This is a genomic window from Collinsella aerofaciens (genome assembly GCF_039758815.1).
In the GTDB taxonomy this organism is placed as follows: domain Bacteria; phylum Actinomycetota; class Coriobacteriia; order Coriobacteriales; family Coriobacteriaceae; genus Collinsella; species Collinsella aerofaciens_BP.
The window spans coordinates 1-54,821 of sequence record NZ_JBDMSK010000013.1; the positions used below are offsets into that span (position 1 = coordinate 1).

Sequence of the window (54,821 nt, forward strand, 5' to 3'; positions counted from 1 at the left end):
CGAGACGGGCGCGGCCGCCTCGGACCGGGCGGGCTCCGCCTGGGCGCCGTCGGCCTGCGAGGCCTCGGGCTGGGAGGCGTCGGCCTGCGCGGGCTGGGCGGCGTCGGCCTGGGCGGCGGGACCCCCGTCGGCGGGCTGGGCCCCGGCGGCCGGGGCCTGCGCGTCGCCCGGGGCGGCGGGGGCGGCGTAGGCCGCGGGCCCGCACAGGGCCAGGGCGGCCGCGACCGCCAGCGCGGCGGCGGCACCGGAAATTCGTTTCGTGGAGCGTCTCATGGAAAATCCCCCTAATCTAGCAACGGTTTCCAAGTCTACTAGATTGGGGGGACGGGAGCCAAGCTGCAATACCCCCAAGACACCCGTCTATAGGTCGTGACGTTGTCTATAAACAGGCTCACCGCCCGCGGAATAAAATTCGGCGCAAATCGTTTGAGCAGGCGACGCGCGGAAGGAGCGTGTAGGGCGGTAATATACTGACCGTCAGCCGCGGCATCCTCGCGGAAACCCATTTGTTGCCGGAACTATAGTCCCCGGCGCGGGCTCACCTTATCTCCCCGGCACGGGCTCGATATCCTCTCGGATATCTAATCGTCTTGGACTTTTACCCACCCAAGCACAGTACGGCTTTTACGTGCCGCCACGCAGAGCCTAGCCTGGAACTATTGTCTAAAACATAGGCCTTCAAAGCAACTTAGGTTCAAGTACGGACATGCAAATACGGGCACTGGATACAGGTCTTGACTGTCAATGGTTATCAATCGCATGTGTTTCTGGCAAATTACGCCCGTCTTATGCGTGCGATACAATCAGTCTCACCGAACACCAAACCAGCAACCCGAAGGGACCAACGTGTTAACAATTCACTATGGTGATATGGAAAACGTTATCTACAATACGTCGGTTTACTTCGATAACGTCTATTCGCCCCAGTGGTTTCAAGACGCCTTTGCTCAAAGGATTATTAAATCAATCGATAAAGGCAATGTCGTTGGACCCTGCGCAATAGACACCAAGATCCTAGGCATTATCCCTCCTGAAAGGCTGTCGGGAGGCACTAAGACGCTGTTGCTCATGTACTTCATGCCTCAGAACGTATACAACGCCACAACCTGCAGCGACAATTGCGCTTACTGGATTCTGAGAATTGCCACGCAAAAGGACTTAACCATCAACCTCTACCATCTGATGGATTTTGGAAACGGCAAGTTCACGGCTACCGTTGCAAACACGGGCGATGTCGTTCACACGATGTTCGACCTTGTCCCTATAGCCGCAAAATGCCTAAGGGAAACTCCTGACATGCACTTTCGTTAGGCTCTGTTAGACCAAGATTGACATACATATGTCATCACGGCGCCATATCGTTAGCCTCGTAGACCGCGGGGCAGCATGAACGCCGAGGACCTGGTAATCACCTTCAAGAGGGACATCGCGAGCCTCAGCAGGACCGAACGCCGCCGGCTCCACCTATGAGGTCGAGCGCTGCCCGCGCTGCGGGTCCGCCGCGGTCGTGAAGAAGGGCAAATCGAGGAACGGCGAGCAGCGCTACCTCTGCCGGGGCTGCGGCAGGACCTTCGGCATGGGCAGCGGGCGCATCCTTGGGACGAGCAGGCTGCCGAGGGAGACCTGGATGGCCTACGCCGAGTGCTTCGTGCTCAAGCTGCCCCTGCGGGAATGCGCGAGGCGCTGCCGCGTCTGCCTCAAGACCGCCTACACCATGCGCCACAGGCTCATCGAGTGCCTCTCGGCCTACACCCCCTCGTTCAGGGTCGGGCGGGGCTGCGGCTGCGAGCTCGACGAGACCTACTTCCCCGAGTCGTTCAAGGGCAACCACGTGAAGGGGTCGTTCAAGATGCCGCGCCCCTCTCGGCGCCGCGGCAGGCAGGTGCACAGGCGCGGCCTCTCGCTCGAGCGGATCTGCGTCATGACCGGCGTGAACGACTCGAACGAGACGTTTCTCGAGGTCACGGGGCGGGGCATCCTGTCGAGGAAACGCGCCATGGACGTGCTGAGGGACCGCATCGCGTCCGCTTCCGTCGTAGCGACGGACAAGGCGTCCGCCTATGTCGACGTCCTCGCGGAGCTCGAGGTCGACGCACACACGGCCTACGATTCCAAGGACCCTTCCGAGGGGACCATCAACCGGATCAACACCGTCCATTCGCTCCTCGATACCTTCATGAAGCCGTTTAAGGGCGTGTCGACGAAGCACCTCGGCACCTACCTCGCTTGGTTCAAGTGGTGCCGGACCTTCATGGCGACCGATTCCGGCACCGCCGAGCGCACGGTCGCGCGACAGCTCGCCAACGGCGTGTGCAGGAGCCGCATCCATGATATGTTCAACGTCCTGCCGCCCTAAATGGACTACTGGACCGAAGCCGCCGCATAGAGGCAGTAGAATGGTCACATCGCGATATACGAGGAAAGGTGCAGCCATGCCGTCGAATATACCGGCCACGACGATCCGGATCGACCCGGAGGCCAAAAAGGAGGCCACGGCCATCCTGGACGAGCTCGGCCTGTCCATGTCCACCGCCGTCAACGCGTTCCTCAGGGCGCCCGTCCGGAAGGGCGGGTTGCCGTTCGAGATGAGGGTCAAGGCGCCGGTGCCCGACGGGAAGACGGCAAGATAGTCGGCAAATCGACTTGGGCGATGGGACCCTCACGATTGACCCGACAGATCTTGAGCACATCGCCCCCTTGCCGGATTCAAACCCGGCAAGGGGGCGATTATCTTGCAATTTCAAAAAGATGATTGGGGCAGAATGTCAATCATGGTCTAACAGAGCCAAATCAATCCAACAGTTTAGATAACGGGTAATGATTCGGGAACAGGGCGTTCGGCCGGATGGAACAGATAGATATGGACCTTGAATATCAACTTCATCCGAACACCTCCCATATTCATCTGTACATGTACGGATGAATATGGGAATCCGATACCCTGAGGGCCGGATCGGCCGGCCCCGGGAGATCGGAGGACGCCATGTCCGGAAAGAGCAAGAAGGGCGCAGCGAAGGCGGTCCCGAGGGCCTACGGCAGGCTCACTAGGCACGAGCGGGATACGGTCCAGAGGATGCTGGAGCGCAGGGCCTCGTGCAGGGAGATCGCGAGGGAGCTGGGCAGGTCGCCCTCGACGGTGAGCGCCGAGGTGTCGTCGCACAGGTTCGTCGCCGCGCCCAAGCCCAGGCGCGGCGAGCGCGTCGACGCCGGCACCGACCTGTCGGCAGCCTGCCCGCGCCTGGCGGCGTGGCCGCGCTGCCGCGACGGCTGCGGCCGCTACCGCGCGGTGGGCTGCATGCGCTGCCCGCACGTCTTCTACGAGGCCCGCGCCGCGCAGCTGTGCGCGGACTCGGTGCTCGTCTCGTCCAGGCGCGGGATCGACGCCGACGAGCCCGCCGCGACGGCGAGGCTTGAGGCCATCAGGGACTGCCTGCGCCGGGGGCTGTCGCCCGAGCAGATGGCGGCGCGCAACGGCGGGCCGGTGGACCTGTCGCCCTCGACCATCTACCGCTGGGTCTCGGCGGGCTACGACGGCATGACTAACACAGGATGCGCGGGGACGAGAGAACGCTCGCCTACATGGCGAAGCGCAAGTCCGACGGCAAGACAAAGCGAGAGATCATGCGCTGCCTTAAGAGGTTCACAGCCAGGGAGGTTTACCCAACGTTGCGGCGCCCCATGAGGTTGAAGTACGCCCGGGGCTCGATACTGGCGGACATGCGAAAATCGCTCGGATTGACCCAAAAGCAGGTTGCCCGAGAGCTTAACGTGCCGAATGTAAGGCTCAGCGAAATAGAAAGAGAAGTATGCCCCCACGAGGAAATCAGACGCGAATACGACCGCTACTTGAATGCTAAAATGTCGTCCGATAAAGGACTTGACAGCCTATAGCAGCGTCATTCGGCACGCGATTCGTTAACCCTGGGGCTTAAAGCTGCCGAATGTCTACTTCTTTAGTGCTCCATTTACCTCCCCGTTCAATAATCTTCACTTGAAGCCTGACGGTGGCCCAATCATTGGATAACATATTCTTAAATGACAGTTAATCGTCAATCGAAGAGGTCAAAGCGGGGACGGAAAGTGTCGAAGACAAGCAGAAAGCCAATCTCAGCATATGTCGAGCGAAGACTCTGGGCGGAGTCTGCCGGCAAATGCATGAATCCAGATTGTCGGGCCGATCTATTCATCAGCAATGGAGACATTGCTGAACGAGCCCATATCGTCCCATATTGCAAAAGCGCAGAGAACACGTTCGACAACCTTATTCTCATCTGTCCAAACTGCCATACGAATTTCGACAAAAACTCCGCTTTCACGGCAGATGAAGTGAGGAAATGGAAGTCGATTCGTCACGCAGAAATTGATCGCGTTTTCGGAAAGACGTTCAGTTCCTTCGACGACCTGCGCAAAGAGGCCGCACCTCTGCTCGCCCGAAACAAGTCGATATATGAGAATTACTACATGAAGGACAAGCGAAGACTGTGGGATGTTTTTGAAAAGGAAATAATCGTCAACAACCGAAAACTTTGCACGCTGTTCGAATCGAACTTGTGCCTGTTCCAGAACCACAAGGACAATTCCTTCTCCAACCAGGCCGCTGTCCGCGATTTTATCGACCATGCTAAGGAGTTCGAAGCCACCAGAGATAATACGGAAAGACAAAGGTCTATTCTTTTCCCCGAGGTCATCAACTCCATCTTCGGAATCCAGCCCATAGAAGGTGACCTGCTCCCCTCTGCAGAATCCCTAGAGCTGCTAATCAAAAAGCTTGACGAACAGGGGCGATTTATAGATGTTTCTCTAGATGCAGAACATCCATTGTTGCAAATAATAGAAAACGGGAAAGAGGCGGTAGTTTATCTTGACGATACGCCGCGTATCCGACAGATGTACTATGACGCCCGCTGCTTCAGGCGTGCCGAGATGAGGCTAGACAGCTTGATTTTTGCCCTAAAGTACTTCCGCCTGTGCGGAAAGAAAGCAACTCGCAAGTCGAAGACAAACCTTAGAGAATATATAGCGAAAGGAAAATGCTTCTTATTCGTATACGAATACTGTCTGAGCTATGCAGAGTTGGCCCGTTTAGCACCGGCAGAACATACCGTTGTCGTCAACTTGCATAGATGGAACGGTAAGCAATGCATCTCCGAAGAAGCCCAGGTGTTTGCGGGGCAAATTAACGTGAAGCTCCTCGATATGGATAGCTTCTTCCCATTCGTTCGCAAACTATGAACTATTTGAGACTCATAGACATTCTCGACAGCAACCTAGAACTGTTCTCTCAGTTTGATCATGTCTATCTGTTCGGATCTGCGCTGAGTGGTTCAGAGCTCAGTGCAGACAGTGATATTGATTTGCTGCTACTGTACTCGAAATATTCCGATCAACTTGTCTCCGGATGCGAACAGATATCCCAAAAGTTAGGTAACGAGACCGGTAGAGTAGTCGACTTAACGGTCCTCGGCATCGATGAAGAGCGACATGTCGGATTCTTGGATAGAATCTCGCCTCATTATAGAAAGATAAAATGACCATTTGGTAGAACACCTGGCATAGCCTGTCGTACAGAATGCTTTCTGCGTGGATTCCGGCAGAAGAGAAGAAGGCGTCAACGGTCGCGCCTGCATGTTCGGCACACGGCGTATCGCACTCTGGCGGGACCCCGGCTCTGGGCGCCAATCCCGCATCGACAAGATGAGGTACCCTGAATTCATAATGAAGCTTGCGAACTGTCAGTGGTAGCGTGAAACTGAACAAGTGTTCAGTTTCACGCTACCACTGACACCCGGCGGCCCAAGAGCCTTCGCCCCGCTCGTAGGCCTGGTACCACCCCGTCGGGGATGACCCCTTATCGGGCGAGACGGCGAGCTCGCTGTCGAGGGACAGCCCGAAGCGATCATCCGATGCCGCACAGCAACAGGTCTCCGAGGAGCTCGAATGGACACCTGCCAGCGAGTCCAGCAAGCGGGCAAGAGTTTACGTGGCTGCAGCATACTACAACGTCGTAGGGGCTCAGAGCACCGCCACTACGGCTTTTGGGCAGAATGCGCCTGAGCTGCTCGTGGTTGCGCTCACATGCCGACTACTGGTTGGATCTCATCGCGTCGCAGCAGAACACGCGGCAGCGCCGAGCTCCGCTTTCGAGACACCAGCGCTCCAGGCCCTTCCAATCATCGAACTCGACTCCTCAATCGACTAGCAGGATGCCGAAGATAGCCTCGAAGGCAGCAACAGAGCCTATGAGACTCTCTATATGGTCGAGGCAGGCAACGATGGCTGCCGGAGCTGGCATGACGCTTGCGCAAATAGATTTGGAACGCCCGGGCCACGATGTGTGCGCTCAGGATGTCGTAGGTGTTGCGCTCGTAGCCCTCAACGGAGTCACATTGGACCACGCGCGACCTGTCGGCAAGCGAGAGCGCCTCGAATTCGGCGTAGGTACGGCCAGTGCGGTCAACCCCGTCGCGCCCAGCACCTTCGACATCCCTGCGCTTACGCTTCCTCATACGGTCCTTTCGCGGGAGAAGCAGGTAAGGCGCGCCTGTCCCTCTCCTGATAGGAGCAGGCACTGCGCACGCACACAGGAAGCTCGTCAGCATGTGTGGCCCATATGGTCTCGTAACTCTGCCCCCGCCTAAACAAAGGGACCGCAATCGCGACCATGGCGGCGAGCTCGTCAGCGGTGAGACATAACCCTTCACGGGCCGCGGACAGGCGGGTGCGATAGGCAGCGTCGTAGCGACACTTGGGGTAACCGCACCCACTCCTGTTCCGACAGCCGAGATGACAGGCGTAGGGCCATACCTCTGTGACGGGACAAACTGCGATAGAGCGTACGCGCGCGCAGCGTCTCGAAGGAGTGGCCACGCCCCATCATGTTAGTCTCGTTGATGAGGCGGTTCGCGCATTCCGTGTAACCGTTCGAGATGCGGCTCGGACAATCCCGGTAGTTAAATATGAACTCGCGGTGGTTCTCCACGGCCTTCGCAAGCCCCCGGAAGGGATCGTAGGCCTTGTCATCGGGGATGGATGCCTTCCACGCATCGAATGCATCCTCGGCATCCTCCCGCGAGAGCGGGTGCTCGTCGTAGATGTCGAAGAAGTCCTCTTTGAGGTCGTATGCGGTCATGAGGCTCGAGCAGCCCGCCTCCGATCGAAGCTGGCACAATGCCGATGCCTCGTAGGGGCCGAGGTCCCGGGCGCGCTTCCTCAAGGCGTAAGCCAGCGACCGCGGCGGCCACTACCGGTGGCAGGGCCGGATCGGCTATGCGCCGCCCAGGACCTCGCGCGCTCGATGTCGAGAAAGGGGTGCTCACCCGACAATTCAAGGACGGAGGGCTTCGGCAGGCTGAAGGTGGAGCTCTTCTACGGAAGGGGCTGGGACGATGTTGGCATGGGGGAATTCATGAAGATGCTGTACGCCTATCTGGTCTGGTATCGCGACAAGCGCTGCAAGAGCGACCTGGGCTATATGAGCCCGATGCAGTACCGAAGAAGCCTAGGTCTTGTAGCGTAGGAACACGGTCCAGGATTTCCACCGCGCTCCCAATTGACCGATTTCCCATGAACGGTAACAGGAGGCAGAGGCCGACGCGCTGACCTACCTGGACTTCCCCTACGAGCGCCACGCGAGGCTGCGCACCGACAACGTTCAGTAGCGCGTCAACCTTGAGCCATAGCACAGGCCCTTGAGAGGTTCACGAGCTCCCCCGCGATGCGGCAGATCCTCGGCTGCCCCTCAAAGAGAACGCAGAAGATACGGTCGAGGTCGACCGCGTCGACCAAACCGTAGTGACAGTCCGCATGCAGCGTACAGGCCCTTTCGCGCGGGTCGCCATCCGAGCCCTCGTCCGGTTTATGATGGCGCACCTCGACCCAGAGGCCCTCCGACACGTCGTCGAACTTGAAATCGAGCTCTACCTGAACGCTTTCACCGAATACGTCGCCCAGAGCGAACTCCGGCACCTTCGTCACAAGCCCGTCCATCCACTCAATCTCGATCATCGCGCGCACGTCGCAACCTCCTCCGGTAGGAGGCCGGCACCTTAAGCCGGCCATTATCCATACGGACAGAATGCGACAGCAGGGTGAAGCTCATTCGCACATCAGGGCGACGACCCCTCGCCTACCCCATGCATCGGAACCCCATGTTTCCGCAATCTGATCCGTCGGGCGATTCCCTGCTGGGACAACACGAAACTGGTCATCCTACGCATTAGACCAAGCGAAACCCGTTTTATCCCGAGAAGCCCTCCCCTAGATACCCATTAGCGATAAGGAACGCCGACAGGGACTCCACAGCGTCTTCGTCGCAAATCCGACAACGCCCCTCCCTATCGCACATGGAATCCAAGCCAGCTTCGGGGTCGCCGCAGAACTCATCCAGAGGGGTTATCCGAACGATCGACGACGGGGCACCCCGCCGCCAGCAGGCAGGGAGGCGATAACCTCGCGGGCACCCCGCACGCAGACCCCGAGCGCCTGGTAAACCAGATTATTGAATACGGACTCCTTCAAACCGCCGCCCTGCAAAAACCCATCCCATCGTCCGGCTGGAGTCGACACAGATCGAGCTCCTTCAAAGTCGCGGTGAACTCGACAACATATGGGCGCGCGGCGTCCTTCCATCTCCAAACCGCCTCGTTCCCATGCCCGACGACCTCTTCCAGAGCCCATATGGCCTCGGGATACCGCGAAAGCGTGGAGTACTCCCGGATGCACGACTTGTGGATGAAGGAGTTCACGAGGGAGTCTTCCGCCAGAATGTACAGAAGTCCATCTATCGGCTCCGAGGACTCCCGTCCGAGGAAGGCATCATCGACCAGGTCCAGGCTGAGCCTTCTCCCGTCGACAGACACGGTTCGGCTCGCCTTGTCGAAATGAACCCCGCAGCCCTCGAAAAGACGCGTAAGCGCACTAGGACGCGAGAGCACGTCCCCGATTCCGAGAATCCCGCTCTCGCGAATGGACGCGCAGCCATCCGTGTTGGCCGTGACGTGCCTGAGGTGCAGCAGCAGGTCGTCGGGGGCGAGGGACTCCCCCAGCCTCTCCCGGACATCGGCGTACGTCCCAACCTCGTCGCTGCGAAAACGCAGCTGCATATCTCCGAACTCGCACCCATCGATGCGCAGGGCGTCGAACAAGAACCTCTTAACCCCGTCAATGGTAAAGATGCCGAAATCGATCACGCTTATCCCTCAGTCCGATCGCAATCATTTGTTCTGCTAAATGGTGAATCTTCTCCCCAAAGGTTATAGTCTCAGCGAGCTGATCGTTGAGCTTCTTGATCTGCTTGTTCAACTTTACGCGTTGCGAGATATCAACTTGTGCCACGGCTTCCTCTAGGTGAGCGAGCTGCGTGCGGTACCGTTCTTGCTGTTCATGGACATAATTAGTGCGTACGCGGACCAGCAGGTCTGGCTGGTAGCGATGCATGTAAATAAGGCACTTGAAGCCGTTTTTCTTACCGAAATCAAGCATCCAGTAGATGGGGCGCTTCTGGTAGGTTGAGCAGTGATCCTTGTAGAAATCTTTGAGGAAGTAGTTGCGAATAATCTCACGCGGCGTGCACTTACCGTCCAGGGCATCAGACACAAAACGGAGATTCTCTTCCAGAGCATCCTCAGCACACACGTCGCGCACGAAGTCCACGAAGCGGCCGATCGCGTCGAAAATGTAGGTGTAAGGGTGACGCCCTAGCGGCCGCTTAACGAAGAGCGGCCCTCGTCCTAGAATCTGAAATCACCACAACAACAGGTTCTAGGAAAGGACGAGGACCGCTATGGAAATCTTATCAGACCCGACGCCGGACATGCTCGCCATGCCCCGTTTCGACGACGGCGCCATCGACATGCAGGAGCTGCTCAGGCGCCTCGCCGAGCAGGTCGTGAACGCGGTGATGGACGCCGAGGCCGACCAGCTGTGCGGGGGCGGCATCAGAGCGGGCGAGCCAAATAAATACTAATTTCCAGAAACGCTCAAGCGTTCCCTCACGATGGGATCGAAGTCCCTCAGACGCTCGGATTTGATGACGATGCCGAGATTCAACATGTCCTGAACGCTCACGTGGGCAATCGTGGATACGGTGATGTCTCCGAGAAGAGTTCTGATGGGCACAGCCCGAAGGATGCCAAGTAGATAGAGCCTCTTGCCCATGACCACAGCATCGTTCTCCAAATAAGTACCCTCGTTGTAGAGAAAGACCGGGGAACCGCTCGATCCCGGGTAGCACGCCATGTCAACCAGGAACTCTTTCTGCCCCTGATAGTCGTACCTATAGGGCGTCGCCGTGATACCCCGACGGACGATCGGCAGGTTGTTGGCCTCATCCCAAATGCCGTTGGGGTATCCGACCATGGTCACCTCGTCCATACAGCCCATGTCTTGAATCTGCTTATCCGTCGGCAGAAGCTCCAAGCTGAGCGGTATGGTAAGCAGATGCTTCCCCGCCCGGATAAAACCATTCAGTGCGGGACCGATGGGTAAGACGCACAGGTCAACACTTTCGTCAGGGTGTGCGATCCAGTCGCTCTCGGAGCCCCGCATGGTAAGTTGCTCGTTTATATTGAGCAGGTTTCCGTTCTCGTCAGATCTCGAAAAGATGACGCGATACTCGTACGCGCCCTCGACCACGTGCCTGTTGGTCACGATTGCCGGCACATAGGTCTTTCCGTCGTCGCAGAACTTGAAAAAGAAACCCGTTCCAACTGAGCAACCTCCCGAGGCCAACGAAGCTTCGATGCGAATCGTCGTGTGCAGAAGCTGCTCAGATAGCTGCATGGGTTTCCTTTCATTTGGACAAATAGTATATCGATTGCACCCTGAGATGCCCTTCCGTAATCAATCAGTATTGCCGCTTTGGGCACGTCCTCGCGCGCGGGGGGGGGGGACGCGAGCCAAGTCGAAAAAGGCAGTTAACCGGCGGCTATTCATGCCTTGATTTAGAACCGCTCGAGAATCTCCGCGGCATTCTCTCGCAGATAGATATCTAGGTCCGGCACGGCAAACTGCACGTAGCCCCTCTGTGGAGCCTGAATAACCTCTCTTTGTAGCAGCTTAGCCCTAATAGAGCTGACCTCATTGGTCTTTTTACCCATACGTTTAGCAATCTCAGATGATTTGGACTGCTGCTTATCCTCGCACATGGCCAAAAGATATTTGATATCGTTGAGTCCAAGTCCAGAAATCGCGGGCTCGTGAACAACATCGTGAAAACGAGCCTCTGCCAGCGCAATGCCTTCGATAACATCGCGCTCGCTCACGTTGGCACTTTTGACACGATGCAAGTTGGCGCGCTGCCAAATGGAGTAACCGACCAGTTGCACCAAATAGGCATAGCCCTTCGTGGCCTTAGCGGCTCTCGACAGCAGATCGTCCTCTATGGTCAAACCAGTCGCTATAAAGCTATCGCCCATAGAGAGCGCTACCTCCACCTGGTTGATAGGCGCCAGATCTTCGGGGAGGGCACGACGCAAGAATGTAAGTGCCTTGCCGTTAATAAGATCCATAACACCAGCGGGCAATCCGGCAAATGCGAGAGCAATATCGACTTTCTCCCCTATTAGAAGCTGCACAGCAGAAGCAATAGCGCGCATATCGTCAATCGGGGCATCCTGCACCTCATCTATTGCAATAAACAGGCCCTTGGAAGACTTTGCGGCCGAGCCAAGCAACTTTCTAAGACTCGACTCTTTTGGCACAACGTCGAATTTAGCGGAAACAAAGCCGGCATTTACGCCGACTGAAGCATTGGTCGCAAGGGAGGATTCTGCAATCTGATCCTTCAGGTCCAGCAATAGGTTGGGACCAGCAGAAACAATAGCCGTCTTCCAGCCAAGCTCTCGTGCACGATCTCTAAGATCACAGAGCAAAACAGTTTTTCCGGAACCCCTTGGCCCGGCAACGCGCATGAGCCTCGCAGGTGCACCAATTCCCGAATTCAAACTCTCGGTAAACTCAAGGGCAATATCATCACGACCAATTATGCGCGGAGGCTCAGCGCCGGCAGTGGGACGAAACGGGTTATGGAATATTGTGGCGCTCACTTGTTTGCCTCTCAAGGAAATCGATTATCGGTCAATCTTAGCTTTATTAGTTTATCGCAACTATATCGGATTATATCGAGTTGTATAAGCCTGTACAAACTTATCGTAGAAGTATCGAGCTATCGTAATGTAAACTAACAAATAGCCTAAACGCTGCCTTCTTCCCAACTCATGGCGAAGTCAAGCTGAGGGCCTTCTAACAACCATTGTCTAAAGCGAGAAGTACTCACTCTCGGAAGACAAGTTAGGCCCCAACCATGAATCACCCGTCAAGAAAAACTCCGGCCAGCGCTGCGTGAACAGTGCCTGTTCGCGTTTCCAACGGCGCAGCTTCTCCTCGTTGGCCTCTTCCCTGCCGCGCGAGGTGAACTCGTAGTGATACAGCTCGGCATAGGGCGTATAGATGGTGCGGTAGCCCGCCTCCCATACGCGCAGGCAAAAGTCTGCGTCGTTAAAGCCAACGGCGAATTCCTCGTTGTAGCCGCCGACGCGCTCAAATACGTCGCGTCGCACCATCTGGCAGGCACCCGTCACGGCGCTAAAGTTGCCCGGGCGCACGGCACGGGCAAGATAGCCCTCGCGCTTTGCCGAGAAGTCCTGGTTGGCATGGGCAAGTGCGCCACGCACGCCAACCAAAATGCCGGCATGCTGCACCAGATGATCGGCAAAGTAGAGTTTGGCGCCCACCACGCCCGCATCGGGACGCTGCAGATAGCCCATCATCTCTTCGATAAAGTCCGGGCTTATGACCTCGGTATCGTTGTTCAGCAGCAGCAGGTAGTCACCCTTGGCGTGCTTCACACCAAAATTGATGATCTGAGAGTAATTGAACTCGCCCGGCCAGTACACAACGCGCGCGATGCCCTTGCCTTCGGATGCTGCAGCCACGCGCTCTGGCAGGGTTTCGTAATACGCAAACGTCTCCGGGGCTTCACTGTTGTTCTCCACCAAGACGATCTCGTAATTGGTATACGTGGCCTTCTGGGCGATCGACATCACACAGGCATCGAGCGTCTCAATGTGATCCTTGGTGGGGATCACAATGCTCACCAGCGGCGCAGGCTCCGGCAGCGCATGGCGCATGCGGTAGACAAACGGCGTCTCGGTCTCCTCGACCGTTCCGTGAACGCCCAGCGCGTTAAAGTGGCGCTGCAGCGCAAGACGACCCGCTTCAATGGCATACGGCTTGCTATCGGCAGAGCCATCGGCGGTCGATCCCGGATGCACGCGCCAGTGATACAGCACATGCGCAACGTGCTCAAAGCGCGCGCCGGCTGCAAGGCAGCGAAGCGTCAAGTCGTAGTCCTGGGCGCCCGCAACGTCTTCTGGGGACATACCAATGTGATCGATGAGCGCCTTCTCCACCATCAGGAAATGCGTCACGCAGTTATGGCTATAGAGCAGGTCGACGTTGAGTACGGTCTTAAAGACCGGCTGGCCCCACTCCCCCGTTTTCTGGAACATGTCCTCATCACAGAACAGGACCTGGGGACGCTCGCCCTCGGCCGCCTTGTTCAGTGCGGAAACATACTGGAATAACGCGTCCGGTTCCAGAATGTCATCGTGGTCCAAGAAAGCGATGTAGTCGCCTGTTGCTTGCTCGATACCTGCGTTGGTGTTGACCACAATGCCGCCGTTGCCGGGAAGCTCGATGCGACGGATGCGCTCGTCGTTGGCACCTGCCGCAAGGGTGGCCACCGCGTCCCATTCGGGCGAGGCGTCCATAAGCAGCAATTCCCAGTTGTCATAGCTCTGGGCTTGCACCGATTCCAGCAGCTCGCGCAGGTAGACCCGATCAGTCTTGTAGCACGGCACCACAATGCTCACGAGCGGTCTATAGGCAAAGGCCGCCGAAGCGACACGCTGGCACGCCAAATCGCCCGGCTTTGCGCGATGCTGCTCAAACCAACGTCGATAAGCTGCGTCGTCTGCACGCGCGTCCTTCATACGGTTCCAGCTGTCGTCGACCATGCCGTTGTACAGGCGACCATCCATGGCGCAAAACCCGCTTTGGATCCGCTCTGTGGGATCGCTCACGATCGCGACAAAATCTCGTATATCCTGAGGCATCTCAACACTCAGATACGATTTATTGATGCGGCATCCGTTCTGCTGCGGAACATCGACCTGCGATTCAAACACATGCACGGTAACATCGATGGCATTCATATGCGTATCGAAGATCTGGAGCTCAGGCGCGCACTGGGGGTCTCCCGCCCAGGTAACCTCATAGCGCCACACCGCGCCGACGTCTGCCGGCAAATAGCGAATGGCATCGATCTCGTAGCGGCCGCAGTGTTCGCCACGCTGCGCATCGCGGATAAGCGCGCACAGCGCAGGCTTTGCTTTGTAGTTAATCTTGGATTCCAATTTGGCCACGCGGCTATCGAGACGAATAGAGCCCAACCTTTGGCCACCGGATGCAAAAACGGCATCCATCGACGAGCCATCCAAAAACGGAAGCACCAAAACGGCGAGCTCGCGCTCGTAATCGGAAACAGAAGGGCATAGCGCCAGCACACGGCCATGATCGACCGGGAGCACCAGTGACGGCAAACAAGAACCGCTCGTAGTCGCATGGGCAAAAGTCTGGGAATCCTCCTGCTCAATAAGCCCCGCGATATCCTGACCGACAAAACGAAGCAGCACAAACAGACGGCCCTGACTGCGGCAAAGTGACAAACGCTTGATACTCATCTACACTTCTCGCTTTCCCAGAGCGTTCGCAGCCATGCGCTTGCACGCGCCCAAGCGCCCAAACCTCAAGACGTCGTAATTGAACATGAGTTTTTTGCACGAACGAGCAGCGGGCGCCTTACCGACAAGCGCCGCACGCACCATGGCGGCAACAGAAGAAGCGCATTGTGCGAGCGAAGCATCACTGCCCACAGCAGAACCGTTAAGCGCCGCAGCAACGGCGGCAAACACCTTGCCGCAGTCCGAACCAAGCAACCTGAGCGCATCGTACAGCACCAGATCACATAGGAAGTACGCCAGGTCATCGGCATGATGAGCATCGAGACCGTCGCGCTGCCAGTCAGCCAGCACCGCGGAGTAAATCTTCACGTGCTCCAGCAGACGCGTCTCGTCGTCGTAGCGCATGGTGTCCATGAGCGAACCTTTGCGTGCCACGCGATACTCGTACAGCTTGTTCGAGATAAGCGCGGTCTTGCGCGAGCGACCGTACACGGCAAAATCGAAGACCTGGTCCTCGCCATACTTAACGGTTTCATCGAACACGATCCCGTTGCCCAGCAAAAAAGCGCGCTTGCAAGCGGTGCGCCATGCAAAGGGGCGAGACGCCTCCTTAAACAGCAGGTCGGAGCTATAGCCCTCAAACGAAACGTCGCGTGGGCTCAGCACATAGTTAAGCCACGGATACCCCGCCTCCAGCGGATACGGATTCGCGCCAAAGGTCAAAACGTCGCAGTCCTCGCGCTCAAAGGCATCGACGATCACGCGGCATGCATCGGGCGTGAACCGATCATCGGAATCCAAAAACGCGACGATAGGCGCCGTGGACGCAGCAATGCCTGCATTACGGGCGCTCGACAGGCCGCCGTTCTCCTTATCGACCAGGGTAAAGCGCGCGTCCTTTTCGCAATAGGCAGCCGCAATATCGCGCGAACCATCCGGCGAGCCATCGTTGACCAGCACGCCCTCCCAATCGGGCATGTCCTGCGCAAGCAGGGAGTCCAGGCACCAGGCCAGGCACTCCTCCACCTTATAGATGGGAACGACAACGGAAATCTTGGGGGTAGTCATAGCCAAGTGCTCCTACTGTGCGGCCGGCACGTCATCGGGATGCGGATTATCGCCGTAGGTGCGCTGATACGTCAGCACGCGCCAGACCAGCGGCAGGCCGCCAATCTTAAAGTAGTGCTTAAACGTATTGAGCTTGCCGGGCTTCTTAAAGTCAAAGCGCGAATCGATATAAGCACGGGGCGACTTGACCATCAGGCGCAAGTCGGTCTCGCCGCGCGGATCGAACAGCGACAGATCAAAGCGACCGGCATCCCAATCGGCCTTGAGCTCGGGCGAAGCCTTCTCCCAAAACTGCTCGCGCAGCTCATCGACCAGACGCTCGTCATTCCAGCGATACGTATCGACCTTCATGCGCATTAAAATGCCCTGGAGCTGAACCTTGAGCTCGGGACGTTCATCCAAAAAGCGCTGCATCTCGGCGTATTCGTCGCACACGCAAAATACCTTGTTGGGCGAATTAACTGAGCTCTTCTCGTTGTCTTGGCGATAGCACAAAATGGGGTCCGCGATAAACGCTGCACGCTCGGCGCATGCCCAAACCTTAAAGTTAAAGCCTGCGTCCTGATACGAGGCGCCCGGCGTGGGAAGGAACCGAATCTGATTGTCGTTGAGGAACTCGCGCCGATAGATGGCCGACCAAATGGAAGGTTTGCGGTAGAAGATGCCCGGGCGATCGACGGGGCGATACGCGGCGCCCGTCATATACTCGCCGATGATCCCAAACAGCTCACGGCGCTCGCTGGGCGTGGACCAATACAGATAAAAGTCGCCCTTTACCACATCGGCATGCTCAGCATCGGCCTTGGCGACCAGCTTTTGGAGCGAATCCTCAAACATAAAGTCGTCGGACTCAAGAATGCCCACGTACTCACCGCGCGCCATCTCCAGACCGCGGTTCATCGAGTCGCCGTAGCCGCTGTTGGCTTTGTCGATCATCTTTACACGGGGGTCGCGCTCCATGTACTCGCGGATGATATCCGGCGAGCTATCGGTGGAACCGTCATTGATACAGATGATCTCGATGTCCTTGAGCGTCTGCGCCACGGCGGAATCGAGGCACTCGCGCAGATAGCGCTCGACATTGCAAATGGGGACAAGCAGCGAAACTTTAGGGGTATCAGAGTTCTGCAAGAGAACCTCCTGTTGAATAGCGTGTAACAGGGTTATTTTAGCAGCCGGGTTGCGGCGGGCGGCAGCGCTTGGAATTAGATAAAGCGCTCCAGACAGGCTTTGAGACCGCGAGTCGAAAGATAGAACAGCGTGGCGTCTGCCATCGAAACGCCCGAGGTCGCCGCAACGAGCTTGTGGGCAACACGCCGAACGGCGCCCTTAGCAGGCATATCCGCCCACGCCGTTCCCAAAAACGTCGCGAGGTCCATGTTGACGCGAGCCGCCACGCGATGGAAGTCATCGGCATCCAAGCGCGCCAGGTCGAACACAATTAGGTCCAAAAACCAAGTTATCAGCTCGCCGGGGCACAGGTCCAAAAGACCGTAGGCCGCCCAGTCCTCCAAGACCCCCTCGAGCATCCTCATGTGGGCGTCAAGCTTTTTGGCGCGAGCCTCGGCACTGTTGAACTCGTGCGTCGCCGATTCACTCTCCATCACGTAGTGGTAGAACTTGTCCGGCATGACGACGGTCTTGCGGGCAAGCGCATAAACCGCAAATTGGAAGACGACGTCCTCGCCCAAAGCCAAACCGGGGGCGAAGCGAATGCCTTCGCGATTGAGCAGCTCGCGCGAAAAAGCCGCACGGCAGGCATAGGGCTGCGCATTCGAATGGAACAGCAGTTGGGAATCACGGGCGCCGAAGGTACCAGCTTTGGGGCTCATGAGTTGCTGGACGCGTTTGGGGGCAGCATCGGCAGGTTCACAGACGCCGCCAAAAACGGCGGCCTCGGCATCCGCAGACTCCATGGCATGCAGCACGCGCTCGACCGTCTGGGCATCGATGTAATCGTCGGCGTCCACAAAAAAGACGGTCTCGCCCTCGGCGACATCGATACCGGCATTTCGAGCGCATGAGACGCCCGCGTTTTCCTGGTCAATCACCAGTACGCGATCGTCAGTCTGCGCGATCTGGCGCAACACGTTCAACGAATCATCAGTCGAACCGTCGTTGACACACACAACCTGAATCGAGCGCTCGGACTGGGCCAACAGCGAATCGAGGCATCGCTGAATGGAGCGCGCAGAGTTGTAAACGGGGACGACAATGGTAGCTTTAGGACACGAGGCCTCTCCCATGCCGACCTACCCCCTCAGCGATTCGATGAGGAAGGCAGCAACCACGCCTGGGCCTCCAACCGAGGCGTAATACTTAGCACGCCCCAAGGCACCATCCGTCGCAAAACTCGGATGCTCGTCAACCCAGCCCTCGGGATCTTTGAGGATGGCAGCGAGATTCGCGCGCTTCCACGGCTTGAGGTCATCAAGCGAAAAGTCCCCGGCGTCCAAGGCCGCTTGGAACTCCTTGGCCATCTGAACCAGGAACTCCTTATAGAACTTGGGCGCCAGGCGCACGTAGTTCCACATGTACGAATCGTACTTAATGAGCTGATTGAACTTGAGCATGCGCGCGACGTCATCACTTGCGTGGTCGCGGGCATAATCCTCTCGAATCCAACGCTCAATCTCGGCATACTCGGTATTGACGCAAAAGACCTTAGCCGAAGAATTGACCGAGGAATTCTCGTTGTCCTGGCGATACGACAACACGGCATCATGCAGGTAAACAGCCTTATCGGCGCACGCGATCACCTTAAAGGCAAATGACGTGTCCTGAAAGGATGCCCCCGGAGTCGGCAGGAACTTAATGCCGTTGCGCTCAAGAAAATCGCGACGGTACACGGCCGACCAAATCGACGGCTTTTGCTTAAAGAACTGCGTCGTATCGCTCGGGTGCACCGGCTTACCGCAATCCCGAGGTCTAAACATCTCGTGCAGCGAACGGCGCTCCTCGGGCTTAGACCAGTAGAAATCAAAGTTCGCCTTCGAAAAGTCGGCATTATTGGTATCGGCGGCCGAGACAAGCTTTTCAAGTGCGTCGGGCGCCATAAAGTCATCGGACTCCAAGATGCCAACGTACTTGCCACGCGCCATCTCCAGGCCGTGGTTCATCGAGTCGCCGTAGCCGCTGTTGGCCTTGTCGATCATCTTTACACGGGGGTCGCGCTCCATGTACTCGCGAATGATATCCGGCGAGCTATCGGTGGAACCGTCATTGATGCAGATGATCTCGATGTCCTTGAGCGTCTGAGCCACGGCGGAATCGAGACACTCGCGCAGGTAGCGCTCAACGTTGTAGATGGGAATAAGCAGCGACAGGACAGGGCTGCCAGAGGAATTAGTAGACAAATGTGCTCCTTAGGAAATACCTGTTGTTTCATGGTATCAAAGGGTCAGCGCGCCAGCGGGCGTTTATATAATCTATGGAGCCTCTTGCGGGCAAAGCAGCCCCACGTCATGCGGCGGGCCCATGGCAGGTTCCTGCGTTTTATTCAAAGCTTGCCGTCAAGGTGCGCCGAGACTTTACAATAGGACAGTCCCAAGGACGTATTCGATAGCTTCCGCGCAGCACTCGCCCGCCGCGCGTGAAAGGATATATTGCCTCATGTCTTCAACCCTTCCCGCTCCCATCGACAAGCTCGCCATCGTCGTCGTTACGTACAAGCGCCAGGAACTCCTGGCAAATTTGTTCGACTCCATGACCGAGCTCACGGCAACGCCCTGGCGCATCGTGATTGTCGATAACGAGAATTCGCGCGAGACCGAGGCCATGTGCGCCGCATTCAACGAGCGCCTGGCCAACCTGTGGGGCATCGACACCGAGCAGCCTGACGCGCAGGGCGGCACCGACCGTGTCATCTACGCCCCGCAGCTCGAAAACGGCGGCGGTGCGGGCGGCTTCTCCGCCGGCACTAAATGCGCCTACGACCTGGGCGCCCAGTGGTTCTGGGTGATGGACGACGACGTGCTCGTCATCCCCGAAGGCATCGAGCGTCTTGCCAAGTGGACCGACCGCTACGATGTCATCCAGGGTTCGCGCCTAGACTTTGACGGCGGCGCCTTCTTTTGGCAATACCAACTCATCCTATCGCTCGGCATTCCCAACCCAGTCGCCAAGTGGGATCTGGGTCCCGAGGGCTACCGCACCATGAACCAGCTGTGCTTTGAGGGCGGCATGTTCTCGCGCCGCGTGGTCGACAAGATCGGCCTGCCCGACGCGCGCTTCTTTATCTACGGCGACGATGCCTGCTATGGCTACGTGGCCAGCCAGCACTTCTCCGCCGCCGTTGTTGCCGACGTGGTTCTCAAGCGCGCCCGCGCCGTCTCTAACTGGGATATCGCCGGCAAGCGCCAGCTCAACTCTACGAGCGACACCAACCGTTACTACATCATGCGCAACCGAGGCTTCCTCGCTCGCTATATGCAGATCTACGGTGACTACCACCCCATGTTGTTCCGCCTGGGCAATGCCGCGACCTTCTGCAAGGAATTCATTCGCCTGGTTGCCGTTGACAAGTGCTTTAAGACCGGTATTCCGGCGCTGCGACGCGGCATGAAGGACGCCCGCAAGATCGTTAAGGATCCCAACTGGAAGCCCATGCCGCCCATGAAGGACACCGAGTAACGAAAGCCGGAAACACCTCGGCGCTCAAAGCCGCTGGCACACCGTAGCCACATGCTGCCCATCAAAACCGAACCCCCAGCGCATGCGACCCACGCCGGGGCGCGGTACACGGATATCGTCGATGCCGTCGCGCTCTATGTCGAGTAGCGACTGCACGGCCAGTAATTCCAACCCCAGCGCATCCACATCGGGGTCATACATCAAGTTAATCGTTATCAGCGGGCGCTCGTCCAGCATGCCAATCGTGTCTGCTACGTCGAACACAGCACCCGTAGGGAAAACCTGGATGTCCCAGCGACCCGCGCCACACTTTCGCCTCGAGGCAGGATTGGCATAGCCCGGCAAGCCAAAGCAGAGCCCCTGCAAGAGCAGATGATATGGCAGCGGCGTATCTAGGTCGGTCTCACCGATTCCCGCATCACCCAGGATGCGGCTTAGCGCCCGCCTCACCGCATCCTCATCCCCACGGCACAGCCCGTCGCGAAACGCATCGACGTCTCGAATGTCTTCGGCAGCGCACTCAAACCACTCAACAATCACTAGACGCAAGGCCTGTCGAAGCTCGTTATTGGGCAATCGCAAAGCACGGAGGCGATCGCCATGCTCTGGCTCCTCAGTCATATCCGTCGTAAGAAAACCGGACAGATATAGCGCTGTCCACATGCCATCGTCAGGCGAGACATCTGGCTCTGCAGTGCCCAAACAAAGCGGGACCTCAGCGCACCCATGGGCCTCGAGCAAATCAAAGAAGACCGAAAGGCGGTCGAGATTCCACCCGGCAACTACCCTACTCAGGCAATCGGCATATCCATACAGATCGGCACGCACAGGCGCCGTGCAGCCTCGGTCCAGAAAACCGATCACACGCTCTGGACTCGAGCAATAGGCCCTGCCAAACCGATACCCCTCGAGCCATTCACGCGCATCATCAAGGTATTCCTCGCGCCCAGCATGATTCAACAGAGCCTGGACCTCGGCATCCGAAAAGCCGAACCAACGGTCACACCACGTCGAAAGCGGCGTCGACAGACAATACGAGCAGCCGCGCGAAGAAAGCGCCGCTTCGGCAGGACCGGGACACTCCCCCATCAGACACGTCAGCCGCAACGACTCGCGCGCAGTGGCAATGGCGTCGAACAGCACGCGATCGAATAGCCCTGCCGGATCGGCGTCGGAAGCGTCCCTCGCGCTCGCACGGCGAGACCACGCCGCATCGTACCCATCAATGAGCAATACAACCTGCTCATCGCAGGCCATCTCCAGCAGCTCAATGAGCACACCAAGCACCGAGGCGACCTCGTCCGCGCTCGCCACGCCACGCGCGACACGTTCGACGTGACGCACCTTATCTCGAGCTAAATCTGGAGCCTCCAAGAGCGCCAACAAGCGAGCGCACTCGCCCGAAAGGGCATCGCGCACGACGCCGGCAACAGCGGGGCCACGCCTCGCAGCGCCAGAAAAGTCCAGCGATATCACCGGATAGTAAGCATACTCATCCCGATAGCGCCCGCCGTTCGCATCCCAAATCTGAGCATCGGCAAACAAACGCTGACCAGAGCGACCGACCGCTGGACGCTCCAGAAAAGCCCTGATCATCGACAAGTTCATGCTCTTGCCAAAACCCTCGGGTCGACAGCACACCACAACGGACGCGTCGCAGTCCAACACATCGGCAATAAACATGGTCTTGTCAACAAGCATGCAGCAACCAAGGGCCTCCGCATAGTCGTGTATGCCAATGGGCAAAACCGCATCGTCGGCACAGCCGATCAAGCGCACGCCAAAGCCAGCAGCACAACCATTATTTGCCTGTTCAGACACCAAAACGTTCCCCCTAAATCGCAACACAATGCCAATTGTAATGACCGCCTCGCGCGTACCAATGTCGCCGTGCGATCATATCGGGCAACGGTAGCAACAAGAGGTGTGAGGGGGCACAACTAATCGTTGCACAACAAAACGGGCCCCGATGCATTCGCACCGGGCCCCGACCCGACTATTTAGTTATCTGGCAACTGAGAGCCTACTCCTCAGAGTCGTCCTCTCCAGAAGCTTTCTTCTGCTGATCGAGCTTATGCTTACCACTCACGATGGACGTAGCGCCCAGCGTGGCCAAGCTCGCGCTGGCAAGGCTCGCCATAACGATAAGGTCGCCCGTCTTGGGCATGTTACCGCCAGATGACTTGGTCGTTGTAGTCGTCGTGGTTGTAGTGGTCACCGTCTTGGAGTCATTTTGCTCTTGGACCTGGTTGTCAGCACCGCTCTTGTCGTCGTCTTCGGGCTGTTTCTTTTCGCCCTCGGTCTTGCTCTCGTCCTTCTTCAGAGCGGACTTGTCGTCCTTCTCCTCAGAGCTAGAACCCTTATTGGATTCGGTCTTCTCGGAAGTCTCGTCCTTGGAGTCGCCCTTTGCGGCCTCGGCCTTTTCCGTGGAAACCTGATCAGAGTTGTCCTTGTTCTGGGTCGAGCCGTTATTGACACCAGCCATCAGCGAAGAGCCCAGCGTAGAACCAAGCTGCACGGAGAAAGAAGGCTTCTTGTCCGGCGAAGCAACGGGAGCGTCCGGCGCCTTATTCGAGTCGTCCTTGGAAGCATCGGAATCAGGGGTCGTGTCAGAGCCGGAGCCGTTGTTAGAGCCGGTGTCAACGGACGAATCGCTCGAGCCGGTAGATGAGTTAGAGGTGTCAGCGCCGGTCGAACCAGAAGCGTCGCTGTCCGTATTGCCGGCAGAGCTTGAAGGCGAATCGCCCGCAGCAGAGCCGTTCGAATTGGAGCCGTTCGAGGTAGAGCCGTCGTTGGTAGTGCCACCAGCAGAGCCATTACCGTCAGCATCGGTCGAGGGCGCATCCATCCTGTCATCGTTGGCATCGTCACTCGAGTCGTCATTCGAATCAGGTGTCGGCGAGGGCGCCGGTGTGGGCTCGGGCTGCACGGGCGTCGCAGCGGCAGCCTCATCCTCGGCGATATAAACCAAGCAGTCCTTCAGCTCATTCTTATAACGGTTCTTCCAGCCCTCATGATACTGGGGCTGGCTCGAATACTTGGTGGCGACATTGTTGACCACGCTATTGGAGAGCGCCGTCACAAACTCACGGTCAGTCATATCATTAGAAAGATTCGCCCAGCGGAAGAAGTCCCTGCAGCCACCGGTGCCGCACATGTTGGTAATGCTCCACACCATGCCCTTGACGCAATCGGCACGGCCCGAAATATCAATACCAAGGCCGCTCTTGAGCCACGCCTCGGTCACCGCATAGTACGAGTTGTACGCATAGGCATCTTGAAGTGCTGAGAACTCAACAGGATCGGTGTTGTACGCACCTTGGAAGGCATCCTGAGCGATACGGCCCAACTCGGTGAGCTGGCCGTTCTCGTACATGGCATTGCTCGTGTTGGAAATCTCGCTGCCGCGATCAATCGCATCCTTAAGCATGCAGTATTTTTCAGGGTTGTAGTTGTAGGCCTGCTTCATAAACGGGATGAGCGACCAACGGCGGTCGAACTGGTAATAGCCCAGCGCGTTATAACCGTCGCCATACGAAAAGCCCTGGTTATAGTTGCCATGGCTCTCATATTTGGTGAAGTACTTCATCTCGGGAGTCACGTTGACAAACGAAACGCCCTGGACCGACCTCAGCACGCCCGAGAAGGACTGTTGGGTGTAAAGGCCCTTATCGATATCGGTGGCATCCGAGGCAACGCCCGGCGTGGGCTCCTCGGCGGCGGCGGGTGCCGGCGCGGAAACGGCACCAAACGAAAGCGCCAGCGTCAGACCCGCGACAATCGCAGAATGCTTGGGCTGCATAAGATCCTCCCTGCATTGGTGTAGTTAAAGTTCAGTTTGCAAAGATAAAAATAAGTATTGCAGCTCGCCCGTTGTTGCACAACAACCCCTCGGTAAACGGCAACAACCCTCCGCGAAATCTTAAAGAATTAGACAAACTGGTCGTCGGGCGCCAACAGAAGCTCGCCGTAACGTTTCGTCAGCCCGTCTCTCAACTGACAGAAAGCGGGAATATAGACGTTCAAGATGCGCTGAATCAAATCTTGAGCGAGCTTGTTGTCGTAGATATGGACGTTCGTATTGCGGTCTCTGAGCATATCCAGCCAGGCTGCCTCATCAATAAAGTCGTAGAATCGGTAGGACTCCTTCAAGATGGCGCGAGGAGACCCCGACGCGGCAAGCGTGGCGCCCTCATACTCGAGCAGACGCTTAAGGAGCGTAATTGAGAGACCGAAAACCTGCTCATAGATATACGCACATCCGGAGACAACATAGTCGTTATCGAAATCTTGGAATCGAGCTGTCTCTAGCAGTGCCAACCGCGAATCAAAGGCTTCGTACGACTTCACGAAAGCCAGCCCCTACAGCTTAATGTCAAAGTTGATCTCGGGGACGGCGGCCAGGTCGGCCAACGTCACGCCGTCGACGTACTTTTCGATCACATCGTCCAGGCCGCGCCAGAACTTGACGGTGGAACACAGGTCACTGCGGGCGCAGCTGTTGTCGATGCCGTCGCACGCCACGGGCGCCGTGCTGCCCTCGACAGCGCGCAGGATGTCGCCGGCACGCACCTCGACCGGGTCCTTGGCCATCATGTAGCCGCCGCCCTTGCCGCGCACGCTCTTAAGCAGGCCCGCCTTCATAAGCGGACGAACCAGCTGCTCCAAATACTTTTGCGAGATATGCTCGCGGTCGGCAACCTCGCGCAGGGCAATCTTGCCCTCGGCGTCGCCCAGCGCCGCGATATAGATCATCAGCCGGAGGGCATAGCGGCCCTTAGAAGAAATGAGCATACCTACCCTCCCATCGTTACTGGGACAAAACCAGGCTTGTTTGTCCCAAATCCTATGCACGCGGGGCAAACAAACCTGATTTTATGTCCCTCATCTAAAAAGTCGAGTGGATTAGTCGGGTTTTCCCTTGACTAACGCCGAACCCATAGTAACTTTATTCCGAGAAGATTCCTAGGGTTTAGTACACCTATGAGTACACCATATACAGAGAGGGACAGCATGAGCGCAAATCCGCTGCTTTCCATCGAAGGTCTGACCGCCTCCGTGGACGAGAAGACCATCCTCCACAACGTCAACCTCAACGTCGCCGCCGGCGAGACCCACGTGCTGATGGGACCCAATGGCGCCGGCAAGTCCACCCTCGGCCACCTGGTCATGGGCGACCCCGTCTATACCGTCAACGACGGCCGCATCGTCTTTGACGGCCAGGACATCACCGAGCTCACCACCGACAAGCGTTCGCGCGCCGGCCTGTTCCTGAGCTTCCAGGCCCCGGTCGAGATTCCGGGCGTGCCGCTGTCGAGCTTTTTGCGCGCCAGCATCGCCGGCCGCCCCGGCCTGGAGATGAAGGGCAAGGAGTTCCGCCGTCGCGTCAAGGAGCTCGCGGCCGAGCTCAACATGGACACCGCCTACCTCAACCGCGAGCTGGGCGTGGGCTTCTCGGGCGGCGAGAAGAAGAAGGTCGAGATGCTCCAGCTCCTGCTGCTGCAGCCCAAGCTCGCCATCTTGGACGAAACCGACTCCGGCCTGGACGTCGACGCCCTGTCCACCGTCAGCCACGGCATGGACGCCTACCGCAAGAGCTGCGACGGCTCCATGCTCATCATCACACACAACACGCGCATCCTGGAGCACCTGGATGTCGACCGCGTCCACGTTATGGTCAAGGGCCACATCGTGCGCGAGGACGACGCCTCGCTCATCCCCTGGATCGACAAGAACGGCTTTGAGACCTTCGAGCGCGAGGCCGCCGAGCAGCGCGCCCAGGCCGAGTCTGCCGCTGCCGAGCAGCAGGCGTAAAGGGGCGACGCAATGACCAAGAACCGCACCGAGGTCGCGGACATCGACCGCAGCCTCTACGACTTCACCTATGGCGAGGAGGGATTCGAGCGCCTCGACGCCGGCATCACGCCCGACATCGTGCGCGAGATCAGCGCCAAAAAGGACGAGCCGCAGTGGATGCTCGACCTGCGCTTAAAGTCCCTCGAAATCTTCAACCGCTTCCCGGATCCGACGTGGGGCCCCTCCATCGAGGGCCTGGACATGGATAACATCGTCACCTACGTCAAGCCCAACACCGACCAAAAGCACGACTGGGAGTCGGTGCCCGACGACATCAAGAACACCTTTGAGCGCCTGGGCATCCCCGAGGCCGAGCGTAGCTACCTGGCAGGCGTCGGCGCGCAGTACGACTCCGAGCTCGTCTACCACAACATGCAGGACACGGCGTCCAAGATGGGCATCGTCTACTCCGGTATTGAGGAAGCCCTGCACGATCCGCAGTGGGAACCGCTCATCCACGAGAAGTTTATGACGCTCATCCCGCCCACCGACCACAAATTTGCGGCCCTGCACGGCGCCGTATGGTCGGGCGGCTCGTTTGTCTACGTGCCCAAGGGCACCAAGCTCGATTTCCCGCTGCAGAGCTACTTCCGCCTTAACGCCAAGGGCGCCGGCCAGTTTGAGCACACGCTCATCATCGTAGAGGACGATGCCGACCTGCACTTCATTGAGGGTTGCTCCGCGCCCAAGTACAACGTGGCCAACCTCCACGCCGGCGCCGTCGAGCTCTTTGTGGGCAAGCGTGCGCACCTGCGCTACTCGACCATCGAGAACTGGTCCAAGAACATGTACAACCTCAACACCAAGCGTGCGCGCGTGGACGAGGACGGCGACATCGAGTGGATCAGCGGCTCCTTCGGCAGCCACGTGGGCTACCTCTACCCCATGAGCGTGCTCAACGGCCGCCGCGCCCGGTCGAGCTTTACCGGCATCACCTTTGCCGGCGCCGGTCAGAATCTCGACACAGGCTGCAAGGTCGTACTCAACGCGCCCGAGACCTCGGCAACCGTCGAGACCAAGGGCATCTCCAAGAGCGGTGGCATCCAGACCTTCCGCAGCTCCATCGTGGCCACGCCCAAGGCCGAGGGCTCCAAGGCAACCGTGAGCTGCCAGTCGCTCATGCTCGACGACCAGAGCCGATCCGACACCATCCCGGCCATGGACATCCGCGCCAAGAACGTCGACATCGGCCACGAGGCCACCATCGGCCGCATCGGCGACGACAAGGTGTTCTACCTGATGAGCCGCGGCATCTCGGAGGAAGAGGCCCGTACCATGATCGTCAACGGCTTTGCCAACCCGGTCTCCAAGGAGCTGCCGCTGGAGTACGCCGTCGAGATGAACAACCTGATCAAGCTCGAGATGGAAGGAGCGATCGGATAATGAAACAGACCACGAACACCGCTGCTACCACCCTTGAGCAGGTCAATGCGATGCCGGCTGCCACTTGGGGTTGGCTCAAGATGAACCAGACCAAGCTCGAGCTTTCGGACGAGCTTTCCGCCGCTCCCGCCGAGGCCGTTGAGGTTGATGGATTGGAAGAGCAGTTTGCTGGCACGGCCGACGCCTTCGACGCCGCCATGGATGCCATGGCCGAGCGCTTCCCCGAGCGCCGCGCCTCCGCCCCGGGTGATGCCGCCGACCGCGCCCGCATCACGCCCGAGACCGAGCTCGACGTGCCTGCGACCTCCGTCTACCAGGCCGGCGCCATCAAGCTCGAGGAGGAGCTCTCCCCTGCCGAGGCCTTCGAGACTGGCATGGGCGAGGCTGCCTACACCTACCTGGCCGACCACGCTACCAAGCGCATCGTCATCGATGTGCCCGCATACAAGCACGCCACGGTTACCGTGCGCGTGAGCGCTGTCGATGCCGCCGCGGCCATCGCCGCCATCGACGTCGTCGCCCGTCCCCAGTCGACGCTCGATCTACATATTGCCCTAGACTCCCCCGTTACCGGCGAGGGTGTCGTGGGCTCCGTGCTACGCGTGTGCGCCCACGAGTACGCCACCGTCAACGTGACCTGCACGCAGACGCTCGACGATAGCTGGATCGCGCTCGACGACACCGGCCTGTTCCTGGACGAGGGCGCGCGCGTCAACGTGCAGCACACCGTCCTGGGTGCCGGTGCCAGCGCCACCGGCCTCGCCGGCGACCTGTTGGGCGATACCGCCAAGGTCACCATCGATACTGACTACCTGGGCGCCCGAGAGCAGGTGCGCGACTTTAACTACGAGCTGCGCCACCGCGGTCGCAAGACCGAGTGCGAGATCGACGCCAACGGCGTGCTGACCGGCACGTCCAAGAAGGTCTACCGCGGCACCATCGACCTCGTGCACGGCTGCAAGGGTGCAACCGGCACCGAGCGCGAGACGGTGCTTTTGGCCAACAAGGGGGTCGACAACAAGACCATTCCCGTCATTCTCTGCGACGAGGACGACGTCGCCGGCAACCACGGAGCCACCATCGGCCACGTCCGCGACGAGCAGCTGTTCTACCTCGCCTGCCGCGGTCTTGACCAAAACGCCGCCGAGGACCTGTTCGTCCGTGCCAAGCTGGAGGACGCCGCGCTTTCCGCCACCGACGAGCGCACCCGCGCCGCCGTCGTCCGCCTGGGCAACAACCTGATCGACAACTTTGAAGAGGAGCTCGCATGATCGACACCGAGCACGTTAAATGCGATACCTGTACCGCACCGGAGCCTATGGAGCTCGACGCCAGCGACGAGGCCTCGCGCGGCTGGCCTACCGTCGACATCGAGACCAATCCCTACAAGGCACAGTTCCCGCTGTTCCAGCAACACCCCGAGATCGCCTTCCTCGATAGTGCCGCCACCGCGCAGCGCCCTGCCTGCGTGCTCGACGCCGAGCGCGACTTCTATCAGCGCATGAACGCCAACCCCCTGCGTGGCCTGTACTCGCTGTCCGTCGAGGCCACCGACGCCATCGCGAAAGTCCGCCAGCAGATCGCCGACCTCATCGGTGCCTCACAGGCCAACGAGGTCGTCTTCACCCGCAACACGAGCGAGTCGCTCAACCTGGTCGCCAAGAGCTTTGCACCCACGGTGCTCGAGCCCGGTGACGAGGTCGTCATCACCATCATGGAGCACCACTCCAACCTGATTCCGTGGCAGCAGGTCTGCCGCGAGACCGGCGCCAAGCTCGTCTACCTCTATCCCACCAAGACCGGCCAGCTCACCACCGAGGAGGTTCTTGCCAAGGTGGGACCCAAGACCAAGATCCTGGCCGTGGGTCAGGTCTCCAACGTGCTAGGAGTCGAGAACCCGGTCAAGAACCTCGGCAAGCTCGTGCACAAGTACGGCGGCTATCTGGTCGTCGACGGCGCGCAGTCGCTGCCGCACATGCCGGTCGATGTGGCCGACCTGGGCGCCGACTTCTTTGCCTTTAGCGCGCACAAGGCCATGGGCCCCATGGGCATCGGCGTGCTGTGGGGCAAGATGGACCTGCTCAACGCCATGCCGCCAGTGCTTACCGGCGGTGAGATGATCGATTCGGTCACCGAGCAGGACGCCGTCTGGGCGCCCGTTCCCGAGAAATTCGAGGCCGGCACGCAGGACGCCGCCGGCATCTTCGCCACGGGTGCGGCACTCGACTACCTGGTCAACACCGTGGGTTACGAGAACATCCAGGCCCGCGAGCAGGCACTCGTCCACTATCTGATGGGCGAGCTCATGCAGCTCGACTTTGTCCAGATCATCGGCTCCATCTATTGGGACAACCACCACGGCGTTGTGAGCTTTAACGTCAAGGGCATCCACCCGCACGACGTCGCGAGCATCATGGACATGGACGGCGTCTGCATACGCGCCGGCCACCACTGCGCGCAGCCGCTGCTCACCTGGCTGGGCGTCGAGAACCTTGCCTGCTGCCGCGCCAGCGTGGCCTTCTACAACGACAAGGCCGACATCGACAAGTTCATCGCCGGCCTGCATCACGTTTGGAGCACGTTCAATGGGTAATCTGTACACCTCCACCACATTTATGGAGCACAACTCGCACCCCGACTATAAGTATGAGATGGATGCTCCCACGCACGAGCACGACGGCATCAACCCCAGCTGCGGCGACGAGCTCACCTTGCAGCTGCGCGTCGAGAACGGCGTGATCGAGGAGGCCTCCTTTACCGGCCACGGCTGCGCCATCAGTCAGGCCAGCGCCGACATCATGGCCGACCTCATCACCGGCGAGACCGTCGAGGAAGCTCGCCGCCTAGCAGAGCTCTTCCTTGCCATGATCCGCGGCGAGCAGCTCTCCGAGGAGGACCTGGAAGACCTGGACGAAGCCGCCCAGCTCCAGGACATCTCGCACATGCCCGCCCGCGTCAAATGCGCCGAGCTCGCCTGGCGCACCCTCGACGGCATGCTCACGGGACAAAATAATCAGTAGAACTTGTCCCAAATCTTAAGATTTTTGTTGGCCGAATCGCTTGACAAGAGTGGTTCGGCCATTTTCTATTCCGAGAGCTCAGCCTGTGCCTTCACCCGCGCATAAGCGCGCACGATACGAGATACGGTACTCTTGCTGATTCCCGTATACCGTTCGACCTCGCGCACCGTGTAGCCGCCATCGTGCAGAGCGAAAATGATTCTGTCTCGCCGCGAGGGCGCAACGGTCTTGAGTTCGTTGAGCGGAACCCCGAGGCTCTTCGCCATCTTGTCGGCAAAGGCGTGGCGTTCCCACTCCGTCTCTTTCATATCGCACAGCGCTGACTCACTGCCGGCGGGCGTCGAAAGCGAATAGGCAATAAAGCCCTCGGCAGAGCCAAAAAGCTCAAGCACGCAAGAAGGATCAGAAAATCCCCTCGCGGCATGGGCCACATCACCGTCGTAAGCGCGTAGATGTTCCGGAAAGCTGCTCCAGGGATAACGCTCGATTAGGCTAACGCCCACCTCCTGCGGATCGGCGTGTACAGAGCGAATAGCCTCCATCACCTGCCAGTCGGTATCGAGTGAGCGCCGGTCAAAACGGTTCTGGAACAGATGCCCGGAGCGTCCGGTACGCTTGTTGAACCGACGAGCGTACGTCAAAAGCAGTCGGTGCATCGCCGCGCTCATCGTGTCCTCATAATCCGAGAGTACCAGATCCACGTGGTCGTTCATAAGGCACCACGCAACGACCGTCACGCCCTCCTCGCGGCAGCACTCGCGCATCAGCTCCAAAAACTCCAACCGGTCGTCATCGCCCTCAAAGATGAGCCGCTTGCCCGTACCGCGGGCACAGACATGGTAAAAGCCGGTAACCGTTCTCCAAACGCGCTGCATGGCGCTCCCTTCGCCGGGATCTGCTTGCCATCCAATACAGCACGATTGAAGCGTGCCATCAAAACATTCACGCAAAACAATACACTCGCGCGGCCAAAGGCAGTAATCAGGCGGCGAACGGCACCGTTGCAACAGGTCAACCCCTGCAACGCTTACAAGAGCTGACCAAAAGCTTGCCAAAGACGGACCCCCTCTACGGAAGTTCGCGACCACAGAACATAGCGTTAAACCGTTTCAATTAAAACTTCCGGACTTCTCGCTACGAAAACTGAGCCGTTCGCCGAATATTCCGTGCATTTCGCGGTATTATAGGGGCTGCATGTCATGTCCCTTTCGAAGGGTCGCCCGGCAATCGCCAGCCACGACCCCCAGACGGGACGCCAACACGATAGAGAGGAGAGGCATGCAGTACTCACAGGAAGTGGAGAACATGTGCCCCGTTGCCAAGGGTGCATACCACGGCCCCGCACCCATCCCCGAGGAGGGCAAGTGGGTCCAGGCTAAGGAGATTTCCGACATCTCCGGTCTTACGCACGGTGTGGGTTGGTGCGCACCTCAGCAGGGCGCCTGCAAGCTCACGCTGAACGTCAAGGACGGCATCATCGAGGAGGCCCTCGTTGAGACCATCGGCTGCTCGGGTATGACGCACTCTGCCGCCATGGCTTCCGAGATCCTTCCCGGTAAGACCATTCTCGAGGCCCTCAACACCGACCTCGTCTGCGACGCCATCAACGTTGCTATGCGCGAGATCTTCCTGCAGATCGTTTACGGCCGCAGCCAGACCGCGTTCTCCGAGGGCGGCCTGCCCGTGGGCGCCTCCCTCGACGACCTCGGCAAGGGCCTTCGCTCTCAGGTCGGCACCATGTTCGGCACCAAGGCCAAGGGCGCTCGTTACCTCGAGCTCGCTCAGGGCTACGTCACCCGCATGGCTCTCAACGACAAGAACGAGATCATCGCTTTCGAGTTCCTGAACCTCGGCAAGTTCACCGACGCCGTCAAGGCCGGCAAGACCCCCGAGGAGGCCATCGCTGGCGCTATGGGCCACTATGGTCAGTGGGAGAACGCTGCCAAGTACATCGACCCGCGCACCGACGAGGAGACTCACTCCGTCGCCAGCGTGTTCCCGGTTCACGAGTAGAAAGGGAGGGAAATAACTATGACTGTTACGTTCGAAGGTTACGAGCGCCGCGCTGACAAGATCAACAAGTGCCTCGCCGACAACGGCATCGCCTCCCTCGAGGAAGCTCTGCAGATCTGCACCGACAAGGGCTTCAACCCGCGTGAGATCGTCAACAACACCCAGTCCATCGCCTTCCAGAACGCTGAGTGGGCCTACACCCTCGGCTGCGCTCTCGCTGTCAAGCGTGGCGCCAAGTCCGCTTCTGAGGCTGCCGCCATCATCGGCGAGGGCATCCAGGCCTTCACCGTTCCCGGCTCCGTCGCCGAGGACCGCAAGGTCGGTCTGGGCCACGGCAACCTGGGCGCTATGCTGCTCTCCGACGACACCGAGTGCTTCGCCTTCCTGGCCGGCCACGAGTCCTTCGCTGCCGCTGAGGGCGCTATCGGCCTGGCTCTGAACGCCAACAAGGCTCGCAAGAAGCCGCTGCGCGTTATCCTCAACGGCCTAGGCAAGGACGCCGCCCAGATCATCGCCCGCATCAACGGCTTCACCTATGTGAAGACCCGGTTCGACTACTACACGGGCGAGCTCAAGGTCGTCGAGACCATCCCCTACTCCGATGGTCCCCGCGCTGCCGTTAACTGCTACGGCTCCGACGACGTCCGTGAGGGCGTTGCCATCATGTGGCACGAGAACGTCGACATCTCGATCACCGGTAACTCCACCAACCCCACGCGCTTCCAGCACCCCGTTGCTGGCACCTACAAGAAGGAGCGCATCGAGGCTGGCAAGAAGTACTTCTCCGTCGCTTCTGGTGGCGGCACTGGCCGCACCCTGCACCCGGACAACATGGGCGCCGGCCCTGCCTCTTACGGCATGACCGACACCATGGGCCGCATGCACTCCGACGCCCAGTTCGCCGGTTCTTCCTCCGTGCCTGCGCACGTTGACATGATGGGTCTCATCGGCATGGGCAACAACCCCATGGTCGGTGCCACCGTCGCCTGCGCTGTCGCCGTCGAGGAGGCCCTCAAGGCCTAATCGCGCCCGCGCGATGCTCATATAGTTGAGCTTTGGAGTCGCTACCTTTCGAGGTAGCGGCTCTTTTTGTTTGCGCTGGCGCAGGGTAGCTAATGCCGGTATATCAGCTGGGGCGAAATACGAGATGTGATGAGATGGAGCGTCAGAGCGTCCATGACGCCCACCTGCCATATTTGCCCTTTACCGATTTGCCGGGTCTTTGCGGCCCCATTGCCGATCACCCGTGCGACAATGCGCCGGACGAGAAAGGAATCCGATGGAATCGACTGATGTACTGGTAATTGGATCTGGCATTGCGGGCCTTTGCGCCGCCATCGAAGCGGCACGCACGGGTGCAACCGTCACTGTGGCAAGCGCCGGCAAGACTATGAGTGGATCGAGCTTCTTCCCCGGAACCTGGGGCCTAGGGCTTATCGGACCCGTTAACGAAGACGACGAGCAGGACCTCATCGACACCATCCTGGCCGTCGGCGGCGGCGTTGCCGACCCCGATCTCGTCCAAGCGTTCGTCCACGGCATTCCCCAAGCGATTGACTGGCTCGAGCAAGACCTGGGCGTTGAGCTCCAGCGTCCGCAAAGCGCCAAGAGTGCTCAACAAAAGCAATTTATCCCCTGCTTTGACCACAAGACGCGCATGTGGCGCGGCCTCACCCGCAAGCCCCTTGAGGACTCTCTGACGACCTGGATCGAGTCGCTCGGCATTCGCCTGCTCCCCCGCCATGAGCTTATCGACCTTGTTGAGGACACGAACGGCAGAATAACCGGAACCGTACTCTACGACCTTACCGAAAATCGAATCGTGCCCTTTGCTGCCAAGGCCACGGTCATCGCAGCCGGTGGCACAGGCGGCCTGTTCGAGCGCAGCCTTACGTCGGCTGATGTGCTCAGTTCCTCGCAGGCCATCGCGCTGGCGCACGGCGCAACACTTACTAATATAGAGTTCATGCAGATGATGCCCGGCTTCATCGAGCCCAGGCGTAACTTGGTCTTCAATGAGAAAACCTGGCGCTACGTGCACGTAGACCAGCCGGTAGATATTGCCGACGACAAGCTGGACGACCTGCTCGAGCAGCGCTCTGGATATGGTCCCTTCACGTCACGCTTGGCCTCCCGCGCTATCGATCTCGTCATCGATCAGGCAGGTGTCGAAGGCCTGGCACTCCACTACGACTTCCCCCGCGAGGATGTCCCAGAGTTTGTGCAGACCTTTGCCACCTGGCTGCAAGACGAGCACGGCATCGCGCCGACCGACGAGATGCGCGTTGCGATGTATGCCCACGCCGCTAACGGCGGCATCAAGATCGATAAGACCGCGCACACGGGCGTTGAGGGCCTCTACGCTTGCGGCGAGGCGACAGGCGGCATGCACGGCGCCGACCGCATTGGTGGCTTGTCAAGCGCCAACGGCATCGTATTCGGACGCATCGCGGGCGCATCGGCAGCCCTTGCAGCGCAGAAAGAGCCTGAGGCGGCCCTGAAGGCGGATATCACCCTCCCCCAGTACGGCATTGCCGCAACAGATGCCGAACGCCTGACACACAGCCTTAGGCACACGATGAGCACCTTTTGCATGATCAACAGGACCGAAACAGGCCTATCCGAGGCCCTGCAACAGCTTGAAAGCCTGCAAGACGAAGCCACGGCTCTAAATAAGCCACATGCCAACGACAGCGAAATCGCTGCCCTCGCCCGCCTGCAATCGCAGATTCAACTAGCACAGGAAATGGTCAAAGCCATGCGCAAGCGGACCGAAAGCCTGGGTTCGCACTATCGAGCGGACTAAGCCGAGCACCCCTCCAGAGCAGAACACAACTTCTCGATATTAATGGGTCCCGTGAACTCAAAGCGACACAGGGCCCATTCGTGTCCGCGCGGGCAAATATACTCATTCTGAATACGGAGTCGACATAGTCCACGTAGACAAACGAACAGAAAGGAAGAGATATGGACAGCAGGGATATCGAGAAATGGCGTGTCGAACTTGACAGCTACGCCCATGTAGAAGACGGCGTTGAGTATTGGCTCGCACGCGATTTAATGGAACCCCTCGGATACACCCAATGGCGTAATTTTGAGACTGCAGTTAAGAGATCCATGGCATCGTGTGACACCAATAAAATGCCTGTTGCCGCCCATTTTGCTGAGGCCAGCAAAATGGTAGATGCCGGCATCGCCAAACGAGCCGTAAAAGACTACAAGCTGACGCGCTACGCATGCTATTTAATCGCCCAAAACGGAGACCCAAACAAGCCCGAAATCGCACTCGCACAGGCGTACTTCGCCGTGCAGACACGCCGTCAGGAGCTCATAGAGCAGCGCTTCGCAGAGATTCAGCGCTTGCAGGCGTGCCACTCGCTATCCGATTCAGAGAAACAGCTCTCGGGCATTGCGTTCAAACGAGGCGTGGACTCCAAAGGATTCGCGATCATCAAGTCGAAGGGCGATGAGGCGTTATTCGGCGGCAGAAGCACGGCGGACATGAAGCGGCAGCTTGGTGTGTCCAAGAGTGCTGCATTGGCGGACAAGCTAGCCGATGTTCTCATCAAAGCAAAGGACCTCACGAACTCGATGACGGCCTTCAACGCCGAGGAACACGACTTGTACGGTCTGGACCAGATCAAACAAGAACACGTCGAGAACAACACGAGCGTGCGTGGCAGCCTCATCGACCGCGGAATTGTTCCCGAGAACCTACCGCCTGCCGAGGATACAAAAAAGCTCGAGCGTCGCGTGAAGGCAGACGAGAAGAAACTCAAGGAGGGTACTGACGGTTTCACCGATCCCCAGGGTAGACTCAATCTGTGAAAGCGGCCGCGCCCTTTCGGGTTCGACCCCATGAAAGGTCAACAAAAAAAGACGGCCAACCGAAGTTGACCGTCTTAACTTGCTTTGGTGGGCCGTCAGGGGGTCGAACCCTGGACCTTGGGATTAAGAGTCCCCTGCTCTACCAACTGAGCTAACGACCCAAAGCTAAAGTCCGTTGTGGCGGACTTTAGAGGAGATATCGTGTGGTGGGCCGTCAGGGGGTCGAACCCTGGACCTTGGGATTAAGAGTCCCCTGCTCTACCAACTGAGCTAACGACCCGATATCAACACGAAGCAAGAACTGGGGTGGGTAAAGGGACTCGAACCCTCGACCTACGGGACCACAACCCGTCGCTCTAGCCAACTGAGCTACACCCACCGTGTCCTGTGCGCTTCGCGCTCGACTATTATTGCAAGGAACGCCACGTGATGCAAGCCCCAATTTTCAAGAATTTTGAAAAGAGTCTTTCGAGACCATTTCGAGCAAATCCCACCGGTTTCATAGGAGTAAACTTGCCCCACTGCAAATGCTCGAAAGGACCGTCATGAAAGAACTCTCCAACCGCACGGCAACGTTTACCGATTCGGTCATCCGCCGCATGACACGCATCTCCAATAAGTACGGCGCTGTCAATCTCTCGCAGGGCTTCCCTGACTTCGATCCCCCAGCGCAGCTGCTCGATAGCCTCAGCACCATCGCCACCGACCCCAAGCCGCTTTACCACCAGTACTCCATCACCTGGGGCTCCCAGGCCATGCGTGAGGCGCTTGCCGCCAAGCAGGAGCATTTTATGGGCATGTCGGTAAACCCCAACGAGAATATCGTAGTCACCTGCGGCTCCACCGAGGCCATGATGGCCGCCATGATGACGGTTACGAACCCCGGAGACAAGGTCGTCATCTTCTCGCCGTTCTACGAGAACTACGGCGCCGACACGATCCTTTCGGGTGCCGAGCCTATCTACGTGCCGCTCAACCCGCCCACATTCGACTTTGACCGCGAGACACTCGAGGCGGCCTTCCGCGACAACGACCCCAAGGCCATCGTCCTGTGCAACCCTTCCAACCCTTGCGGCAAGGTCTTTACGCGCGAGGAGCTCACCTTTATCGCCGACCTCTGCAAAAAGTACGACACCTACTGCATCACCGACGAGGTGTACGAGCACATCGTCTACGCGCCCCACGAGCACGTCTATATGGCCACGCTGCCCGGCATGTTCGAGCGAACCATCAGCTGCAGCTCGCTGTCCAAAACGTACTCCATCACCGGCTGGCGTCTGGGCTACACCATTGCCCCGGCCCAGATCACCGAGCGCATCAAGAAGGTCCACGACTTCCTCACCGTGGGTGCCGCCGCTCCCCTGCAGGAAGCTGTCGTCACCGCCCTCAACTTCGACGACAGCTATTACCAGGAGGTCCTCGACCTCTACACCGCCAAGCGCGACCTGTTCTGTCAGGGACTCGGCAGCATCGGCCTCACGCACAACGTGCCGCAGGGCGCCTACTACGTCATGATGGACATCTCTGAGTTTGGCTATGACAGCGACCTCGAATTCTGCGAGGACCTCGCGTCTAAGGTGGGCGTGGGCGCCGTGCCCGGCTCGAGCTTCTTCCGCGAGCCCGTCAACCATCTGATTCGTTTCCACTTTGCCAAGCGAGACGAGACGCTTAACGCGGCGCTGGAGAACCTCAAGTCGCTACGTGATAAAATCAAGCCGCGCGGGTAAGGACGGCCCGGCAACTAAAGCAACCAAAGAAGCCTCGCACCGCCCGCCGCGTTGCGAGGCTTCTTTCTATAGCGCTTTCTTAAATAGTTTAGAGCTCTATACTTTAGTCACGGAGCAACTCGTCCCAGAGAGAGGAATACTATGGCAGAGCAGCAGCTTATCGGAGCGCTCGAGGCCGGTGGCACCAAGATGGTCTGCGCCACGGGCTATGCGGACGGTACGGTCCTAGAGCGCGAGCAGATCGCGACCACGACCCCGCAGGAGACCGTTGAGGCCGTCAACGCATGGTTTGCCGACAAGGGCATCGCCGCGCTGGGCATCGGCGCCTTTGGCCCCACCGCAGTCAACCCTGCCTCGCCCCAATACGGCAAGATCCTGGAGACGCCCAAAACGGCATGGCGCTACTTTGACCTGCTGGGCACTATCCAAAACGAGCTCAATATCCCCTGCGGCTACGATACCGACGTCAACGTCGCCTGCCTGGGCGAGGTCACGTTTGGTTGCGCCAAGGGCCTCACCGACGTGGTCTACCTGACCATCGGCACCGGCGTGGGCGCCGGCGTGCTCTCGGGCGGTAAGCTCGTGCACGGCATGATGCATCCCGAGGCCGGCCACATCCTGGTCACGCGCGACCCGCGCGACACCATTGGCGAGCACAGCGCCTGCCCCTTCCACGACAACTGTCTCGAGGGCCTCATCGCCGGCCCCGGCGTTAAAAAGCGCTGGGATGGCAAGAGCGCCGGAGACATGGCCGATGACCCGGAGGCCATGGACCTGCTCGCCGGCTATCTGGCACAGGCGCTCATGACCTACACGCTGTGCTACGCGCCGCAAAAGATCATCATCGGCGGCGGCGTGGCCGACCACACCCCCATCGTGCCGCTCGCACGCAAGAAATGTGCCGAAATGCTCAACGGCTATATCGTCACGCCCGAGGTCAACGACATCGATACCTACATTGTCAACAACAGCCTCGAGGGCAAGCAGGGCATCATGGGTTGCCTTGCCCTGGGCGCACAGGCGCTTCAGTAACAGACGCACCCACGGGGCGTGGCGCGCCCAGCAAATCCGACCAATGGAACGACGCCACCACGCCTCATATAAGCCCTCAAATAAAAAAGGCCGCCTAGGACCAAACAATACGTCCTAGGCGGCCTTTTTGGCGTACATCAGCGACCGTAAGAGATATCGGAGCACAACGCCCATTGCCGCTCCACAGCAGTCGATCATCACATCGGTGATCATGCCGGCGCGTCCCGGCACAAAGAGCTGAATCGTCTCGTCGATCGAGGGAATCAGCAGCAGGAACACCGCCGTGGGCAGCAGCACGTCAAAGGTGTGCCGGCCCTCAAAATCAAAAGCGTGCGTTGCCAGGATGCCGAGCACCATATACTCGGTAAAATGCGCGCACTTGCGAACAACAAAGTTGGTCACCCATTCATATGGAAGTCCCACGCCGTGCAGGAAACCGCGGATAGCTTCCATGACCGTTAGGCTCAGCGAGCCCGACCCCGAGCCGGGAACCAGCGAATTGCCCCAGATCAAGAGCGCCATCAGGCAGGTCACGACCGCCCATTTTCGATTGATCTTAACCATGCAGAAGTTATGCCTCCGCGCGGAGCGGCGCGAAGCTGGCGGTACCGCCCTCGATAACGCTCAGATAGGCACGGCCCGTACGCTTGGCGGTAGAGGACTGCAGGCGCTCGATCTCTTCCTCGAGGATCTGATTGACGCGCTCGTGACGACGATTTTCCATAATGCCGGCGGCAATAGCCTCGGCCCGCTCGATGCTCTCGCGCGAGATACGGGCGGTATCCTCGGGGAACACAGCGCTGTGACGGCCGACATAGGCGGGAGCAGCAGGCTGAGGGGCAGCGACGGGAGTGGGGACTGCAACAGGAGCGGGCTCGTCAATCTCATCCAGAATCGCGGTGGCGGCGGCCCACATGTCCTCGTGGCCCGAGTAATCGGCCATGGGGACATCGACCTCGAGCGAGGCGTCCGGAAGGTCGCCGGTGTCGATGCGATCTTGGGCATCAATCGATGCGGTGATGGCTGCAGGTTCATCGAGGTCGTCAAGATCGATGTCCGCGGCACCGGAGATGATAGGCATGCTGGCGAGGTTTGCGTTGTACGGCGCAGCCTCAGCCGCCTGCTGCTGAGCAGGAGCGCCCCAAAGCGAGCTCTCGGCGGCACGGCGGGCGGCAACGGCCTCCTCGTCCGCGGTAATGGCTTCATCAACGTACGAATAATCGGCAGAAGCGTTCGCGTCGCCCGAGGTAGCGTTGTAGGCGTTATTGGCTGCCGCGTTGGCAACGAGTGCCACGAAAGCCGCCGTGCTGCCCGCAGGGGCGGCCTGGGAGCCCGACACGGCGCGCGCCGCGGCGGCGATGTCGTCACGATTGAAGGAGCCGGTCTGCCCGCCGTTGGTAAGCTCGTCGATGGCGACTTGATAGACGTCGCGCGAGTGTGCAGGGTCGCAGCTCACCGGCGAATCGTCGTCGAGCATACTGTCGATCATGGACCAAGCCTCGGCCTCGTCCATAGCATCTGCGGCTCGAGCGATGGTAGGGACACCATCATCGGCATGACGGCGCTGGAACGCACCAGTCAGGCCGGAAAGGTATGCCGAGGTAGACTGCTCCGCCTGAGCCTGAGAAGCAGAAGCCGCAGCGTAAGGAGTCGCATCCTGCTGCTGAGCCGGAATCGAGGCGGTCTTGAACTCACTTTGATGTTGATTGAGATTGGCAGCACCGCCCATGGCATCGGGCTGGAACAGACGCTCTTCACGCTGCGCACGGTACTCGGAGATGCCCAGCGAGGCGGCATAGATACCCACGCCCGCCACCGCGCCCACGGCGAAGGGAACCGCACCCGCCACGACCGTCTCGTTCACCGACGAAAACGGCAGCGTCGCGGCATACATAACCACGGGGGCGGCCAGGCCGATCCCGCACGAAAGTCCGGCAAGGACTGCTCGTTGTGTTGCATCAGAAGAAGCCATGAGCTCTCCCCATCTTCCAGCACCCAAATCGCATCATTCAGTTGGCTGCGCGAGAGAAGATGAAGCGGGGCTATGCCCCAAAGCAACGGTATATGGTTCGTTTCATCTGCGTTTTCCGTCGCGAAGCTTAAAAGCTATTATGCGAAACCGCCCTGTCGATTGCAAGCGACGATGTCGGATTGAAACGGGAAACCTGCTGCTTGCCAGTCTTATGGTCGATAACTGGCGCCGAGTGGCGATATAAAAAGGGCCGAGGCGCAAGCCCCGACCCTTCATCGCGCCGGCAATAACGCCGCGTGCGGTTGACGACTTAGAACGTCTGCTCGTAGTCGCTATGCTTTTTGGCCGAACGCACCAGGAACTCCTGGTTGGTGTTGGTGCCCTTGAGGCCCTTGATAAACGATGCGGCCGCGCGCTCGGTATTGTTCATGCCGGCGAGGATGCGACGCAGACCAAAGACAAACGGGCGCATCTGCTCGTCGACCAGCAGGTCCTCGTTGCGCGTACCCGAGGCAACAGGGTCGATGGCCGGGAAAATGCGGCGATCGGCCAGGTCGCGGTCGAGCTTGAGCTCCATGTTGCCGGTACCCTTGAACTCCTCAAAGATGACCTCGTCCATCTTGGAACCGGTATCGATGAGTGCGGAGGCCAGGATGGTGAGCGAGCCACCGTTCTCGATATTGCGGGCTGCACCCAGAAAACGCTTGGGCGGATACAGTGCCGCCGAATCAACGCCGCCCGAAAGGATGCGGCCTGAGGCGGGCGCCGCCAAGTTGTAGGCGCGGGCAAGACGCGTGATGGAGTCGAGCACAACTACAACATCGCCGCCCAGTTCCACGATGCGCTTGGCGCGCTCGATGACGAGCTCTGCCACGCGAGTGTGGTTGTCGGCGGGCATATCGAAGGTCGACGCCACAACCTCGCCCTTGATGGAACGCTGCATATCGGTGACCTCTTCGGGGCGCTCGTCGACGAGCAGGCAGATGAGGTGCACCTCGGGGTTGTTAATCGAGATAGACTGGCAGATTTTCTTGAGGATCGTCGTCTTGCCGGCCTTAGGCGGGGACACAATCAGGCCACGCTGACCCTTGCCGATCGGCGACACGATGTCGATGGCACGACCGGTAATGGAATCCTTGCCATGCTCCATGCGCAGCGGCTCGTTGGGATAGACCGGGGTGAGGTCGCCGAACTTGGGGCGATTGCGAATCTGCTCAGGATCCATGCCGTTGACGGTCGTGATCTTGGCGAGGCCGGCGCGCTTGTCGCCGCCGCGCGAAGGACGCAGCGAGCCCTCGATGACATCGCCCGTGCGCAGACGCGCGGAACGGATGAGGTATGCGGGCACGAAGGCGTCGTCGTTGGACTTCATGTAGCCATGGGCGTGGATGATGCCGGAGCTGTCTGGGCGAATCTGCAGAATGCCCTTGATATCGCGGAAACCCTCGGCCTTTGCGGCGGTAGTGTAGATCTCCTCGACGAGCTCGGCTTTCTTCTTGCCGGTCGTCTCGATCTCGAACTCCTTGGCCTTCTCGCGCAGCTCGGCGACCTTCATGGCCGCGAGTTCCTCACGCGAAAGCGTGGGCTCGGTGGGGGCGGCGTTGCGCTCCTTGTTGCGCTGTTTGCGATCGCGCTGGCGGTTGCGGCGGTCGTTGTTGCGCTCGTCCTTGCGCTCGTTGCGCTCGTCGTTACGCTTGTGCTGGCGACGGTTGGGGCGAGCGTTGTCTTCGGCCTCGGCGGGCGCGGCGCCATCGGTTGCGGCGGCGTCGGCGTTAGCCACAGTATCATCGCTGGCCTCGGCCTTGGAATCGCCCTGCAGCTCGGCCTCGGCCTGCTGCTCGGACGCCTTGGCCTTAGCGGACTTCTTACGACCGCGCTTGGGCTTCTCGGACGCAGACTGTTCGACGTCCTGGGGCTCGGCGGCATCAATCGATGCATCGACGGTCGTCTCGGCGGAATCCTCGGACGCACCCTTCTTGGCAGCTTTAGCCTTGGACGTGCGCTTAGCAGCAGTGCGACGGCTGCGACCGGGACGGACGTCGGCAGGCTTGGCATCGGCGGGAGCGGCCTCGGAAGTCGTAGCATCCTGGACGGGTGCGTCGGCAGCGGTTGCAGACTCGGCAGCCGCAGCAGCATCCCGAGCGGCTGCGGCCGCGGCTGCGGCCTTCTCGGCCTCGACGAAGGCCTTGGGCTTACGACCGCGACGGTGCGGGCGCAAAGCCGGATCGACAACGGGAACTTCGCTGGCCTCGACAGGCGCAGCGGGCTCAACAGGCGATGTGCCCTCCCCTACCGCGGAACGGACCGAAGCCTCAGTGAGCTCGGGGGTTACCTGATCGGCAACCTGCTCGGCCTTAGCAGCCGTGCGACGGCGTGTGCGCGGTACCGGCTTCTCGGTCGGCTGGTCGGCGACAGGGGTCTCGGTGGCGGCAGGCGTCTCGGGCACAGACGGAGCTGCGAGCTCGGTCAGAGCCGCGGCCTCGCGCTCGGCAGCACGACGGCGGGCGCGCACCACCTGAGCCTCGCTAATCTGCGCCAACGCACGTGCCTGCGCGACCTCATCGGAAATCGGCGCCGAGGAGTCAGCTGCAACGGTGCGCTTGACGCGCGTCGTGCGCGTAGTACGGCGCTTGGGCTTGGTGACCTCCTCGCCGTCAGCAGCAGGCTTGGTCGTGCGGCGCGTACGCTTGGGCTTTGCCGGAGCAGCCTCCTCACCAGTTGCAGGCACGGCCTTCTCAGCCGCTGCAGGCGTAGGCGTCGAAGCAGCCTTAGGCGTCTCAGGAGCCGAGGCTTGCGCGGGCGCCGCGACCTGGTCCGACGCAACCGGTGCAGCGGGAGCGGCTTGCGTCATCGTTATTTCGTTTTCTTGCTGTTGATCAGACACAGTGTTTGCTCAACTTTCTTTTCAAGCCCTGTGATCACATGCTCCCTGCATAAACCTTCAGGGCGGCTAAACAGTCTAGCTCCGTCAAATACCGACGGACATCATTGATCTGTATCGAGATATTTGCGTCATATACGCAGCGTTAGTGTAACACAACCGCCGCCACCTGCAACTTAGTCATTGGGGACGTTCTTTCATTGGGGACATTCTTAAACGACCAGTCAAAAGGGACACTCTTTGGTTTAACACCCACAAATCTGACTCCCTCCGCCAAAAATATGGCGGTTTACTACGATGAATCGCTCAACCGCGACCACTCCGAAACTTGTTGAACTAAAACCGCAGGTAGATGCCTTGCACTTTTTAGCTAAAATCCGGCGTGGTTGGAATATCTCAATTCATCGTAGTAAACCGGCATAGTTTCGTATTTCCAGCAGTTCCAAATTCGTCAATACGTCGGCGTTTGCAAAAAAGCCCGACCTCCGTGGGAGATCGGGCTTTCAAGGCTTAGTTAAACCAAGTCTGTACGGTCAAATGACTCGCAGATTACATCTGCTCGGGCGCGGAAACGCCAACAAGGGTGAGCACCAGGGCGAGCGTCACGCGGACGGCGTCGCAAGCGGCCAGACGGGCGCGCGAGAGCTCGGGGTCGACGGGACGGCCCTCGCTCGGCAGAACCTGGCAGGCAGCGTAGAAGCTGTGGAAGTCGCCGGCGAGCTCCTCGGCAAAGTGAGTCAGGCGGAACGGGGCGCGATCGCGAGCGCAGCTACCGATGAGGTCGGTGAGCTCGTTGAGCTTACGCGAAAGGGCGAGCTCGGTCGGGTCGGTCAGCAGAGAGTAATCGACGTTCTCACCGATGGCCTTGGCGGCGACGTCCTTCATGCCCATCTCAGCGGCCTGCTCGGCGGTAACGTCTGCGGCACGACGCAGGATGGAGCACACGCGAGCGTGAGCGTACTGCACGTAGTACACCGGGTTGGAGTTGTCGCGCTTCTTGACGGCCTCGATATCGAAGTCGACCATCTGGTTGGAGCTCTTGGAGATGAGCGTGTAGCGAGCGGCGTCGGAGCCGACCTCGTCGACGAGCTCCTGCAGGGTCACCATGGTGCCCTTGCGCTTGGACATACGGACGGGCTTGCCGTTGCGCAGCAGATTGACGAGCTGGCCCAGCAGAACCTCAAACTTGCCGGGATAGCCAAGAGCGTCGCAGACACAGCGGACGCGCTCGATGTAGCCGTGGTGGTCGGCGCCCCAGATGTCGATGACGTGGTCGACGCGCTGGAACTTATCCCAGTGATAGGCAACGTCGGAGGCGAAGTAGGTGTACTCGCCATCGGACTTGATCAGGACGCGGTCCTTGTCGTCGCCCAGGTCGGTGGAGCGGAACCACAGGGCACCGTCCTTGGTGTAGAGGTAGCCCATCTTGTCGAGCTTCTCAAAAGCGCGGTCGACGGCGGAGGTGCCGGCGGTCTCGCCCTCGGTGTCCTTCACGTACAGAGAGCGCTCGGAGAACCAACGATCGAAGTCGCAGTTAACGGCGTGGCAAAGGTCGCGCATGTTGTCGACCATCTTTACATAGCCGCGCTCGCGGAAGCTCTCCATGCGCTCCTGCGGATCGGCGTTGACCCACTTATCGCCGTCGGTGCGCCAGAACTCGGCAGCCTCGTCGATGATGTAGTCGCCGCCGTAGGAGTCCTTGCCCAGAGTCTCGGCAAAATTGTCCTGATACGGATGGGTCTCGGGGTGCTCATCGTTCTCGTCGGCAACAAAGGCGTCGCGGTCGGCGATCAGCAGCTTGTGAGCCTCGTCGATATCCACGCCCTGCTTGGCGATGATGTCGGCAAGCTGCATATAGCGCGTGCTGATGGAGTTGCCGAAGGTGTTCATCTGAGAGCCGTGGTCGTTGATGTAGAACTCGCGCTGAATGTCGTAACCGGCGTGATCCATAACACGGCAAAGGGAGTCGCCCAGAGCGGCCCAGCGGCCATGGCCGATGTGCATGGGGCCGACGGGGTTGGCGGAGACGAACTCGACCTGGGTCTTCAGGCCGCCACCGACGTTGGACTTAGCGAAGTCCATGCCCTTCTCGCGGGCCTCGCCAAAGATGGCGTTCTTGACGGCAACGGAGAGGTAGAAGTTGATGAAGCCGGGGCCTGCGATCTCGACCTTCTCGATTGCGGGGTCCTCGGGCATATGGGCAACGACGGCCTCGGCGATCTTGCGCGGGGCGCAGTGAGCCAGCTTGGCGGACTTCAGGGCCATGGTGGAGGTCCACTCGCCATGAGAAGTGTCAGCCGGTCGCTCGATAGCGCAATCGTCAAGTTCAAATGCGGAAAGGTCGCCGGCCTCCTGGGCCGCAGCAAGCGCAGCGCGTACCAGCTCTTCAATCTTCTCGGGCATAGATCCTCCTTGTGTTAAAGCCCCGAGCTCTTGGTCACTCGTAGGGCAAAAGCCAGAGTTTATAGCACTCTATCACAAGCAGTAACTACTGTCGCAGGGTAAAGCTAATAGATATTGCATATGCACAAAAATGACTACCGCTCTTGCGCGGCGGTACAAAGTTGGCGGTTTGCCTGCTGTTTATACACGTTCCAGAAATGCATAAACGTATGAATAAGCCGTTCTATTTATCGAATACTCTTACCTATCGGAGTTGTGTGCTTTTCCTGCATAAAGTGATGTTTTGCGCACGTCAGCGTGGTATTCTTAACATACGTAAATTCGTATAAGTTGGAGGTAGCATGTTCTCAATCGGTCAACACGTCATTCATCCGGGTCAGGGAGTCTGCACCGTCGTCGGTTTTAGGGACGACACACCTCAGCCCATGTTGCTGCTCGAGACCAAGCAGGGACATGCGCAGACGATTCTCATGTACCCCGTGGCGCAGGCCGACCGTCTGCATGCCGCCATCTCCCAGCAAGATGCCGAGCACCTGCTGAGCCACTACGACGAGCTGGAGTGCGACACCTTTACCGAGCGCAATAGCTCGCTCGAGGAGACGCACTTTAAGCAGCAGCTCAAGCTGGGCGCGCCCGAGACGGTTCGCGTGGCAAAAACCATGATGCACCGTATTCGCCAGGCCGAGGAAGCAGATAAAAAGCCCAGCTCTTATTACATGCGCGTACTCAAGGAAGCCAAGCGCCGCTCCATCGAGGAGTTCGCCGTGGCCCTGGGCGTCACCGAAGAGGCCGCCGAAGCCCGTCTAGCCCAAGCCGCCCTCAACTAACCTGCCCACGCCAAAACCACCACAAAGGGGACAGACACCTTTGTGGTGGTTATTTCGTTCTAGTCGTTCTAGTAGTATTCATTCTTAGCGATACCTACGAGCAGAAGGAGTCTTTTATGGCAGAGCCGCTTTCCGCCGGAATCACCCGCGACCGTGCGTTCGAATTGCTCAAAGAGCACAACAAGGACCCGTTCCACATCACCCACGGCGAAACGGTCGAGGGCACCATGCGCTACTTTGCGCGCGAGTTCGACCCCGAGAACGAGGAGTTTTGGGGCATCGTCGGCCTGCTGCACGACTTGGATTGGGAGGAGCATGAGGATGACCCCATGAACCACACCATCTATGCGGCCAAAATCCTCGAGGGCGAGGGCGCATCGCCCGAGCTCATTCGCGCCATCCAGACGCACACGTCCGATTTCAACTCTTCGCTGCCCAAGCCCGAGCTGCAGATGGAAAAAATCTTGTTCGCTTGCGACGAGCTCACCGGCCTGATCGGTGCTGCCGTGATCATGCGTCCTAGCAAGAGCGTCATGGACTTTACGACTAAGTCGCTCAAGAAAAAGTTCAAGGACAAGCGCTTTGCCGCCGGCTGCTCGCGCGACGTGATTACGCAGGGCGCCGAGATGCTGGGCTGGGAGCTCCCCGAGCTCTTCGACCGTACCATCGCGGCCATGCAGTCCTTCGCGCCCGACCGCGACACCTTCCAGGCCTAACCGCCCACGCCACCTATAACCACCACAAAGGGGACAAGCACTTTTGTGGTGGTTTTCGTTTGTGAGGGGTTTAGGGGCGGACCTGGCCGGTGCCGCGGAGCTTGTATTTGTAGGTGGTGAGGGCCTCGGCGGCAAAGGGTCCGCGGGCGTGAAGCTTTTGGGTCGAGATGCCGATCTCGGCACCCAACCCAAACTCGCCGCCGTCAGTGAAGCGCGTGCTGGCGTTGGCATACACGGCCGAGGCATCGATCTCATCCAAAAAGCGCTCGCAAGCGTCCGCGTCCTCGGCGATGATGGCCTCGGAATGCATGGTGCCATAGCGGTTGATGTGCGCGATGGCCTCGTCCTCGTTCGCCACGACCTTCACGCTCATCTCGAGCGCCAGGTACTCGCGGCCCCAATCCTCCTCGGTCGCGGCCACGTAGTCGTCGCCCACGGCAAGACCGGAATCGGCGCATGTGGCGCACGTGGCCTCGTCGCCGTGAATGAGCACGCCGTGGTCGTGCAGCACAGCCACAGCCGCGGGCAAAAACGCGTCGGCCACGGCGCGGTCGACCAGCAGCGACTCGGCAGCATTGCACACGCCCACGCGCTGCGTCTTGGCGTTGACGATAATGTTGAGCGCTTTATCAAAGTCGGCGGATTCATGCACGTAGATGTGGCAGTTGCCCGTACCCGTCTCGATCACCGGTACAAGCGACTCGCGAACGCAGCGCTGGATCAGGCCCGCACCGCCACGCGGAATGAGCACATCGACAACGCCGCGAAGCTTCATGAGCTCGCCGGTGGCCTCGCGGTCGGTAGACTCGATCATCGAGACGGCCTCGCGCGGGAAGCCTTGGGCTTCAAGCGCATCGGCCAGCAGCTCGGCAATCATGGCGCACGAGTGATAGGCCAGCGAACCGCCGCGCAGGATGCAGGCGTTGCCGGTGCGGATGCAGATGCCAGCAGCGTCGGCCGTCACGTTGGGGCGCGCCTCGTAGACCATGGCGACCAGGCCCAGCGGCACACTCACGCGCGTAAGGTCCACACCGCTTGCAAGCAAGCGGTGATCGAGCACGCGGCCGACGGGATCGGGCAACTCAGCGAGCTTCTCCAGGCCGGCGGCCATGCCCTCAACGCGCTCGGGCGTCAGCAGCAGGCGGTCGAGGAGCCCCGCCGAGGTGCCCGCATCGCGCGCGGCAGACATATCGAGCTCGTTGGCGGCAATGATGCAATCGACACCATCGCGCAGCGCCGCGGCCATGGCGCGCACGGCCTCCTGGCGCTGGGCATCGCTCGCCGTGGCAAGCGCGGCAGAAGCGGCCTTGGCCTCGACGGCAAGATCGTGAACGTACGTGGCTATATCGACCGACATGGACGGCCCTTTCTCTTAGATGTTTGCCAACCATGGTAGCCGATTTATGCGCATCCTCGCCGACGGCGGTAGAATTGGTCAACCCGAAACACCGCAACGAATGGAAGCATTACATGGCGCTCATCACTTCATACCACGTCCCCGGCCTGTATGTCGAGGACCACAGCATCGATGTCCCCCTTGACTGGCGCGGCCTTGAGCCAATGCTTTTGGCCGTCGGCAGCACCATGCGCCGCGGCGCCATGCCGGCGCCCATCGCCGGCGCGCCCGAGAGCATCAAGCTTTTCTACCGCGTGGTTTGCGCACCCGACCGCATCAACGATGATTTACCGCTGCTCCTCTTTTTGCAGGGCGGCCCCGGCGGCGAAAGCCCGCGTCCGCTGTCGCCCACCAGCGATGGCTGGATCGAGGAAGCCGTCAAGCACTTCCGCGTCGTCCTGCCCGACCAGCGCGGCACCGGACGCAGCAGCTGTGTAGACGGGCGCACGATTGCCGCACTGGGCGAGTGCGCGACGGCAGCCGGCTCCGATGCCGCACGCTCGCAGGCGGACTTCCTCAAGCGTCACCTCGCCAGCTCCATCGTGCGCGATTTTGAGTACCTGCGCCTGGTGGGCTTTGGCGGCAAGCCCTGGGTCACACTCGGGCAGAGCTACGGCGGCTTTTTGACGCTGAGCTATCTGTCGCTCTTCCCCGAGGGCGTGGCGGCAAGCTTTACCTGCGGCGGCATTCCGCACGTGCCGACGAGCGCCAGCGAGGTCTACGCACACACCTTCCCGCGCATGGCAGCCAAGACGCAGCAGTACTACGACCGCTACCCCGCCGATGTCGAGCGCGTGGCGGCGCTGGCCGATGCGATCGAGGAGCAAAAGCCCGTGCTGCCCGACGGCTCGCCGATGACGGTGGAGCGCCTGCAGCTCATGGGCAGCGACTTTGGCATGAAGCCGAGCTTTGAGCGCATGCACTGGATTATCGACCATGCTTTTATTGACGGCGACGGCACGCTAATCTGCGGAACCTCGGTATCAGACAGCTTTTTGATGCGCGCCTTCGAGCGCACCAACACACGCACGAATCCGCTGTACTGGACGCTGCAGGAATTCATCTACGCCGATGGCGACACCATGCCCATCCGCTGGGCCGCGGCAGAAGAGAAGGCGCACCGCGCCGAGTTCGACACCCTCGCGCGCCCGCTCATGTTTACCGGCGAGGCCATGTTCCCGTGGATGTTTGAGCAGATGCCCGAGCTCAAGCCCTTCAAGCCCGCCATGGATCTGCTGATGGAAGACACCAGCTGGGACAAGATCTACGACCCGCAGCGCCTGGCGTGCAACGAGGTGCCACTCCAGGCCGCCGTGTACTTCGATGACATGTACGTGGATTCGGGTCTGCAGCTCGACACGCTCAGCCGCGTGGGCAACTCACATGCCTGGGTGACCAACGAGTTTGAGCACGATGGCCTGCACGGCAGCGTGGTGTTCAAGCACCTCTTCGACGAAGCCCTCAGCCGCGGAGACCTGCGCCAGATCTTCTAGCAAAGGAGTGTCCCCACCTGCCGGCACAAAAGGAACGCCCCCAAGTGCCAAGTTAATGAAGTCATTGTAGAAAGAGGACGGAAAGCGAAAACGCCCCTAAGCGAGTGGCTTTAAATCGTAGGTCGAACAAAAGAAGCGAGCGCCGCCCAGAGCGAACAAGTTGGCATGAAAAAGGCGAGGCATAGACCTGATGGTCATGCCTCGCCTTTTGAATGACAAATTGTCGCTCTGGGCGGCGCGCAGCGTCGACCCGTTAGGCGAAGACGATCAAATTATCTCGATGGATCGCGGGCTTTTCGGCCAGGTCTGCCAGCAGGCGGTTGCCGGCGATCTGGTCCTGGCGGCGTCCTGCCGCAAGTTCCAGCACGTCCGAATCGGCCTCGGCGATACCGCGGGCGACAACCATGCCGCTTGGGTCGCACACGTCGAGCACATCGCCCTCGGCAAACGCGCCATCGACCTCGCGAATACCCACCGCGAGTAAGGACGAGCCACGGCTGACCAGCGCCTTTGCGGCGCCATCGTCAACCGTTACTGAGCCATGCGCCTTGTCGCCCAGTGCAATCCACAGCTTGCGGGGCGCAATGTCCAGGCGCTCCGCCGGCGGATCGAACAGCGTACCCACGCTCTCTCCGCGGGCGAGGCGCACGAGCGCATCGGGCTCCTCGCCCGAACATATCACGCTCTGAATGCCCGCCGTCATCAGAATGCGGCTCGCACGAATCTTGGTAATCATGCCGCCCGTGCCCACCGATGTGGAAGAATCGCCCGCCGAGGCGATGATCTTGGCATCGATCTTATGCACGACCGGTACAAACTCGGCCGTGGGGTCCTCATGCGGATTGGCAGTGTAGAGGCCATCGATGTCCGAGAGCGTCACACACAGATCGGCAGAAACCAGGCAGCTTACAAGCGCCGCCAGCGTGTCGTTGTCGCCAAACTTGATCTCATCGACGGTAACGGTATCGTTCTCGTTGACGACCGGCACCACGCCAAGCTCCACCAGGCGCAGCAGGGCGTCGCGCGCGTGCAGGTAGGACGTACGGCGGGCCGTGTCGTGGCGCGTGAGCAGCACGAGCGAGGTGAGAAGGTCGCGCGCATGGAACTCCTCATCGTAGGCCGACGAGATGATGCACTGACCGGCCGAGGCGCAGGCCTGCAGGCTCGGCAGGTCGCCGACCGGCTTGCGGTCGAAGCCCAGCACGGGATAGCCGCAGGCGATAGCGCCCGAGCTCACCACGACCAGACGCCAGCCGAGCTTGCGCAGCGCTGCGGCCTGATCGGCAAGCCCGCCGATAAAGGCGCGGTTGACCTTGCCGTCGGCGCCCACAACCGTGGACGAACCGATCTTTACCACCATCGTTTTATAAGAAATCGTCATACGTCAAACCAATCGAATGTTGAGCAGGCGGGCGAGAAAATGATCCGTTTTCCTCCGTCCCCAAGGGATCATTTCATTAGTGAGCCCAGGGAAAGGCGGAAGCCGCGGCCATGTTTTTGCGCACGAGCTCGTCGCGCACCTGTGCCAGGCCCTGCTCCATGCCCACCACATAGGTCTGCGGATACAGGAAGCGCTTGTAGACCGGATCCAGATGGTCAAGCGCCCAGGCGCAACGCTCGCGTGCGTCCTCGATACTCTCGCGCGGGGCAACAGCGCTGCCATCGCGCACGATCGGCACCAGCAGCTCGCGATACTCAAGCTCCGACACATCGGTCACCAGGGCGGCATCGTTCACGGCCACGAGGGTATTGCCGCGCGCGGTGCCCTCCCCCGACAGATGATCCTCGTCATAGATCATGTCGCAGATCGGGCCGCCAAAGCCGTCGTAATAGCGGCGTACGCGCTGCACGCCCGGGATCGTGCGCTTGTAGGGCTGCTCGGAGAGCTTAACCACCGGCGTCCACGGGTCCGCCTCGCTCGCACGGCGGGCAGAAAGCTTATACACACCGCCCAGCGCCGGCTGGTCGTAGCAGGTCGCGAGCTTGGTACCCACACCAAAGCTATCGATGGGCGCGCCCTGGTCGAGCAGCGACTGAATCGTGTACTCGTCCAGATCGTTGGAAACCGAGATCCCCACATAGGGCAAGCCCTCGGCATCAAAACGGCCGCGCACATACTTGGAGAGTTTAGCGAGGTCGCCCGAGTCGATGCGAATGGCCGATAGACGCTCGCCCACCGCCTCCATCTCCTTGGCAACCGTAATGGCATGCTCGCAGCCCTCGCGCACGTCGTAGGTGTCGATGAGCAGCGTGCAATTCTTGGGGCTCGACTTGGCAAAGGCGCGGAAGGCCTCGAGCTCGGAGTCAAAGCTCATCACCCAGCTGTGCGCATGCGTGCCAAAGACGGGAATACCGTAGCGGCGCCCGGCGAGCACATTGGACGTAGAGGAACAGCCGGCAACGTAGCTCGCGCGCGCGACGGCCAGGCCGCCATCGGGACCCTGGGCGCGGCGCAGGCCAAACTCGGCCACGGGACGGCCGTCCGCCGCCAACACCACGCGTGCCGTCTTGGTGGCGACGAGCGTCTGGAAGCCGACGATGTTCAGCAGCGCCGTCTCGAGCAGCTGGCACTCCAGCGCCGGCCCGGTGACGCGCACCATGGGCTCGCGCGGAAAGACGAGCTCGCCCTCGGGCACGGCGTCAATGTTCACGTGCGCGCGGAAGTTGCGCAGGTAGTCGAGGAATGCGGGTTTAAACATCGCACCGCCGGCGGGAGCCTGAAGCGAGGCGAGGTACTCGATGTCCTCGGACGTAAAGCGCAGGTTCTCGACCAGCTCGGGCAGCTCGGCGGTACCGCACATGACGGCGTAGGCGCTACCAAAGGGATGGTCGCGGTAAAACGCGGTAAAACAACCCTGCTCATTGGCCTTGCCGCTCTCCCACAGGCCCTGGGCCATAGTGAGCTCGTACAGATCGGTGAGCATTGCAATGTCGGTGGGATGCGAGATGTCGGTCAAAGCCATGGGGCGACCTTTCGGATGCGTTGTGCAGAAGTTGAGGGTTGGACAAGGCAGAGTGTTCAGGCATGGCGCCCAGCGCGAATCGGCTAGAGCAGACCCATACTGGTCAAAATCGTGTAGCCCATAAAGACGACAAATGCGACCAAGGCGAGCACGATGATGATTTTTTGAGCCGGAGCCATGCCGGGGATCTCGCCCTCGCCCGTGGGCTCCTTGGAGGTGACCATGCGCTGGGCAAAGGTCATCTCGTCACGGCTCGGCGTGGGCTCGGCGGGCTTGGGGCGGGCGGCCTTTTTAGGCTGAGGTTTGGCCGCGGCAGGCGCAGGCTTCGCGGCGGCGGGCTTGGGCGCAGGCGCGGGCGCGGGCTTGGGCGCGGCGTTCGCGGCGGCCTCCTCGGCTTTCGCGCGCTCGGCACGCAGGGCAGTCAGCTCCTCACGCTCGCGACGGGCCTCTTCCTGGGCCTCGCGACGAGCCTTCTCGGCGCGGAGCTCTTCCAACTCGGCGCGCTCCTCGTCGGACAATGGTTGGGACTCAAGCTCGGCCATGGTACAGCCCTTTCTTTCAAAAAAAGCCGCCGACACAATGTCAGCGGCTTATCAAATCCAAGGGTGGAGACGAAGGGAGTCGAACCCTCGGCCTCTGCCATGCGACGGCAGCGCTCTCCCAACTGAGCTACGTCCCCAGGACAAGTTGATATTTTACCTACGGCTCGCCAACTGTCAACGCCCAATACCCAGTCTTTTTGAGACGGGGATATTCTGACTACCTTTCGAGCAGGCAATCCCCTCGATGATTTTTTAAGGCTCTGTTAGACCAGAATTGACATTCTGCCTCAATCATCTTTTTGAAATTGCAAAGCTATCGACCCCTTGC

Annotated in this window: 47 protein-coding genes, 4 tRNA genes and 4 pseudogenes; 26 read left to right on the plus strand and 29 right to left on the minus strand. The window is 59.6% G+C overall.

Features of this window, described 5'->3' with window-relative positions:
• Positions 1-273: hypothetical protein (locus tag ABHT90_RS06710; protein WP_346982013.1), on the minus strand; the 273-nt coding region annotated here is incomplete at its 3' end.
• Positions 274-846: 573 nt separating this feature from the next.
• Here ABHT90_RS06710 and ABHT90_RS06715 point away from each other — a divergent pair.
• The 9 genes and pseudogenes from ABHT90_RS06715 (at position 847) to ABHT90_RS10015 (ending at position 5,531) form a co-directional block, all read left to right on the plus strand.
• A complete protein-coding gene (locus ABHT90_RS06715; RefSeq protein ID WP_233503232.1) occupies positions 847-1,311 on the plus strand; it encodes a DUF4869 domain-containing protein in 465 nt (154 codons plus the stop codon).
• A gap of 178 nt (positions 1,312-1,489) precedes the next feature.
• Positions 1,490-1,561 (plus strand): annotated as a pseudogene (locus tag ABHT90_RS10005) (IS1/IS1595 family N-terminal zinc-binding domain-containing protein); the annotation flags it as partial.
• A gap of 15 nt (positions 1,562-1,576) precedes the next feature.
• Positions 1,577-2,356, plus strand: coding sequence for an IS1595 family transposase (locus ABHT90_RS06720; RefSeq protein WP_346982034.1), 780 nt, complete (start codon positions 1,577-1,579; stop codon positions 2,354-2,356).
• A gap of 76 nt (positions 2,357-2,432) precedes the next feature.
• Positions 2,433-2,630, plus strand: coding sequence for a type II toxin-antitoxin system RelB/DinJ family antitoxin (locus ABHT90_RS06725; protein WP_006235589.1), 198 nt, complete (start codon positions 2,433-2,435; stop codon positions 2,628-2,630).
• A 353-nt stretch (positions 2,631-2,983) separates the two neighbouring features.
• Positions 2,984-3,139, plus strand: a pseudogene (locus tag ABHT90_RS06730) (helix-turn-helix domain-containing protein); the annotation flags it as partial.
• Between the two features lie 407 nt (positions 3,140-3,546).
• A pseudogene (locus ABHT90_RS06735) lies at positions 3,547-3,660 on the plus strand (IS110 family transposase); the annotation flags it as partial.
• A gap of 57 nt (positions 3,661-3,717) precedes the next feature.
• Positions 3,718-3,891 carry a helix-turn-helix domain-containing protein gene (locus ABHT90_RS10010; protein ID WP_347498030.1) on the plus strand — a complete coding sequence of 58 codons (174 nt, stop codon included), beginning with the start codon at positions 3,718-3,720 and terminating at the stop codon, positions 3,889-3,891.
• Positions 3,892-4,080: 189 nt separating this feature from the next.
• On the plus strand, positions 4,081-5,232 hold the full coding sequence (locus ABHT90_RS06740; protein ID WP_239057651.1) for an HNH endonuclease signature motif containing protein: 1,152 nt from the start codon (positions 4,081-4,083) through the stop codon (positions 5,230-5,232).
• Positions 5,229-5,531, plus strand: coding sequence for a nucleotidyltransferase domain-containing protein (locus tag ABHT90_RS10015; RefSeq protein WP_006235584.1), 303 nt, complete (start codon positions 5,229-5,231; stop codon positions 5,529-5,531). The genes ABHT90_RS06740 and ABHT90_RS10015 overlap by 4 nt, the downstream gene beginning before the upstream one ends.
• A 1,166-nt stretch (positions 5,532-6,697) precedes the next feature.
• Here the strand turns inward: ABHT90_RS10015 and ABHT90_RS06745 are convergent.
• Entirely contained in the window at positions 6,698-7,213 is a 516-nt protein-coding gene (locus ABHT90_RS06745) for a transposase (protein WP_162010723.1), read from the minus strand.
• A 10-nt stretch (positions 7,214-7,223) separates the two neighbouring features.
• Between ABHT90_RS06745 and ABHT90_RS06750 the strand changes: the two are divergent.
• Positions 7,224-7,516, plus strand: a pseudogene (locus ABHT90_RS06750) (IS3 family transposase); the annotation flags it as partial.
• A gap of 146 nt (positions 7,517-7,662) precedes the next feature.
• On the opposite strand, the gene ABHT90_RS06755 reads toward ABHT90_RS06750, so the two are convergent.
• From ABHT90_RS06755 to ABHT90_RS06765, 3 genes are all read right to left on the minus strand, one after another.
• Complete coding sequence (locus ABHT90_RS06755) at positions 7,663-8,013, minus strand: hypothetical protein (protein WP_040359438.1); 351 nt, start codon at positions 8,011-8,013, stop codon at positions 7,663-7,665.
• Between the two features lie 500 nt (positions 8,014-8,513).
• Positions 8,514-9,188, minus strand: coding sequence for a hypothetical protein (locus ABHT90_RS06760; protein ID WP_040359437.1), 675 nt, complete (start codon positions 9,186-9,188; stop codon positions 8,514-8,516).
• Complete coding sequence (locus ABHT90_RS06765; protein WP_117638100.1) at positions 9,160-9,651, minus strand: hypothetical protein; 492 nt, start codon at positions 9,649-9,651, stop codon at positions 9,160-9,162. The genes ABHT90_RS06760 and ABHT90_RS06765 overlap by 29 nt, the downstream gene beginning before the upstream one ends.
• Positions 9,652-9,781: 130 nt before the next feature.
• On the opposite strand from ABHT90_RS06765, the gene ABHT90_RS06770 reads away from it, so the two are divergent.
• Positions 9,782-9,964 carry a hypothetical protein gene (locus ABHT90_RS06770; protein ID WP_006235576.1) on the plus strand — a complete coding sequence of 61 codons (183 nt, stop codon included), beginning with the start codon at positions 9,782-9,784 and terminating at the stop codon, positions 9,962-9,964.
• Here the strand turns inward: ABHT90_RS06770 and ABHT90_RS06775 are convergent.
• The 7 genes from ABHT90_RS06775 to ABHT90_RS06805 all read right to left on the minus strand — a co-directional run bounded on the left by ABHT90_RS06775 (position 9,961) and on the right by ABHT90_RS06805 (position 19,165).
• The gene (locus ABHT90_RS06775; RefSeq protein ID WP_117638101.1) at positions 9,961-10,779 is read right to left on the minus strand and encodes a S1 family peptidase; all 819 of its coding nucleotides are present in this window, start codon (positions 10,777-10,779) and stop codon (positions 9,961-9,963) included. The two genes, ABHT90_RS06770 and ABHT90_RS06775, sit on opposite strands and share 4 nt — an antisense overlap.
• A 161-nt stretch (positions 10,780-10,940) precedes the next feature.
• Positions 10,941-12,044: an ATP-binding protein gene (locus tag ABHT90_RS06780; RefSeq protein ID WP_040359435.1), complete on the minus strand. Its 1,104-nt coding sequence runs from the start codon at positions 12,042-12,044 to the stop codon at positions 10,941-10,943.
• Positions 12,045-12,254: 210 nt separating this feature from the next.
• The gene (locus ABHT90_RS06785) at positions 12,255-14,741 is read right to left on the minus strand and encodes a glycosyltransferase family 2 protein (protein ID WP_346982014.1); all 2,487 of its coding nucleotides are present in this window, start codon (positions 14,739-14,741) and stop codon (positions 12,255-12,257) included.
• The gene (locus tag ABHT90_RS06790) at positions 14,742-15,809 is read right to left on the minus strand and encodes a glycosyltransferase family 2 protein (RefSeq protein ID WP_346982015.1); all 1,068 of its coding nucleotides are present in this window, start codon (positions 15,807-15,809) and stop codon (positions 14,742-14,744) included. It abuts the gene before it with no gap.
• A 12-nt stretch (positions 15,810-15,821) separates the two neighbouring features.
• Positions 15,822-16,940: a glycosyltransferase family 2 protein gene (locus tag ABHT90_RS06795; protein WP_195234479.1), complete on the minus strand. Its 1,119-nt coding sequence runs from the start codon at positions 16,938-16,940 to the stop codon at positions 15,822-15,824.
• A gap of 74 nt (positions 16,941-17,014) precedes the next feature.
• Positions 17,015-18,055 carry a glycosyltransferase family 2 protein gene (locus ABHT90_RS06800; RefSeq protein WP_346982016.1) on the minus strand — a complete coding sequence of 347 codons (1,041 nt, stop codon included), beginning with the start codon at positions 18,053-18,055 and terminating at the stop codon, positions 17,015-17,017.
• A gap of 6 nt (positions 18,056-18,061) precedes the next feature.
• Positions 18,062-19,165 (minus strand): glycosyltransferase, encoded by a 1,104-nt coding sequence (locus ABHT90_RS06805; protein WP_346982017.1) that lies wholly within the window; start codon positions 19,163-19,165, stop codon positions 18,062-18,064.
• 256 nt (positions 19,166-19,421) lie between these two features.
• Here ABHT90_RS06805 and ABHT90_RS06810 point away from each other — a divergent pair, with 256 nt between their 5' ends.
• A complete protein-coding gene (locus ABHT90_RS06810) occupies positions 19,422-20,441 on the plus strand; it encodes a glycosyltransferase (protein ID WP_346982018.1) in 1,020 nt (339 codons plus the stop codon).
• Positions 20,442-20,465: 24 nt separating this feature from the next.
• Here ABHT90_RS06810 and ABHT90_RS06815 read toward each other — a convergent pair whose 3' ends face one another.
• The 4 genes from ABHT90_RS06815 to ABHT90_RS06830 all read right to left on the minus strand — a co-directional run bounded on the left by ABHT90_RS06815 (position 20,466) and on the right by ABHT90_RS06830 (position 25,235).
• Positions 20,466-22,262, minus strand: coding sequence for an AAA family ATPase (locus tag ABHT90_RS06815; RefSeq protein ID WP_346982019.1), 1,797 nt, complete (start codon positions 22,260-22,262; stop codon positions 20,466-20,468).
• A gap of 202 nt (positions 22,263-22,464) precedes the next feature.
• A complete protein-coding gene (locus ABHT90_RS06820) occupies positions 22,465-24,243 on the minus strand; it encodes a VgrG-related protein (protein ID WP_346982020.1) in 1,779 nt (592 codons plus the stop codon).
• 128 nt (positions 24,244-24,371) lie between these two features.
• A complete protein-coding gene (locus tag ABHT90_RS06825) occupies positions 24,372-24,791 on the minus strand; it encodes an HI0074 family nucleotidyltransferase substrate-binding subunit (protein WP_346982021.1) in 420 nt (139 codons plus the stop codon).
• A gap of 12 nt (positions 24,792-24,803) precedes the next feature.
• The gene (locus ABHT90_RS06830) at positions 24,804-25,235 is read right to left on the minus strand and encodes an RrF2 family transcriptional regulator (RefSeq protein WP_055286554.1); all 432 of its coding nucleotides are present in this window, start codon (positions 25,233-25,235) and stop codon (positions 24,804-24,806) included.
• A gap of 219 nt (positions 25,236-25,454) precedes the next feature.
• Between ABHT90_RS06830 and sufC the strand changes: the two genes are divergently transcribed.
• Genes sufC through sufU form a run of 5 tightly spaced genes read left to right on the plus strand, consistent with a single transcriptional unit; the run spans position 25,455 to position 30,700 of the window.
• A complete protein-coding gene (gene sufC, locus ABHT90_RS06835) occupies positions 25,455-26,255 on the plus strand; it encodes a Fe-S cluster assembly ATPase SufC (protein WP_117821353.1) in 801 nt (266 codons plus the stop codon).
• Positions 26,256-26,267: 12 nt separating this feature from the next.
• Complete coding sequence (sufB, locus tag ABHT90_RS06840; protein WP_022094821.1) at positions 26,268-27,680, plus strand: Fe-S cluster assembly protein SufB; 1,413 nt, start codon at positions 26,268-26,270, stop codon at positions 27,678-27,680.
• A complete protein-coding gene (locus ABHT90_RS06845; protein ID WP_346982022.1) occupies positions 27,680-28,951 on the plus strand; it encodes a SufB/SufD family protein in 1,272 nt (423 codons plus the stop codon). The genes sufB and ABHT90_RS06845 overlap by 1 nt, the downstream gene beginning before the upstream one ends.
• Entirely contained in the window at positions 28,948-30,273 is a 1,326-nt protein-coding gene (locus ABHT90_RS06850; protein WP_199570199.1) for an aminotransferase class V-fold PLP-dependent enzyme, read from the plus strand. The genes ABHT90_RS06845 and ABHT90_RS06850 overlap by 4 nt, the downstream gene beginning before the upstream one ends.
• Positions 30,266-30,700, plus strand: a complete 435-nt coding sequence (sufU, locus tag ABHT90_RS06855; protein ID WP_117735615.1) for a Fe-S cluster assembly sulfur transfer protein SufU — start codon at positions 30,266-30,268, stop codon at positions 30,698-30,700. The genes ABHT90_RS06850 and sufU overlap by 8 nt, the downstream gene beginning before the upstream one ends.
• A gap of 65 nt (positions 30,701-30,765) precedes the next feature.
• On the opposite strand, the gene ABHT90_RS06860 is transcribed toward sufU, so the two are convergent.
• On the minus strand, positions 30,766-31,575 hold the full coding sequence (locus ABHT90_RS06860) for a transposase (protein WP_346982023.1): 810 nt from the start codon (positions 31,573-31,575) through the stop codon (positions 30,766-30,768).
• 403 nt (positions 31,576-31,978) lie between these two features.
• On the opposite strand from ABHT90_RS06860, the gene ABHT90_RS06865 reads away from it, so the two are divergent.
• The 4 genes from ABHT90_RS06865 to dinD all read left to right on the plus strand — a co-directional run bounded on the left by ABHT90_RS06865 (position 31,979) and on the right by dinD (position 36,541).
• Positions 31,979-32,713 (plus strand): iron-sulfur cluster assembly scaffold protein, encoded by a 735-nt coding sequence (locus ABHT90_RS06865; protein WP_006235554.1) that lies wholly within the window; start codon positions 31,979-31,981, stop codon positions 32,711-32,713.
• A gap of 18 nt (positions 32,714-32,731) precedes the next feature.
• The gene (locus tag ABHT90_RS06870; protein WP_346982024.1) at positions 32,732-33,736 is read left to right on the plus strand and encodes a GGGtGRT protein; all 1,005 of its coding nucleotides are present in this window, start codon (positions 32,732-32,734) and stop codon (positions 33,734-33,736) included.
• A gap of 256 nt (positions 33,737-33,992) precedes the next feature.
• Complete coding sequence (locus ABHT90_RS06875; RefSeq protein ID WP_346982025.1) at positions 33,993-35,519, plus strand: FAD-dependent oxidoreductase; 1,527 nt, start codon at positions 33,993-33,995, stop codon at positions 35,517-35,519.
• 161 nt (positions 35,520-35,680) lie between these two features.
• Positions 35,681-36,541: a DNA damage-inducible protein D gene (gene dinD, locus ABHT90_RS06880; protein ID WP_138112793.1), complete on the plus strand. Its 861-nt coding sequence runs from the start codon at positions 35,681-35,683 to the stop codon at positions 36,539-36,541.
• An 85-nt stretch (positions 36,542-36,626) separates the two neighbouring features.
• Here the strand turns inward: dinD and ABHT90_RS06885 are convergent.
• The 3 genes from ABHT90_RS06885 to ABHT90_RS06895 form a co-directional block, all read right to left on the minus strand.
• Positions 36,627-36,702, minus strand: a tRNA-Lys gene (locus ABHT90_RS06885).
• Positions 36,703-36,745: 43 nt separating this feature from the next.
• A tRNA-Lys gene (locus ABHT90_RS06890) sits at positions 36,746-36,821 on the minus strand.
• Between the two features lie 22 nt (positions 36,822-36,843).
• Positions 36,844-36,920, minus strand: a tRNA-His gene (locus ABHT90_RS06895).
• Positions 36,921-37,086: 166 nt separating this feature from the next.
• On the opposite strand from ABHT90_RS06895, the gene ABHT90_RS06900 reads away from it, so the two are divergent.
• Together ABHT90_RS06900 and ABHT90_RS06905 are read left to right on the plus strand one after the other, a co-directional pair.
• Positions 37,087-38,268, plus strand: coding sequence for a pyridoxal phosphate-dependent aminotransferase (locus ABHT90_RS06900; protein ID WP_138112795.1), 1,182 nt, complete (start codon positions 37,087-37,089; stop codon positions 38,266-38,268).
• Between the two features lie 141 nt (positions 38,269-38,409).
• Positions 38,410-39,300, plus strand: a complete 891-nt coding sequence (locus ABHT90_RS06905) for an ROK family protein (RefSeq protein WP_138112797.1) — start codon at positions 38,410-38,412, stop codon at positions 39,298-39,300.
• A gap of 114 nt (positions 39,301-39,414) precedes the next feature.
• Here the strand turns inward: ABHT90_RS06905 and ABHT90_RS06910 are convergent, their stop codons facing one another.
• The 4 genes from ABHT90_RS06910 to argS form a co-directional block, all read right to left on the minus strand.
• Positions 39,415-39,864 carry a VanZ family protein gene (locus ABHT90_RS06910; protein WP_138112799.1) on the minus strand — a complete coding sequence of 150 codons (450 nt, stop codon included), beginning with the start codon at positions 39,862-39,864 and terminating at the stop codon, positions 39,415-39,417.
• Between the two features lie 7 nt (positions 39,865-39,871).
• Positions 39,872-41,272, minus strand: coding sequence for a hypothetical protein (locus ABHT90_RS06915; protein ID WP_138112801.1), 1,401 nt, complete (start codon positions 41,270-41,272; stop codon positions 39,872-39,874).
• 310 nt (positions 41,273-41,582) lie between these two features.
• Complete coding sequence (gene rho, locus ABHT90_RS06920) at positions 41,583-44,123, minus strand: transcription termination factor Rho (protein ID WP_346982026.1); 2,541 nt, start codon at positions 44,121-44,123, stop codon at positions 41,583-41,585.
• A gap of 579 nt (positions 44,124-44,702) precedes the next feature.
• Complete coding sequence (gene argS, locus ABHT90_RS06925; RefSeq protein ID WP_346982027.1) at positions 44,703-46,556, minus strand: arginine--tRNA ligase; 1,854 nt, start codon at positions 46,554-46,556, stop codon at positions 44,703-44,705.
• Positions 46,557-46,897: 341 nt separating this feature from the next.
• Here argS and ABHT90_RS06930 point away from each other — a divergent pair, with 341 nt between their 5' ends.
• Positions 46,898-47,383 (plus strand): CarD family transcriptional regulator, encoded by a 486-nt coding sequence (locus ABHT90_RS06930; RefSeq protein WP_006235480.1) that lies wholly within the window; start codon positions 46,898-46,900, stop codon positions 47,381-47,383.
• Between the two features lie 116 nt (positions 47,384-47,499).
• Complete coding sequence (locus ABHT90_RS06935; protein WP_346982028.1) at positions 47,500-48,099, plus strand: HD domain-containing protein; 600 nt, start codon at positions 47,500-47,502, stop codon at positions 48,097-48,099.
• A 70-nt stretch (positions 48,100-48,169) separates the two neighbouring features.
• On the opposite strand, the gene ABHT90_RS06940 is transcribed toward ABHT90_RS06935, so the two are convergent.
• A complete protein-coding gene (locus tag ABHT90_RS06940) occupies positions 48,170-49,456 on the minus strand; it encodes a glutamate-5-semialdehyde dehydrogenase (RefSeq protein WP_346982029.1) in 1,287 nt (428 codons plus the stop codon).
• 113 nt (positions 49,457-49,569) lie between these two features.
• Here ABHT90_RS06940 and ABHT90_RS06945 point away from each other — a divergent pair, with 113 nt between their 5' ends.
• Entirely contained in the window at positions 49,570-50,988 is a 1,419-nt protein-coding gene (locus tag ABHT90_RS06945) for an alpha/beta fold hydrolase (protein ID WP_346982030.1), read from the plus strand.
• 253 nt (positions 50,989-51,241) lie between these two features.
• On the opposite strand, the gene proB is transcribed toward ABHT90_RS06945, so the two are convergent.
• From proB to ABHT90_RS06965, 4 genes are all read right to left on the minus strand, one after another.
• The gene (proB, locus tag ABHT90_RS06950; RefSeq protein ID WP_346982031.1) at positions 51,242-52,369 is read right to left on the minus strand and encodes a glutamate 5-kinase; all 1,128 of its coding nucleotides are present in this window, start codon (positions 52,367-52,369) and stop codon (positions 51,242-51,244) included.
• A gap of 76 nt (positions 52,370-52,445) precedes the next feature.
• Positions 52,446-53,951 (minus strand): nicotinate phosphoribosyltransferase, encoded by a 1,506-nt coding sequence (locus ABHT90_RS06955; protein ID WP_346982032.1) that lies wholly within the window; start codon positions 53,949-53,951, stop codon positions 52,446-52,448.
• A gap of 83 nt (positions 53,952-54,034) precedes the next feature.
• The gene (locus ABHT90_RS06960) at positions 54,035-54,493 is read right to left on the minus strand and encodes a hypothetical protein (RefSeq protein WP_346982033.1); all 459 of its coding nucleotides are present in this window, start codon (positions 54,491-54,493) and stop codon (positions 54,035-54,037) included.
• Positions 54,494-54,557: 64 nt separating this feature from the next.
• Positions 54,558-54,630 (minus strand) — tRNA-Ala (locus ABHT90_RS06965).
• Positions 54,631-54,821: the final 191 nt, after the last annotated feature.

Bases quoted from the DNA above. Each gene is read 5' to 3' on its own strand.
- ABHT90_RS06720 (WP_346982034.1), top strand. From the start codon at position 1,577: ATGGGCAGCGGGCGCATCCTTGGGACGAGCAGGCTGCCGAGGGAGACC.
- ABHT90_RS06725 (WP_006235589.1), top strand. From the start codon at position 2,433: ATGCCGTCGAATATACCGGCCACGACGATCCGGATCGACCCGGAGGCC.
- ABHT90_RS10010 (WP_347498030.1), top strand. From the start codon at position 3,718: ATGCGAAAATCGCTCGGATTGACCCAAAAGCAGGTTGCCCGAGAGCTT.
- ABHT90_RS10015 (WP_006235584.1), top strand. From the start codon at position 5,229: ATGAACTATTTGAGACTCATAGACATTCTCGACAGCAACCTAGAACTG.
- ABHT90_RS06770 (WP_006235576.1), top strand. From the start codon at position 9,782: ATGGAAATCTTATCAGACCCGACGCCGGACATGCTCGCCATGCCCCGT.
- ABHT90_RS06775 (WP_117638101.1), bottom strand. From the start codon at position 10,779: ATGCAGCTATCTGAGCAGCTTCTGCACACGACGATTCGCATCGAAGCT.
- ABHT90_RS06785 (WP_346982014.1), bottom strand. From the start codon at position 14,741: ATGAGTATCAAGCGTTTGTCACTTTGCCGCAGTCAGGGCCGTCTGTTT.
- ABHT90_RS06790 (WP_346982015.1), bottom strand. From the start codon at position 15,809: ATGACTACCCCCAAGATTTCCGTTGTCGTTCCCATCTATAAGGTGGAG.
- ABHT90_RS06800 (WP_346982016.1), bottom strand. From the start codon at position 18,055: ATGGGAGAGGCCTCGTGTCCTAAAGCTACCATTGTCGTCCCCGTTTAC.
- ABHT90_RS06810 (WP_346982018.1), top strand. From the start codon at position 19,422: ATGTCTTCAACCCTTCCCGCTCCCATCGACAAGCTCGCCATCGTCGTC.
- ABHT90_RS06820 (WP_346982020.1), bottom strand. From the start codon at position 24,243: ATGCAGCCCAAGCATTCTGCGATTGTCGCGGGTCTGACGCTGGCGCTT.
- ABHT90_RS06830 (WP_055286554.1), bottom strand. From the start codon at position 25,235: ATGCTCATTTCTTCTAAGGGCCGCTATGCCCTCCGGCTGATGATCTAT.
- sufC (WP_117821353.1), top strand. From the start codon at position 25,455: ATGAGCGCAAATCCGCTGCTTTCCATCGAAGGTCTGACCGCCTCCGTG.
- sufB (WP_022094821.1), top strand. From the start codon at position 26,268: ATGACCAAGAACCGCACCGAGGTCGCGGACATCGACCGCAGCCTCTAC.
- ABHT90_RS06845 (WP_346982022.1), top strand. From the start codon at position 27,680: ATGAAACAGACCACGAACACCGCTGCTACCACCCTTGAGCAGGTCAAT.
- ABHT90_RS06850 (WP_199570199.1), top strand. From the start codon at position 28,948: ATGATCGACACCGAGCACGTTAAATGCGATACCTGTACCGCACCGGAG.
- sufU (WP_117735615.1), top strand. From the start codon at position 30,266: ATGGGTAATCTGTACACCTCCACCACATTTATGGAGCACAACTCGCAC.
- ABHT90_RS06860 (WP_346982023.1), bottom strand. From the start codon at position 31,575: ATGCAGCGCGTTTGGAGAACGGTTACCGGCTTTTACCATGTCTGTGCC.
- ABHT90_RS06865 (WP_006235554.1), top strand. From the start codon at position 31,979: ATGCAGTACTCACAGGAAGTGGAGAACATGTGCCCCGTTGCCAAGGGT.
- ABHT90_RS06870 (WP_346982024.1), top strand. From the start codon at position 32,732: ATGACTGTTACGTTCGAAGGTTACGAGCGCCGCGCTGACAAGATCAAC.
- ABHT90_RS06875 (WP_346982025.1), top strand. From the start codon at position 33,993: ATGGAATCGACTGATGTACTGGTAATTGGATCTGGCATTGCGGGCCTT.
- dinD (WP_138112793.1), top strand. From the start codon at position 35,681: ATGGACAGCAGGGATATCGAGAAATGGCGTGTCGAACTTGACAGCTAC.
- ABHT90_RS06900 (WP_138112795.1), top strand. From the start codon at position 37,087: ATGAAAGAACTCTCCAACCGCACGGCAACGTTTACCGATTCGGTCATC.
- ABHT90_RS06905 (WP_138112797.1), top strand. From the start codon at position 38,410: ATGGCAGAGCAGCAGCTTATCGGAGCGCTCGAGGCCGGTGGCACCAAG.
- ABHT90_RS06910 (WP_138112799.1), bottom strand. From the start codon at position 39,864: ATGGTTAAGATCAATCGAAAATGGGCGGTCGTGACCTGCCTGATGGCG.
- ABHT90_RS06915 (WP_138112801.1), bottom strand. From the start codon at position 41,272: ATGGCTTCTTCTGATGCAACACAACGAGCAGTCCTTGCCGGACTTTCG.
- rho (WP_346982026.1), bottom strand. From the start codon at position 44,123: ATGACGCAAGCCGCTCCCGCTGCACCGGTTGCGTCGGACCAGGTCGCG.
- argS (WP_346982027.1), bottom strand. From the start codon at position 46,556: ATGCCCGAGAAGATTGAAGAGCTGGTACGCGCTGCGCTTGCTGCGGCC.
- ABHT90_RS06930 (WP_006235480.1), top strand. From the start codon at position 46,898: ATGTTCTCAATCGGTCAACACGTCATTCATCCGGGTCAGGGAGTCTGC.
- ABHT90_RS06935 (WP_346982028.1), top strand. From the start codon at position 47,500: ATGGCAGAGCCGCTTTCCGCCGGAATCACCCGCGACCGTGCGTTCGAA.
- ABHT90_RS06940 (WP_346982029.1), bottom strand. From the start codon at position 49,456: ATGTCGGTCGATATAGCCACGTACGTTCACGATCTTGCCGTCGAGGCC.
- ABHT90_RS06945 (WP_346982030.1), top strand. From the start codon at position 49,570: ATGGCGCTCATCACTTCATACCACGTCCCCGGCCTGTATGTCGAGGAC.
- proB (WP_346982031.1), bottom strand. From the start codon at position 52,369: ATGACGATTTCTTATAAAACGATGGTGGTAAAGATCGGTTCGTCCACG.
- ABHT90_RS06955 (WP_346982032.1), bottom strand. From the start codon at position 53,951: ATGGCTTTGACCGACATCTCGCATCCCACCGACATTGCAATGCTCACC.
- ABHT90_RS06960 (WP_346982033.1), bottom strand. From the start codon at position 54,493: ATGGCCGAGCTTGAGTCCCAACCATTGTCCGACGAGGAGCGCGCCGAG.